The following is a 54,723-nucleotide window of genomic DNA, read 5'->3' as shown; positions in this document are numbered from 1 at the left end:
GTCACGTCCGGCGCGGGCCGCCCCGCGCCCCCGCCCCGCATCGGCCCCGGGCCGACCTCAGTCCTCGTCCGGACACCGCCGCGGCCCCAGTCCCGCTGTCACCACGGCCGCCGCCACGATCACCGCTGTGCCGACCACGCGCAGGGCCGCCGCCATCCCGGACGTGAAGTCCGCGGCGCCGCCCGTGTGGGCGGTGCCGGTGTGGGCGGCGAGGATGGTGCCGGAGACGGCCACGCCGAGGGCCGCGCCTGTTTCGCGGGCCGAGGTGCCGAGGCCGGAGCCCAGGCCTGCCTGGTGCGGGGGGAGGGCGGAGACGACGCCCATGGTGAGGACGGGCATGCACAGACCCGTGCCCGCGGAGATGATGAGCAGCCAGCAGGCGTAGGCCGCGTAGGGCGTGCCCGCGTCCGCTGTGGAGACGCCGAGCAGACCCGCGCCGATCAGCAGGAGTCCGGCGCCCACCACCGGGCGGGGCGAGGCGGACCAGCGGGCCGCGAGGCGGGGCACCAGGGCCATGCCGATGGTCAGCGGCACGATGGCGAAACCGGCGCGCGCGGCCCCGTACCCCTTCACGTACTGCAGGTACTGGGAGTTGACGTAGAAGAGGGCGAACAGGCCGAAGAAGGCGACCGCCGAGCCGAGGGTCGCCGCGCTCAGCCGGGCGGAGCGGAAGACGCGCGGGTCGAACAGCGGGGCGCGGGAGCGCAGCGCGTGCGCGGTGAACGCCCCGAGCAGGACGGCCCCGGCGGCGAAGGCGCACAGGATGCGCGGCGCCCCCCACCCGTACAGGGGGCTTTCGATGACGCCGAAGAGGACGGCGACCAGGCCCGCGGTGAGGACTAGGGTGCCGACGGGGTCGAGGGACGGCGCGTGGGCGGTGCCGCCGGAGTGGTCGGTGCGGGGGGTGGTGCGGGCCACGGCGAGGGCCAGGAGCGCGCCGAGCGGCACCATCACCCAGAACAGCGCGCGCCAGGACAGGTACTCGCCGATGAGGCCGCCGCCCGCGTTCCCGGTGAAGCCGCCGAGGCCCATGGCGAGGGTCCAGGAGGCGAGGGCGCGGGGCCGCTGCTCGGGCGGCGCGACGCGCATCAGGATCGACATGGTCGCGGGCATGATCAGGGCCGCGCCCGCGCCGGAGACGCCGCGGCCGGCGATGAGCATGGCGGGGGAGACGGCGAGCGCGCTGACCGTGGCGCCCGCGGCGAACAGGCCGAGGCCGGTGAGCAGCGCGCCCTTGCGGCCGTACCTGTCGCCGAGCGCGCCCGCGGGGATGAGCAGGCCCGCGAAGACGATGACGTAGGCGTCGACGGTCCACAGGATCTCGCTCGCGGACGGGTGCAGGCCGGACGAACCGAGCTGCGGGATCAGCAGGTTGATGGCGGCGACCATGCTCTGCGCGACCATCACGCAGGCGCACAGGACGAGCAGGGTCGACCGCTTCAGGACGGTCGGGGGCGGCGCCGGGGGCGCCGCCGACGGGGCGGGCGCGTACGGGCGGGGTGCGGACGGCGCCGCCGTGGACGGGGCGGTTGCGGGCGTCGGTGCCGGGACCGGCACCTGGGCAGGCGAAGGCAAGGCTCCTCCTCGGGAGCGGTGTGGCGTGGGATGTACCGCCACCGTAGGCTCGCCCGGTACCTGCCTTCCAGTGCAAGTTTTGCAAGGGATGATTGCGCGTGACGCAAGTGGAACGCCCGGCCGACACCGCGGGACTCGACCTGAACCTGCTGCTCGCCCTCGACGTGCTGCTCGACGAGCGCAGCGTGGGCGCCGCCGCCCGCCGCCTGCACCTGTCGGAGCCCGCGATGAGCCGCACGCTGGGCCGGATCCGCAAGGCGCTCGGCGATCCGGTCCTGGTGCGGGCGGGCCGCCAGATGGTGCCGACGCCGTACGCGCTCTCGGTGCAGGCGGAGGTGGGCGCGGTGGTGGAGCGGGCGCGGGCGGTGTTCGCGGGGCCCGGCGCCCAGGACCTGCGGGCCCTGTCGCGCACGCTCACCCTCGTCGGCAACGACGCCCTCGCCGCCGCGTACGCGCCCGCCCTGTTCGCCCGCGCGGCGAAGGAGGCGCCGGGGGTCCGCCTCCGCTTCCTGTCCGAGAGTCATCTGGACGTGCCGCTGCTGCGCGAGGGCATCGCCGATCTGGAGGTCGGCGTGATCGACACGGTCGCGCCCGAGGTGCGGGTCGAGCCGCTCTTCGAGGATGTGATGGTGGGGGTCGTGCGCCCCGGACATCCCTTGCTGCGAGGAGAGTTGACGGCGCGTCGGTTCGCCGCCGCCGATCATCTGACGGTCTCCCGGAAGGGCCGGATGGCCGGTCCGGTGGACACCGCCCTGGCCGAACTCGGCCTGCGCCGCCGGGTGGTGGGCAATGTGGGCACGTACCCCTCCGCCCTCTACATCCTGCTGCGCACCGACCTGGTCGGCCTGAGCATGTCCTGGGCCCGCCCGCTGATGGACCCGCTCGGCCTGGTCACCTTCCCCGTCCCGCTCGAACTGCCGCCGCTGAACATCGGCATGGCGTGGCACCCCCGGCACGACGCGGACCCGGCGCACGCGTGGCTGCGGGGGTGCGTGCGGGAGCTGGTCGCGGCGCCGAGGTGAGACGTCTGTTGCTGAGCGGCGCCGAGGTGAGGCGTCTGTTGCTGAACCACTCACGAATGTAGTACTTCTTATACATGAGCGAGCAAGTCCACAACAGGCTGGCGATGGTGCGCGCCGAGCGGAAGGTGTCCCGGCAGCGCCTCGCCGAAGCCGTGGGCGTGCACTACCAGACCATCGGCTACATCGAGCGCGGGCAGTACAACCCGAGCCTCGACCTGGCGCTGAAGGTGGCCGGGTACTTCGGGCTGCCCGTCGAGGCGCTGTTCTCGCTGGAGCCGTTCCAGCCGCTCACGGATCAGGTGTACGGGCACGGGAAGGACCGGTAAGTCATGGCGCAGAAGGAGAAGTTGAGCGCGTACGACCAGTCGATGTACGACCTGATGAACCGGAGCGAGGGCGCGGCGCTGCACCGCACGGCCGCGCGCCGCCGCGCAGCCGTCGGCGCCCACGTCGTGCTGACGGCGGCGCTCGTCGCGGCCTGGCTCGGCACGGTCGTCGGCGAGCTGTCCTGGACAAGCTGGGCGATGCTCGGCCTGCTCCTTCCGTGGTGCGTGGCGACCGGCGTGATCAACGGCGCCACCCGTGGGCTCCTGGAGCTGCGGCCCCGGGCGCTCGACGAGCGGCAGCGGGCCGAGCGGGACCGGGTGCGGGCCACGGCGCACCAGATCATGGCGTGGGTGCTGCTCGCGACCGTCGTGGTGACGGGCGTCGCCGGGTTCGCGGGCGCGTCCGCGAAGGCGCTGGTGTTCCAGGTGGCGGTCTGCGCGCTCGTGCTGCACTGGCTGCTGCCGCTGTGGGTGGCGGGGCTCTCGGCGCGGGACGAGCCGGGGCTCGACGAGTTCGGCGCGGACGAGTTCGCGTAGGGGGACCGGGCCCGCCCCGCGCGGGCCCGCCCCGCCTCACACCTGCTTCAGTTCCTGCTCCAGCTTCGACACGTCCACGGAGTCCTTCGCCGACGGCGTCTTCGTCGGCACCGGCTTGTCGTAGTCCGTGAGGGTCGTCGTCTTGTCCGTGCCGTCGCCCTTCTCCGTGGCGCGCACCAGATACGGCTCGCCCTCGGCCGCGACGTACAGCGTGGTCTCCTTGCCGTCGTCGTCCTTGCCGGTCAGCGGGATGACACGGGTGCCGTCGACCGTCGTGACCGCGCCCTTCCTCAGGTCCTTCGTGTCGTCGTCGGACCCCGAGTCGTCGCTCACGCTCTCCTGGAGCTCCTTGAGGTCGCAGACCTCCGACAGGCCCTTCAGCATGGGGTCGCCGGTCGTGCCGTGGATGTAGCGGTCCTTGAACAGCTCGGCGGCCGCGTCGCCCTGCCCGCCGGGCACCTGGTTCTTCCAGAACGCCTGGTCGGGCTTCATCCAGACCTTGTCGCCCCGTTTCACCAGCTCCGCCTTGCCCCCGTTCGCGCCGAAGCTCAGGGTGCCCGTGCAGTTGCCGTCGCGGTCGAGCGCGAGGTCCATGGCGGCCGGGTCGTCCTTGTCGACGTCGCTGCCCTTGTCCGTCAGAGTGAGATGGACGGACTTGGCGTCGAGCAGTTCCTGCTTCGCCTTGTCGGAGATCTCCTTGGCGCTCAGGTCCGCCGTGCTGCCGCCCTTGTCGCCGCTGCCGCCGTTGTCGTCGGAGCACGCGGAGACCAGCAGGGCCAGGACCGCGGCGGTGCAGGCGGCACCTGCCGTCCGCAGTCGCGTACGAGGCATTTTGCTCATAGCGTCACCTCCGGTGACAGAAAGTGCTTCGAGCGTACGTTTCGCCCCGCGTACCCGCACGTGCAGTGACACAGCGCACTTTCGGCCATCGAATACGCATGCTTTTCCCTGGCCCGGGCAGGTGCTCCCGGCTACCACGAGTGATCAGGTGGGGCAAACGGCAGAAACTGCCAGGAACGGAAGGCAAGAGGGACGTGTCCGCACAACAGACCATCCACGTGGCGGGAGAGTGGCGTGGCGCCGCCTCCGGCGCGACCCGCGAGATCATCGACCCCGCGGATGCCAAGCCGTTCGCGACCATCGCCGAGGGCGGTGCCGAGGACGCCGACGCGGCCGTCGCCGCCGCGCGCGCGGCCTTCGACGAGGGCTCCTGGCCGGGCACGCCGGTCGCCGAGCGCGCCGCGCTGCTGCGCCGCGTCGCCGACCTGCTGGTGCGCGACCGCGAGGAGATCGGCCTCCTGGAGAGCCGGGACGCGGGCAAGACCCTCGAAGAGGGCCGCGTCGACGTCGACTGCGTCGCCGACGCCTTCCGCTACTTCGCCGACCTGGTGATCGGCGAGGGCGCGGGCCGGGTCGTCGACGCCGGGTCCGACGACATCCACAGCGTCGTCGTGCACGAGCCCATCGGCGTCTGCTCCATGATCACGCCCTGGAACTATCCGCTGCTCCAGGCCAGCTGGAAGATCGCCCCCGCCCTCGCGGCCGGGAACACCTTCGTGATCAAGCCGAGCGAGATCACGCCCCTCACCACGGTCGCGCTCATCGAGCTGCTCGCCGAGGCCGGCCTGCCCGCCGGTGTCGCCAACATCGTCACCGGCCCCGGCCACACCGTCGGCGCCCGCCTCGCCGACCACCCCGACGTCGACCTGGTCTCCTTCACCGGCGGCCTCGTCTCCGGCACCAAGGTCGCCCAGGCCGCCGCCCTCGGCGTGAAGAAGGTCGCCCTGGAGCTCGGCGGCAAGAACCCCAACGTCGTCTTCGCCGACGCCTGCGCCACCGACGAGGGCTTCGACACGGCCGTCGACCAGGCGCTGAACGCCGCCTTCATCCACAGCGGGCAGGTCTGCTCCGCCGGTGGCCGCCTCATCATCGAGGAGTCGGTGCGCGAGCGCTTCGTCGCCGAACTCGCCCGCCGCGCCGAGAAGATCAAGCTCGGCCGGGGCACCGAGGACGGCGTCGAGTGCGGCCCGCTGGTCTCCAAGGAGCAGCGCGAGAAGACCGAGGGATACGTGGCCTCCGCGCTCGCGGAGGGCGCCGTCCTGCGCTCCGGCGGCAAGCGGCCCGAGCCCACCGACGCCCGCCCCGCGACCGGCTACTTCTACGAGCCGACCGTGCTCGACCAGTGCCACCGCGAGATGAAGGTCGTCCGCGAGGAGGTCTTCGGCCCGGTCCTGACCGTCGAGACCTTCCGCACCGAGGACGAGGCCGTCGCCCTCGCCAACGACACCGAGTACGGGCTCGCGGGCGCCGTGTGGACCACCGACTCCGGGCGCGCCCGCCGGATGGCCCGCCGGATGCGCCACGGCACCATCTGGATCAACGACTTCCACCCCTACCTGCCGCAGGCCGAGTGGGGCGGATTCGGCAAGAGCGGCGTCGGCCGCGAGCTGGGCCCGGCCGGACTCGCCGAGTACCGCGAGGCCAAGCACGTCTACGAGAACCTCGCGCCGAAGCCGGTGCGGTGGTTCGCGGGCTGAGCCGCCCGCCTCCCCCTTACGCGCAAGCACCTTGTACGACCTCGCAGGAAGAGGAGCAGTTCCCCCATGGCTGAAACGAACGAGTACGACTACGTCATCGTCGGCGGCGGCACCGCCGGTTCCGTGATCGCCTCCCGGCTGACCGAGAACCCGGACGTCACCGTCGCCGTCATCGAGGGCGGCCCCAGCGACATCGACCGCGACGACGTCCTGACGCTGCGCCGCTGGCTCGGCCTGCTCGGCGGCGAGCTCGACTACGGCTACACCACCACCGAGCAGCCGCGCGGCAACTCGCACATCCTGCACAGCCGCGCCAAGGTCCTCGGCGGCTGCTCCTCGCACAACACCCTGATCTCCTTCAAGCCGCTGCCGTCCGACTGGGACGAGTGGGAGGAGGCCGGGGCCACCGGCTGGAACGCCGAGGCGATGGACCCCTACTACGGCAAGCTGCGCAACAACGTCGTACGCGTCGCCAAGAAGGACCAGAACCAGATCGCCACCGACTGGGTCGAGGCCACGAAGACCGCGCTCGGCGTGCCCGAGGTCGTCGGCTTCAACGACAAGCCCTTCGACGAGGGCGTCGGCTTCTTCGACCTGGCGTACCACCCGGAGAACAACAAGCGCTCCTCCGCGTCCGTCGCCTACCTCCACCCCCACATGGAGGCCGGTGACCGCCCGAACCTCCACCTCTTCCTGGAGACCTGGGCCACCAAGCTGGAGTTGGACGGCAAGACCGCGCGCGGCGTCCACATCCGCACCAAGGACGGCGTGGAGAAGCTGCTCACCGCCCGCCGCGAGGTGCTGGTCTGCGCGGGAGCCGTCGACACGCCCCGGCTGCTCATGCTCTCGGGCATCGGGCCGAAGAAGGACCTCGAAGCCCTCGGCATCCCGGTCGTCCACGACCTGCCGGGCGTCGGCGAGAACCTCATCGACCATCCGGAGTCGGTCATCGTCTGGGAGACCAACGGGCCGATCCCCGGCAACTCCGCGATGGACTCGGACGCCGGTCTGTTCGTGAAGCGGGACCCGGCCCACAAGGGCCCGGACCTGATGTTCCACTTCTACCAGATCCCGTTCACCGACAACCCGGAGCGGCTCGGCTACGAACGCCCCGAGCACGGTGTGTCGATGACGCCGAACATCCCCAAGTCCCGCGCCCGCGGCCGCCTCTACCTGACCTCCGCGGACCCCGAGGTGAAGCCCGCCCTGGACTTCAAGTACTTCGAGGACGAGGGCGACTACGACGGGCGGACGCTCGTCGACGGCATCAAGCTGGCGCGGAAGGTCGCGCAGGCCGAGCCGTTCAAGAAGTGGCTCAAGCGCGAGGTGTTCCCCGGCCCCGAGGTCACCGACGACGCGGAGATCGGCGAGCTGGTGCGCAAGGCCGCGCACACCGTCTACCACCCGGCAGGGACCTGCCGAATGGGCGCCTCCGGTGATGAACTCGCGGTCGTCGACCCGGAGTTGAAGATCCGGGGCCTAGAAGGAATCCGTATCGCGGACGCATCCGTCTTCCCGACGATGCCCGCCGTGAACCCGATGATCGGAGTGCTCATGGTCGGGGAGAAATGTGCCGAGATCCTGGGAGGTGACGGCCGATGAGCGACACCGCGACCGTCACCCCTGCCGCCGACGCGGCCACCGACACCGTCTTCGCCGTCAACAACCTCTGGAAGGTCTTCGGCCCCAAGGCCGAGACCATCCCGGGCAACGCTGAACTCACCGGCCTCGACCCCGCGGAGCTGCGCGAGCGCACCGGCTGCACCGCCGCCGTGCGCGATGTGTCCTTCGAGGTGAAGAAGGGCGAGGTCTTCGTCGTCATGGGCCTGTCGGGCTCCGGCAAGTCCACGCTCGTGCGCTGTCTGACCCGGCTCATCGAGCCGACGTCGGGATCGGTCGAGATAGACGGCGAGGACGTCCTCGCCATGGACAAGAACCGGCTGCGCGAACTGCGCCGCCACCGCGCGTCCATGGTCTTCCAGCACTTCGGCCTGCTCCCGCACCGCACGGTCCTCGACAACGTCGCCTACGGCCTGGAGATCCAGGGCGTGGCGCGCGCCGAGCGCCGCGAGAAGGCCATGAAGGTCATCGAGAAGGTCGGCCTCGAAGGCCTGGAGCAGCGCAAGCCCGGCCAGCTCTCCGGCGGCCAGCAGCAGCGCGTCGGCCTCGCCCGCGCCCTCGCCGCCGACCCCGAGGTCCTGCTCTTCGACGAGCCGTTCAGCGCCCTCGACCCGCTGATCCGCCGCGACATGCAGGAGGAGGTCGTCCGCCTGCACCGCGAAGAGGGCCGCACGATGGTCTTCATCACCCACGACCTCAGCGAGGCCCTCAAGCTCGGCGACCGCATCGCCCTCATGCGCGACGGCCGCGTCGTCCAGCTCGGCACGCCCGAGGAGATCGTCGGCTCGCCCGCCGACGACTACGTCCGCGACTTCGTCCGGGACGTGCCGCGCGAGCAGGTCATGACCTGCCGCAGCGCGATGCGTCCCGTCGACGCCGACGCGGACGAGGACGCCTTGGGCCCGGCCATCGCGCCCGACGCGACGGTGTCCGAGGCCATCGAGGCCGTGGCGCGCTCCGGCTTCCCGGCGCGCGTGATGGACGGCGGCCGGTGCCTGGGCGTCGTGGACCACGAGCAGCTGATCGGCGTCGTCGCGGGCGTGGCCCCCAAGAGCGCCGCGGGCGCTGCCGGGCGCGGCGAGCCGTCCGCGAAGGCGGGCACCTCGATACGTAAAGAGGTAACCGGCGAGGTGGCTTCCTGATGGCCACCGCCACCGCTTCGACTCCCGTACGAGATACCGGGATCGGCGCCCTGCTGCGCCGCCGCGCCGTCGTCAAGCTCCTGCTGCTCGCCGTCGTCGCGGCCGTCGCCGTACCGATCCTCAACGCCAAGTGGGCCTCCGGCGCCTGGCCGGACGCGCTCACCGTCGACCTGACCGAGCCGCTCACCAAGGCCAGCGACTGGATCATCGACAACCGCGACAGCCACTGGCTGTTCACCTACTTCTTCGGGCACATCTCCAACGCCGTCGTGCTGTCCGTGCGCGGCGTCTACCTGGTGCTGCTCGCCGCGGGCTGGGCGGGCGTCACCGTCGCCGCGGGCGCCGTCGCCTGGCGCGTCGCGGGCCTGAAGCTCGCCGCCCTGGCCACCGCGGCCTTCGCCGTCTGCGGCCTGCTCGGCATGTGGGTGCCGACGATGCAGACGCTCGCGCTGATGGTCGTCGCCGTGCTCGCCTCGGTGATCCTCGGCATGCTCCTCGGCCTCGCCGCAGGCCTGAACGACCGGATCTTCCGCCTGATGCGCCCGGTCCTCGACACCATGCAGGTGCTCCCGGCCTTCGCGTACCTCCTGCCCGTCGTGCTCGTCTTCGGCATCGGCGTGCCCGCGGCCGTCCTCGCGACGGTCGTGTACTCGGCCCCGCCGATGGCCCGCCTGACGGCCCTCGGCCTGCGCGGCGCCGACGGCGGCGTGATGGAGGCGGTGGCGTCCCTCGGCGCGACCGCGCGCCAGCGCCTGCTGTCCGCGCGCCTGCCGCTGGCCCGCAAGGAACTCCTCCTCGGCCTCAACCAGACCATCATGATGGCCCTCTCCATGGCCGTCATCGCGTCCGTGATCGGCGCGGGCGGCCTCGGTGACCGCGTCTACCAGGCGCTCTCCACGGTCGACGTCGGCCAGGCCCTCGCCGCCGGCATCCCCATCGTGCTGCTCGCCGTCGTCCTCGACCGCGTCACCGGCGCGGCGGGCGAACGCCTCGGCGCGCACGCCGAGGACAACTCGCCGCTGCGCGGCTGGCGCGGCTGGTCCATCGCCGCCGCCGTGACCCTGGCCTGCGCCCTCGCGGCCAGGTTCGCGGACCGCCTGGAGTGGCCGACGAGCTGGGTCGTGCAGATCGCCGAGCCCGTGAACACCGCCAAGGACTGGATGGTCGACCACCTGTACACGGGCGTGCCCGTGGTCGGCGGCACGGCGGACTGGGCGGCGCACTTCACCACGTACGTGCTCGACCCGGTGCGCGACGGCCTGCAGGGCCTGCCCTGGTGGTCGGTGCTCCTGATCGTGGCGGCCCTCGCCTGGGTGATCGGCACCTGGCAGACGGCGCTCACCGCGGTCCTCGCGATGGCGGCGATCGGCGTCATGGGCGTGTGGAACGCGTCCCTCGACACCCTCTCCCAGGTCCTCGCGGGCGTCGCCGTCACCCTCGTCCTGGGCTTCGCGATCGGCATCGCGGCCTCGCGCAGCCAGCGCCTCGAACGCCTTCTGCGCCCCGTCCTCGACGTCTTCCAGACGATGCCGCAGTTCGTGTACCTGATCCCCGTGGTCGCCCTGTTCGGCGTGGGCCGCGCCCCCGCCGTCGCCGCGGCCGTCGTGTACGCGCTGCCCGCCGTCATCCGCATCACCACGCAGGGCCTGCGCCAGGTGAACCCCGCCGCGATGGAGTCCGCGAAGTCCCTCGGCGCCACGAGCTGGCAGCAGCTCCGCCAGGTCCAGCTTCCGCTGGCCCGCCCCGCGCTGATGCTCGCCCTCAACCAGGGCGTCGTGCTCGTCCTCGCCGTCGTCGTCATCGGCGGTCTCGTCGGCGGTGGCGGCCTCGGCTACGACGTCCTCGCCGGTCTCGCCCGCGGCGACCTGGCCACCGGTCTGGTCGGCGGTGTCGCCATCGTCTGCCTCGGCCTGATGCTCGACCGCGTGACGCAGCCGACGGAACGCCGCGCGAAGAAGGGAGCGTGACCATGCGTACACGTACGCGAGTGACGGTCGCGCTGGCCGGTGTGGGCGCCCTGCTGGTCCTCTCCGGCTGTGGCAAGGCCGACATGAGCAAGCAGTCGTCCCCGTACGCGAACGCGGCGGGCGCCAAGACCGTGACGCTGTCCGTGCAGTCCTGGGTGGGCGCGCAGGCCGACGTCGCCGTGGCCGAGTACCTGCTCAAGAACGAGCTGGGCTACCGCGTCGACAAGGTCCAGATCGACGAGATCCCCGCCTGGGACGCCCTCAGCCAGGGCCGCGTCGACGCGATCATGGAGGACTGGGGCCACCCGGACCAGGAACAGCGCTACATCAAGGACAAGAAGACGATCGTCTCCGGCGGTGACGTCGGCGTCATCGGCCACATCGGCTGGTACGTCCCGACGTACTTCGCCAAGAAGCACCCCGACGTCACGAACTGGAAGAACCTCAACAAGTACGCCAAGGACTTCCGTACGCCGGAGAGCGGCGGCAAGGGCCAGCTCATGGACGGCTCCCCGTCCTACGTCACCAACGACAAGGCCCTCGTCGAGAACCTCGACCTCGACTACAAGGTCGTCTTCGCGGGCTCCGAGGCTGCCCAGATCACCCAGATCGAGCAGTTCGCCAAGCAGCAGAAGCCCTTCCTGACCTACTGGTACAAGCCCCAGTGGCTCTTCAAGAAGGTCCCCATGACGGAGGTGAAGCTCCCCGCCTACAAGGAGGGCTGCGACGCCGACCCCGCCAAGATCAAGTGCGCTTACCCGCACACGCCTCTCCAGAAGTACTTCAACGCCGACTTCGCCAAGAACGGTGGCAAGGCGGCGCAGTTCCTGAAGAACTTCAAGTGGTCCGAGGCCGATCAGAACGAGGTGTCCCTCATGATCGCCGACAAGAAGATGTCGCCCGAGGACGCGGCGAAGAAGTGGGTCGAGGCGAACGGGGCGAAGTGGCGGGGGTGGCTGCCGAAGTAGCGGTTCCCTCGCGGGGCGCCCCAGTCCCGCCCCTTCTCCGAAACCGGGGGCTGCCGCCCCCTGGACCCCCGCTATCGGCGCTCCGCGCCTCGTCCTCAAACGCCGGACGGGCTAGATGTGTGCTGCTGCCGTATTTCAGCCTCTCCGGCGTTTGAGGAGCGGGGTCTGGGGCGGAGCCCCAGGATCGGGAAGGGGCGGGGTTGGGGAGCCCCAGGCAAGGCCCTACCTCAGCTCCGCCGCCACGTCCCGCAACCCCTCCATCGCCCGGAACAGCAACCCCGGCCCGAAGGTGACGCGGGTGGCCCCCAGTTCACCCAGTTCCTTGGGCGAGGGCCCGCCCGGGAGGAAGACGAAGTTGAGGGGCCCCTCGATGCCTGCCCGCAGGGCGGGGATCACGTCGACCGGCGCCTTGATGACGTAGACGCAGTCGGCCCCGGCCTCGACGTAGAGCCGAGCCCGCCGCAAGGTCTCGTCCAGGTCCGCGACCCCACGGATGTACGTGTCCACACGGGCGTTGATGAAGAGCTCGCGACCGGCGACGTCCCGCACGGCGGCGAGATGGTCGGCCTGCTCGTGGGGGTCTATGAGGGTGTCCGCCGGGGCGCCCTCGCGGCCCCGGGAGTCCTCCAGGTTGCACCCGACAACCCCGGCGTCGAGCAGCCGCCCGACCAACGTGCGGGCGGGCAACCCGTACCCGTCCTCGACGTCCGCGCTGACGGGCAGGGCCACGGCCCGGGCGATCCGCCCGACGGCCTCGAACATCTCGCGTGGCGGCACGGCCCCGTCGGCGTACCCGAGGGAGGCCGCGACGCCCGCGCTGGGCGTGGCGAGGGCGGGGAATCCGGCGTCCTCGAAGACGCGGGCGCTTGCGGCGTCCCAGGGTCCCGGCAGGACGAGCGGATCGGAGGGCGCCCGGCCACGGTGCAGGGCGCCGAACGCCTCGGCGGTGGCGGTCACTTGGGGTCTCCTTGCAGGCCGGCGGGGCGGTGCGCGGTGGAGCCCGGAGTGTAGTGGCCGGGCACCATGCGGGAGGTGACGCCGAACCGGTTCCAGCCGTTGATGAGGGTGATCGCCGCGATCAGGTGGGCGAGTTCGGAGTCGTCGAAGTGCTCGGCCGCGCGCGCGTACACGTCGTCGGGGACGAAGCCGTCGGTGAGGACGGTGACGGCCTCGGTCAGCTCGATCGCCGCGATCTCCTTGGCGGTGTAGAAGTGCCTGGACTCCTCCCAGGCGCTGAGCTGGATGATCCGCTCGACGCTCTCGCCCGCGGCGAGCGCGTCCTTGGTGTGCATGTCGAGGCAGAAGGCGCAGTGGTTGATCTGCGAGGCGCGGATCTGGATCAGCTCGAAGAGGACCGGGGCGACGCCCTTCTTCGCGGCGGCGGCGAACCGGATCATGGCCTTGTACGCCTCGGGGGCGAGCTCGGCCATGTTGAGGCGGGGGAGGTGCTCGGGGAGGCGGTCGCTGTCGGTGGTCGTCGGGTTCGTCGCTTCGGCCGTGTTCGTCGTCGTCATGGTTGGGACGCTACGTCGCGATTAGCCCACCGGTATGGTCCATTCCCATGGATAAATCCTGGGCCAATCGGGCCGCCGGGGGCGGCTCCGACAAGGATTCCGACAAGGTTTCCGACAAGGATTCCGGCGGCGATTGCGGGGGTGCTTCCGGGGGCGGCTCCGGCACCGGCGGCTGGAGCGTCGACCTCCACCTGGACACGGCGGGCGCGGCCTCCGGTACGGGCTCCCGCGCGGGCGTCCGCAAGAGGCTGACGGACGCGCTGCGCGAGGCGGTGAGGGGCGGCCGCCTCGCCCCCGGGACCCGGCTTCCCTCCTCCCGGACGCTCGCCGCGGACCTGGGCGTCGCCCGCAACACGGTCGCCGACGCGTACGCGGACCTGGTCGCCGAGGGCTGGCTGACGGCGCGGCAGGGTTCGGGCACCCGGGTCGCCGAGCGCGAGGTGCCGCGTCCGGCGGCGCCCGCGCGCCCGCCGAGGACGGGCGGCGCCCCGCTGTACGACCTGATGGCGGGCACGCCGGACCTGGCGTCGTTCCCGCGCGCGGAGTGGCTGAAGGCGGCCCGCCGCGCGCTGGCGGCCGCCCCCGGCGACGTACTGGGCTACGAGGACCCGCGCGGCCGTATCGAACTCCGCACGGCCCTCGCCGCCTACCTCGCGCGCGCCCGGGGCGTGCGCGCCGACCCGGACCGGATCGTCGTCGTGCCCGGCTTCACGCACGGCCTGACGCTCCTCGGTGAGCTGCTGCACGCGCGCGGGCTGCGGAGCGTCGCCGTGGAGTCGTACGGCCTCGACCTGCACTGGGAGCGGCTGACCCGGTGCGGCCTGCGCACCGTCCCACTCGCCTTCGACGAACTCGGCACCCGTACCGACGGGTTGGCGGACCACCGGGCCGTTCTGATGACCCCCGCCCACCAGTTCCCGATGGGCGTGCCGCTGCATCCCGACCGGCGGGCGGCGGCCGTCGACTGGGCGCGGCGCGCGGACGGCCTGATCCTGGAGGACGACTACGACGGGGAGTTCCGCTACGACCGCCAGCCGGTCGGCGCGCTCCAGGGGCTCGACCCCGACCGCGTGGTCTACCTCGGCACGGCCAGCAAGTCCCTGGCCCCTGGCCTTCGTCTGGCCTGGATGGTGCTGCCCGCCGAACTTGCCCTGGAGGTCGCCGAGTTGAAGTACGCGGCGGGGGCGGCCAGCAGTTCCCTGGACCAGGTGACGCTGGCGGAGTTCATGACGTCCGGGGCGTACGACCGTCATGTCCGGGCTTCCCGGCTGCGCTACCGGCGTCGGCGTGACCAGCTGGTCGCCGCGCTGGCCGAGCGGGCGCCGGATGTCCGGGTGACGGGGATCGCGGCGGGGCTGCACGCCGTGGTGCGGCTCCCGCCCGGTTCGGAGCAGAGTGTGGTCCGGGGGGCGCATTGGTTGCGGCTCGCGCTTCAGGGGGTGTCGCGTTTTCGGCATCCTCTGGCGGGGGCGCCTGTGGAGGACGCGCTGGTCGTGGGTTACGGGACGCCGCCGGACCATGCGTGGGCGGCGGCGCTCGACGCCCTGTGCCGGGCGTTGCCCTGACGGCCCCCGGCACGGCTGGGGCTGCGCCCCTGTCCCCCCTCATCGGCGCTCCGCGCCTCGCCCTCAAACGCCGGGCGGGCTGAATTCCCCTGCCTCGGCCCCACATCCCGGGCGGGCCGACAACCCCTGCCTCGGCCTCACATCCCGGGCGGGCCGACAACCCCTGCCTCGGCCTCACATCCCGGGCGGGCCGACAACCCCTGCCTCGGCCCCACATCCCGGGCGGGCCGACAACCCCCGCCTCGGCCCCACACGCCCCGCGGGCTGGACCCCCGCGCCCGGCTAGATCCCCCTCTGCTGCCCCAACCACTCCTCGAACGTCGTCGGCGCGATCCGCGCCCCCTCGCCCGGCAGCAGCACCTCGCCCGCCATCGACGTGCCGAACGGCCCCGACCACGTCGGCACCAGCTTGACCTCGCGGCCACGGGCGCGGTGGGTGCGGCGGGCCATGTCGACGAGGTCCTGGGTCTCGGGGCCTGCGACGTCGACGTACCGGCCCTGCGCCTTCGTGCCCGTGGCGATCTCCGCGAGGACGTCCGCCACGTCGGCGGGGGCGATCGGCTGGACCAGGAGGGGGGCGATCGTGGCGACGCCGTCCTGTTCGGTCCAGGCGGCGACCATCTCGGCGAAGTCGTGGAACTGGGTGGCCGGGACGATGGTCCACGGCACCGGGCCCTCGGCGACGAGGCGTTCCTGCTCGCGCTTGCCGACGTAGTGGGCGTTTCCTTCGACGCGGGACATTCCGGCGATGGAGAGGAGCACGTGGTGGCGGACGCCCGCCTGCTTCTCGGCGGCGAGGAGGTTGCGCGTGACGGTGCCGAAGAACGCGACGGTCTCCTCGGGGTCGGTGGCCGTGCAGTTGGTGGTGTCGACGACGGCCTCCACGCCCGCGAGGGCGGCGTCGAGCCCTTCCCCGGTGAGCAGGTCCACGCCGAGCGAGCGGCTGATGCGGACGACCTCGTGGCCCGCCTTCTCCAGGGCGGTGGTGGTGAGGGCACCGATGTTCCCGGTGGCTCCGGCGACGGCGATACGCATGACGGTTCTCCCCTGGTCGGTGTGGTGCCCGGTCGTGGCCGGCGAGGGAACAGTATCTCGGACTAAATCGATCCGCAATATCCTGGATCTGGGATGTCCGAGATAGACTCGGGGCCATGAAGCTGCCTGTGAGTACCGAGTGGGTGTTGCACTGCGCCACGTCGCTGGCGCAGTTGGAGCCGGGGGCGACCGCGTCGGCGGCGCAGCTCGCGGGCTACTTCGACGTGCCGCAGGCGTATCTGGCGAAGCAGCTCCAGCCCCTGGTCAAGGCGGGGGTCCTGGCCGCGACGACCGGCCCCCGGGGCGGCTTCCGCCTGGCGCGGCAGGCGGCCGAGGTCACGCTGCTCGACATCGTCGAGGCGGTGGACGGCGCGGCGTCTCCGTACGAGTGCCGGGAGATCCGGCAGCAGGGGCGGGGGGCGCTGCCCGCCGAGGACTGCCGGGCGGCGTGCCCCATCGCGGCGAAGATGGCCGACGCGCACGCCGCCTGGCGCGCCAGCCTGGCGGCCGTCTCTCTCGCCGACCTGCTGTCCGAGATCCCCTCCTGGGCCCCGGAGCGCACCCGCCGCCTCCTGACGGGCGCGGCCTGACCCTCGCCGCCGGGGGCGCGCGGGGGAGCGGGCCCGGTGCGGCCGGGATCCCCGCCCTTGTCGTGACGAGAGGCCAACTGCCCGACTTCTGAGGGCAGTTGCCCCGCGCTCGCGCGCCTGTTCGCGCCGTCCGGCTGCCCGCGCACCACCACGGACGCGCTCAGCAAGGTCACGAAGACCCAGTACGACGAGCGCGGCCAGGTCACGGAGGTGCAGCGACCGTGACGACGGGGCCTCGGTGAGCGTGCACGGGTTCCCCGACCCGGCGGACAACGTCGGCCCCGACGGCAAGCCGATCTCTGTAGCTGCGCTGAGCAAGAGCATCGCTCTGCCGGGCCTGCCGAGGTCCTTTCCGAGTGGCCCCCCTGAAGTGGTAGGGGTCGAACCGCAGTAGCGCCTCCGCGTCCCGTCACGGACACCGACCGGTGTCCGTGACGGGCGTCGCGGGGTGGCCGCCGCACGAGGGCGAGGTTCCCCGGTGGCTCAGTCCGCAGGCGCCTCCCCGGCGGGCACCTCCTCCGGCGCCTCCCCGGCGGGCACCTCCTCCGGCGCCTCCCCGGCGGGCGCCCCCTCCGGCGCCTCCCCGAACCGCGCCAGCGCCAGCGCCCCCGCCACAGCCACCGCGAAGCCGAGGATCGCCAGCCACCCCAGCCCCTCGCGGGTGCGGTCGCCCAGCCAGACGACGCCCACCAGGGCGGGGCCGATCGTCTCGCCGATGACCATCCCGGCGGTGGCCGCCGTGACCGAGCCGCGTTGGAGGGCGGAGGTGAGGAGCAGGAAGGCGGCGGCGCCGCCGACCAGGAGGGCGTAGGCCGCCGGGTTGGTGAGGAGCGCGCCCGGCGACACGTCGTCGATGAGGCGGACCGTGACCTCCACGACGCCGAAGCCGCAGCCCGCGCCGAGGCCGAGGGCCAGGGCCCGGCCCCGGTCGGGGAGGCGTCCGGCGGCGGCGCCGAGGAGCAGGACGGCCACGGCCACCGCCAGCATCACGTACCGCAGCGCCGTCGGCCCGGTCTCGTCGCCCTCCGCGCCGGAGGCGAGGCCGAGCATCGCGAGCCCGGCGGACACCACCCCCACCGCGCCCCACTCCGTCCCGCTGAGCCGCACCCCCAGCAGCCGTGCCGCGACGACCGCCGTCACCGCGAGCGAGGCGGCCAGGGCGGCGCCGACCGCGTAGATGGGCAGGGAGCGGAGGGCGACGATCTGGAGGAGGAAGCCGAGGCCGTCCAGGGCGAGCCCGGCGACGTATCGCCATTGACGTACCGCGCGCAGGAGGAGGGCCGGGTCGACTCCGGAGCCCGTGCCGGGCGCGGTCGCGCGCGCGGCGACCGCCTGCAGCACCGACGCCGTACCGAAGCAGACCGCTGAACCGAGCGCGCAAATCATCCCAAGAGACACGAAAGGACAGTAGATCAGGGAGCCTCCCGCGCCCTGTCGGCGGGGCGCGCCGCGTGGTCATCTACCCTGCGTCGTCGGTACGTTTCGCAGGTACGTTTCGCATGCGCAACGGGATGTGTGCCGGGATGCGTCATGGGATGCGCGACGGAATGCGCAATGGGATACGCAACGGGGGAGTGGCAACAGGTATGGCGGATGGCATAGGCAAGCGGCGGCGCGTGCGGTCCAGCACGGTCGCCCTCGGCTCCATGGGCGTCCTCGCCGCCGCCCTCACGTCCTGCGGCTCCGAGCCGGACAAGCGGTGCGTCGATCGCGACAGCTACGACGTGGTGAACGGATATCGCGTGGTGAGCGATCGGTTGTGCGGGGCGAGTGCCGGCAGCGCTTACGGTGTCGGCGACGCCGACTGGTACTACGACGCCGACGTCCGTCGCGGTTACGCCGACGACGGCACCTTCAGCCGCAGCGAGGCCGTCGACCGGGACGGCTTCGGCTGCTCCGGCTCCGGCGGCGGCTGAGTGGCGCGGGGGTCGCGCCGTGGAACGCCGCACCATCACGCCCCGCCCCGGCTGGCAGGAGACGGTCGAGGAGCAGGGCCTCATCTATCCGCTGACCCGCCACCCCGACGGCGAACTGCGCCCGTACTGGGACGAGTCCGCGTACTACGTCTTCAGCCTGCCCGAGGTCGAGGCGCTGGAGGAGGTCGTGGAGGAACTGCACGCCATGTGCCTCGCGGCGGCCGATCACATGGTCCAGAAGGACCGCCTCGCCGACCTCGGCATCACCGATCCCCGCCTGGCGGCACTGGTCACCGAGGCCTGGCACCGCCGCGCCGAACTCCCGTCCCTCTACGGCAGGTTCGACCTCCGCTACGACGGCACGGGCGCCGCGAAGCTCCTGGAGTACAACGCGGACACCCCGACCTCCCTCGTGGAGGCGGCGAGCCCGCAGTGGTTCTGGATGGAGGAGCGCTTCCCGGGCGCCGACCAGTGGAACTCCCTGCACGAACGCCTCGTCGACGCCTGGAAGGCGCAGGCCCGCATGCTGCCGCCCGGCAGCCCGCTGTACTTCGCGCACTCGGCGGGCGACGAACTGGGTGAGGACCTGATGACGGTCGCATACCTGCGCGAGACCGCCGAGCAGGCGGGCCTCGCGACGGACGCCATCGCCATGGAGGACATCGGCTGGGACCGGCTCTCGCGCCGCTTCGTCGACAAGCGTCTGCGGTTCATCCGCTCCTGCTTCAAGCTGTATCCGTGGGAGTGGCTGACGACGGACCGCTTCGCGCCGTACGTCCTGGAGACCCTCGACAACGGTGGTGGTACGGGTACGACGCTGTGGATCGAGCCCGCCTGGAAGATGCTGCTGTCCAACAAGGCGCTGCTCGCTGTCCTCTGGGAGCTGTATCCCGGGCATCCGAACCTCCTCCCCGCCTATCTGGACGGGCCGCGTGAACTCGCCACGACGACGGGGTACGTGACGAAGCCCCTGCTGGGCCGGGAAGGCGCGGGCGTGACCGTCCGGCGGCCCGGTGCCGATGCCCCGGCCGACGCGCCCCAAGAGGCTTGCTGCTACCAGGAGTTGGCGCCGCTGCCCGACTTCGACGGCAACCGTGTGGTGCTCGGGGCGTGGGTGGTCGCGGACGAGGCGGCGGGGCTCGGGATCCGGGAGTCGGCGGGGCTGGTGACGGACGAGTACGCCCGGTTCCTGCCGCATGTGATCCTCTGACGCGCGGCGAGGGGCGGGTCAGGGACGCCTGGGCTGGGTGCCGGGGCGCAGTTCGACGCGGATGTCGTCGTCGTCCTTGATGACGTACGTCGGGTCGGTGCTCTTGTGCCAGTCGAGCGGCAGCAGGTAGTAGCGCTGGTCGCGTTCGATGAGCAGGCGCAGGCCGCTGTAGCGGTAGCGGTAGTGGGTGCCGCGGCCGAGGTCCTCCACGGCGGGGCCCGGCGGGGCGAAGCTGAGGCGGTCGGTGCTGAGGACGACCACGGCGACGCGGCGCACGAGTTGGCCGGCGTCGTGGGCCGCGTCGTGGCGGCCGCGGTCCCCGGCCAGCAGGGCCACCACCCAGATCAGGAAGAGGCCCGCGGCCAGGAGCGCTGCGGTGCGGCGCCACGCCGGTGGGGGCGTGGTGCCCGGCGGGGTTGCGGCGCGGGTCCGGCCGAGCAGCAGGCCCGTCGCCACGAGCAGCGGTGCCGACCAGGCGTACGGCTGGATCCAGCGCCACAGGAGCAGCAGCGCGGCTCCGGCGGCGACGATGCCGACGTGGGCCCGCGCCACCGCCTGCCCGGCGGTGCGCAGGCGGCGCACGTGGTGCGCGGGGACGTGGAGGGTGGTGAGGAGTCGGGGCAGGTACGGGAACAGGAGGGCCAGGACGAGGACTTCCAGGGCGGGCAGGGCGGCGAGGTTCAGGCTGCGGATGACCAGTTCGAAGGTGTCGAAGCCGACGGCGAAGCTGTCGAGGTGGAAGTAGCCGTAGTAGGCGTTGGTGTAGATGTAGCCCGCGTAGAGCATCAGGGCGCTGACGAATGAGGCCGCGCCGACGACGGAGTTGATGAGTTCCGTGGGGCTGCCGACGGCGGTGGGGGGTTCCGGCTCGGGACCCGGGGTGCGGGCGCGGCCTCGCCGGGCGGCCGGTCGTACGCGGGGCGCGCGCGGCACGTGCGGTGACCGCGGCACGCGGGGTGCCCGCGCCGTGCGGGGCGCCCGCCCCGTGCGGGGTGAACGCGGCACCCCGGCCTGGTCCGGCGCGGCGTCGGGGCCGCCCGCGCCGCCCCCCGGCGATTCCCCGCCCACCCCGCTCAGTTCTCCCCGGGCGCGGAACCGGCGCCCCCCGCCCCGGCCGTCGACTCCGGCGTACGCGTGCCGGACGGGGGCGGGGGCGGTGCCGTCTCCGGCCCGGACGGATCCGGTGTACGCGGGCACCGAGTCCCGTCCGCGTCCGACGCCGGGGACGAGGCGCACACCGGCGGGTGCGCTGGGGTCGACCCGCTGACACCCGGACCGGGCGCATTGATCGGCCCCGTGTCCGTCGGCGGCGGCTGCACCGGCGGCACCCCGGGATCACCGCCCTGCGACCCACCGCTGTCCTGCGCCCCCGGCGGCGCCTCGGGACCGGCGGCCGACCCGCTGGGCCCCACCCCCAGCGAACTCATGACCCCGGGCTCCGACGACCCACCCGGCCGCCCCGGCACCTTCCCGCCGGGCCCGTCGGAGCGACCGCACGCGGCGGTGCCGAGCCCCAGGGCCACGGCGATGACGGCCGCGGAGACGGCTGTGCCGACCGCGGCAACGTTCCCCTGGCGTACGCGCATCGTTCCCCCTCACACCGGAACGTCCTCACAGTGTGTGAGCGAAGGATGGCACCGGTCGTGGGGGGCTGCCCAGGTGCGGGACGCGAATTCACTCCTCGCGGTGCGCCCCGGTCCCGCCCCTTCCCGAGCCGGGACCCCGCCCCAGACCCCGCTCCTCAAACGCCGGAGGGGCTGAAATACAACAGCAGCACACATCCAGCCCGTCCGGCGATTGAGGACGAGGCGCGGAGCGCCGATCAGCGGGGCCCAGGGGGCGCGGCCCCCGGTTTCGGGAAAGGGGCGGGACCGGGGCGCTCCGCGTCGAACCGGCTCCTCGCCGTCTCGATCTCCGTCATGTACCGGTGCGTCCAGTCGCACATGGCGTCGATGGCGCGGAGCAGCGCCGTGCCCGCCTCGGTCAGGCGGTACTCGACGCGGGGCGGCACGGTGGGGTGGACGGTGCGGTGGACCACGCCGTCGCGTTCGAGGCCGCGCAGGGTCTGGGTGAGCATCTTGTGGCTGATGCCGTCGACGGCGGAGCGCAGTTCGGTGAAGCGCAGGGTGCGCTCGCCGAGGGAGCTGACGATCAGGATGGCCCATTTGTTGGCGAGGCCGATGAAGACCTCGCGGGCCAGCGCGTCGGTGCGCGCCACCTCCGCCGCGTCGGCGCCGCCCTCGATCTGCCGGGTGCTCACGGGGTTCTCCTCCCACCGGAACGTGCCGGAACGTGCCTGGGTGTCACCGCGAGCGTACGTCGAAGGGGGGCCGGGGCGGCGGGGCCGGGGCGCGCAGGGCACCATGGGCGGTCGCAATGATCAGAGCGCCGTGGCGGACACGGCGTGGAACCACGGGGAAACACATGAGCACTCTGCGCGGTATGCGGAACCACCGGTCTCTCGGTCTGGCGGCGGTGGGTGTGATCACCGCTCTGGCCGTGACCGCGTGCGGCCCGTCCGACTCGGACAAGGACGGGAAGTCCGGCGCGTCCAAGGCCGCCGACGAGGCGCCGAAGAACCTCAAGCTCGGGCAGGCGGGCCCGGTGCAGGAGATCACCAGCTACAAGAAGACCGGCAAGTTCTCGATCACGCCGACGAAGGTCGCGCTGGGCAAGCCCGAGGACCTCAAGGAGCTGGACGACCCGAAGAAGTACAAGGACAAGAAGATCGCCTGGATCTATGTGAAGGCCAAGCACGTCGGCGGCCCCGCCATCAAGGAGGCCAAGCCGATGAGCGACGTCGGCGCCGAGACGGACGCGGGCGCGCCCGCGACCCGGTTCATCCTCATCGGCACGCTCGCCAGCACCCCCAAGGACTGCAACCTCCTCAACGGCGCCAAGGAGCTGGGCAGCGACGACATCTGGAAGAAGGGCGAGGAGCGCACGGTGTGCGAGCCCTACCTGATCCCGGCGACCGCGAAGGTCAAGAACGTGACGTACTCGCAGGGCTTCTACAAGGAGCCGCTCAAGTGGGCCGTGCGGTAGCGGTAGTACCGGGCCGTGTGGTGGCTCCGCGCAGCAGCGGCGGGGTCGCGAGCAGGAGCAGGCCCGCGGCGGCGATGGCCGTGCGCGGGCCCGCGACCGTGGCGAGCAGCCCCCAGAGGGCGGTCAGGGTCGCGACCGTCGCCTTGCTGGTGACGGACCACGCCGACAGGGTGCGGGCGATCCGGTCGGGTGGGGTCCGTTCCAGGCGGTACGTGGCGTGGACCGGGTTGAACAGGCCCATGCAGGTGATCAGGCCGAACTCGACGGTCATGACGAGGGCGAGCCCGGTCGGGCCCGGGTGGACGAAGGCCAGGCCGAGGGGCCAGCACGCCCGCAGTGTCCCGACGGTGCGCAGGACCCGCTGTTCGCCGTAGCGCGCGACGACGACCCGGGAGAGGCGCGAGCCGACGAGGCCGCCGAGGCACGGCAGCGCGAACGCCAGGCCGTACTGCCAGGGGGCGAAGCCGAGCGGGCCGAGCATGAGGACGGCGAGCGGCGGGGCTGCCGCCATGATCAGCCCGCTGACCAGGACCGTGTTGAGGAACAGGGACCGCAGGGCCGGGTCGGTGAGGATGAACCGCCAGCCGTCGGCGAGGTCGCGGACGCGGACCCGGGGCGGCCCGCTCGCCGTGGCGGCGGGCCCTTGCGCGGGCGCCTGGGTGGTCGTGGGCCCGTCCGTGGCCGTATGCGGTGTCGTGGGCGCGGGCTGCGTCTCACCCCCGCCGATCGCCCTGATCCCCACCGCCGACAGCAGATAGCTCACCGCGTCCGCCGCCACCGTCACCACCGGCCCGAACATCCCCACCGCCGCTCCGCCGAGCGGCGGCCCGAGCGCGGTCGCCGTCCAGGACGTCGACTCCAGGCGCCCGTTGGCGGTGAGCAGGCCCTCCGGCGGTACGAGCCCCTTCAGGCAGGCGCCGGCCGCCGCGCTGAAGGCGATGTCGGAGGCCGAGACGACCACCGCCACCACCAGCAGGTGGGCGAAGGTGAGGTGGCCGAGGGCGTACGCGGCGGGCACGGTCAGGAGGGCCGCGCAGCGGGTCAGGTCCGTCGCGATCATCACGGGCCGTTTGCGCCGGTGCTCCACCCACGGCCCGAGCGGCACCGCCACCGCCGCGCCCACCGCGAGCCCGGCGGCGGAGAGGAGCGCCACCTGCCCCGTCCCTGCGTGCAGGACGAGCACCGCGATGAGCGCGAACGAGTCGAAGGCGAACCGGGTGCCGAAGGAGCTGATCGCGTACGCGGCCCACAGCCACCGGAACCCGCGCCCCAGCGAGCCCCGCTCGCGCACCACCTCTCCCGCCTCGACCACCCCGACCGTCCCCTTCGCCGCCGCCCCGACCGCCTCCGCTGTCCCGGCCTCCGCAGCCTCGACCGCCTCCGACCCAGCCCCGACCGCCTCCACCACCCGCATCAAAACCAGGCCCCCCACCCCGGGGCAAACAACCCCCCGCCCCCTCCGCACAACCCCTGGTTGTGTCCTTAGGGTGTCGCCGTGGATCTCAACGCCGTACGCACGTTCCTCGCCGCCGCCGAGTCGGGGCAGTTCCAGGAGGCCGCCGTCGACCTCGGGATCACGCAGCAGGCGGTGTCGAAGCGGGTGGCCGCGCTGGAGAGGGAGCTGGGGGTGCGGTTGTTCGACCGGATGCCTCGGGGTGCGCGGCTGACGATCGACGGGCAGGCGTTCCTGCCGCACGCGCGGGCGCTCGCGCTGGCCGAGGAGCGGGCGGCGGCCTCGGTGCGGCCCGGGAAGCGGGCGCTGCGCGTGGACGTGGTGGGGCGCCGGGTGGCGACGGCGGGTCTGGTGCGGGACTTCCACCGGGCGCACCCGGAGATCGACTTGGACATCGTGACGTTGTACGGCGTCGACGCGGCCGTGGCGGCGCTGCAGTCGGGCGAGATCGACGCGACGTTCCGGGCGGTGACCATGCCGGGGCGGCGGCTTCCGGACGGCATCGAGGCCATGCCCGTACTGGACGAGCCGATGCACCTGTTCACGGGCCCCGGGCACGAGTTCGCCGCCGAGAAGGCCATCGCTCCGGAGCGGCTGGCGGGGCACCGGATCTGGATGCCGGGCAACGCGGCGGGCACGGAGTGGGCGGCGTACTACGACGCGCTCGCGGCGACGTTCGGCTGTGTGATCGAGACGCTGGGCCGCCCGAACTTCGGCGTCGAGTACCTGCTGGACACGATCGCGGAGTCGACGACGCTGGCGACGTTCCTCAGCGAGCGGACGCCGCTGGTCTGGCCCGCCGGGCACGACCTGCGCCTGATCCCGCTGCGCGACCCGACGCCGGTCTACCCGCACTCGCTGCTCTGGTACGACACCAATCCGCACCCCGGCCTCGCGGTGCTCCGCGACCACCTCGCGGCGGCCGGGCTCGCCCACGACGGCACGGACACGTGGCGGCCGACGTGGGCGAGGTGAGGCGGGTGCCCGGGGCTCAGCCCAGGAAGCACGCCGAGACGTAGCCGACCACGCCGGTGCGCTTGTTCTGGACGAGTTGCCAGGCGACGGTGTGGCTGCCGTCCGGGCACTGGACGCGCGGTCCCGAGTCGGCCTGGTACCAGTACGCGCAGTCGCCCTGGTTGGCCCAGCCGACGTGGCTGCCGCCGGGTTTGTTGCGCATGTGGATGCTGGTGCCCTTGAAGTCGGTGTGGGGGCCGCCGATCTCGCAGGGGGCCTGGGCGGGGGCCGTGGCCGGGGCGGTGGGGGCGGCTGCGGCGGCGTGCCCGGTGGTGAACGGGGCCATCAGCAGTGCGGCGCCCGCCACGGCCAGGGCGGCCGTCCTCTTGGTTCGCTTCATCATGAACGCAACGGTTCCGAACGGGGGCGGGCCCGACAAGAAGGCGCGGCCCGTACCCACCTGTCCGTGGGAGTGATTCACCGCAGCGCGCGCCCCCACACAGCGCCCCTCACGCCGCGCCCGTGCGCTGCACTCCTAGCCGCGGCTGCCGCCCCGGTACTGCTCGGCGATCTCGTCCGAAGTCGTCACCCACACCCCCGGGTGGTTCACCACGTACTCCAGGGCCTGGTCCAGATACTTGGCGCGGAAGGCCTGGCCGATGACGAAGGGGTGCAGGGCGAGGGCCATCACCCGCCCGCTGTCCGCCGCCTCCGCGTCGGCGTGCAACTGGTCGAGCTGGTCCTTGACGATCTGCACGAAGTCGGGGCCGGTCATGCTGTGGCCGACGAAGAGGTTGATGTCGTTGAGTTCGACGGAGTAGGGGACGCCGAACATGCCGGGGACGTTCAGGTCGAAGGGCTGGTCGTCGTTCGTCCAGTCCAGGACGTAGTCGAGCCCGAGTTCCTTGATCAGTTGAGGAGTCCGGAAGGTCTCCGTGAGCGCGGGCCCCATCCAGCCGCGCGGCCGGGTCCCCGTCGTCCGCTCGATCGTCTCGACGACGTCCGTCAGGTACTTCCGCTCCTCGTCCTCCGTCATGTCGGCCTGGAAGATCGAGTTGTTCTTGCCGTGCGCGAGCCACGCCCAGTCGCGGTCGCGGCCCGCCTGGACGATCTGCGGATAGCGGTCGCCCACATCGGAGTTGAGCAGCACGCTGGCCCGGACCCGGTGCCGGTCGAGGGTCTCCAGGGTGCGCCAGAAGCCCACGCGCGGCCCGTAGTCCCGCCAGCCGTAGTTCAGCGGGTCCGGGGTGAGGTGCGCGGTGCCGGGGAACGTCGATGTCGACGGCTTGTCGACCTCGTAGTGCTCGATGTTGAGCCCGACGTAGAAGGCGACCTTCGCGCCGCCCGGCCACTGGATCGGCTCGCGCTCGACTATGGGGCTGTAGTCGTAGAGCTGGTTGTCCATCACACTCACCTCGGAACGCTCGCTGCGGGCGCCGGCAGCGGTCTGCTGTCAGCGGTCTGCCGTGGGCGGGAGGGGTGTCCCGCACACGGCAGACATCCTGAAACGTTCACACTGGTGTGAGGGTCAAACGGTCCCCGCCGACCTCTTCCCCACGAGCGTGCGCCCCCTCACTTCACTTCTACGGTGACCTTCCACGGCAGGATGACGGCGGGGCAGGCGTAGCCGGGGTCGGGGACGCAGCTGCGCCCCGCGTTGAGCGTGGCGGTACCGACGGCGTCCGCGCTCAGGTCGGCGCGGGCGTCGCCGTTCGGCAGGGTGCTGCCCGCGGTCTTGCGGAGCACGGCGGGGGTGTCGGTGTCGGGCTCGGCCCACTTCCAGGTGACGTGGCCCTCGCGGTACGCGGTGAGCTTGACCTCGACGGTGTCCCCGGTGGCCACGGTCACGGTCCGGCCGTTGTCCAGGTTCGTCAGGACGGCCTTCCGGGCCGCCGCCCGTGCCTCGGCCTGGGCGGTGGCCGGGACGGCGGTGACGGCGAACGCGGCGAGGGCAAGCCCGGCGGCCAGCGGGACGGCAAGGTACGTGGACGACTTCATGGTCTCTTTCCCCAGGGGTGTGCGTGCTGATTCGGACCCGTGGGCGCAGGCAGGACGGCCCGCACCCAGAGATGAGAATCGGCCGCGCACAGGCCGCACTTGCGGCTTTGCCCGACAAACACCCTGATTGGGTGAGCTGGGGGCATTACGTCACGGAGTGACCGCCGAGCGTCCCGCGCGCAGTGCCGCCCGCACCGTGGGCGCACCCCGGGCCGCCGCGCCCGCCCCGGCCCACCCGGCGCCCGCGCCCGTCCGGCCCGCATCCGCCCGGTCCCTGCGGCACTCCCCGCACCGGTCCTCCCCGGCCACGGGCCGGAACAGGGTCGGCCGCCCGTGCGGGCCCGCGCACTCCCGCAGGGCGGCGACCTGCGGCTGCGCCGGGCGTGCCGGGGCGGGGTCCCTGAGCAGGGAGCGGACCAGGCCGCCCGGCTTGTGGATCACCTGGTGCCTGCCGGGGAGGCCCCGCCGGATCTCGTCCCGTACGTCGTCGGGGCTGTGGCCCAGCGCCAGCCACCGCCCCGCCAGCTCGGTGAGCTGGGCCAGCATCCCGCGCGGCACGCGCAGGCGTGGGTCCAGGTCCGGCAGGCCCCGGACGATCAGGTCCGCCTGCGGCAACTCCCCGTTCGCCGGAGGAGGTTGGGGGATGTTCTCCAGGGGTGTTGCATCTGGATGACGACCGACGGCCCGGCCCGTCGGCTGGCCGACCACCCGATCCGGGCTACTCGGAGCGGAGCCCCGTAAGACAGCCGCCTGCTCCGCGTCCAGCGGTACGTTCGAGACGAGCTGGCAGGTCGCCCACCGGCCCCGTTCGCGCTGCTCGCGCCATTCGTGGAGGTAGCCCTCGGCCTTCAACTGCGCCTTGGCCCGGTTGAATCCGGTCCGCCCGATGCCTGCGCTGCGCGCGGTGGCGGAGAGGGGTTCGTGCGCCCCGTCGGGGAGGGAAAGCTGCCAGGTCAGGAGCCGGACTGCGTCCGAGCTGAGCCGAGGATGGCGAAGGATCTCGTTCGGCACCTGAGTGAAGAAACGGGCAGGCGCGATAGCATGGCGAAGCATTTTCGGTGCTCCTTCGAAGCACTGGAAGTGAAGGCCCTCGCCGCTGGCTGCAACCAGCACGGGGGCCGTTTAGTTGTGGTTACGGTACATCAAGTCGCGTGTACGGAACGTCACTTCGCGGTGCGGCGTATGAACTCCGCCCAGGCGGAGGGTGCGAGGGTGAGGCGGGGGCCGTCGGGGTTCTTGGAGTCGCGGACGAGGACGGCTTCGAGGGTGGCGGCCACCTCGACGCACTCAGGCTCGTCGGCGGTGCTGTGGCTGCTCTTGCGCCAAGCCACTTCGACGCACTCGGGGCCGTCGGCGGTGCTGTAGCTGCTCTTGACCCACTCCGGTGTCATGCCTTTCCTCGCAATTTCTCGATGAACTCCAGTGACTCCCGGGGGCCGAGAGCCTGCGCCCGGATCATGCCATAGCGCATGTCGAGGACCTGAAGCTCGCGTGGGTCGGTGATCACTCGGCTGATGAGCTGAACGGCCAGGTGCCCGATGGTGGTTCCGCTCCTGAGCTTGAACAGGGACAGCGGCCCGCCAAGCCCGGCGTTCTCCTCGCGGTCCAGCGGTAGGACCTGGATGGTCACGTTCCGCAACTGCCCTACCTCCAACAGGTGTTCGAGCTGCCTGCGCATCACCAGTCTGCCCCCGTTGGCGCGGCGCAATGTCGACTCGCACTGCACGAAGCCGAAAACAGGCAGTCCTGACGTGTTGTCGACGATGGCCTGCCGCGACATGCGACCGGCTACGCGGCGCTCCACTTCCTCCTCCGGAAAGGGGGGTTGCCGGTTCCGGACCTCGGCCTCCGCGTACTCCTCCGTCTGCAACAGCCCATGGATCACCGAGTTGTTGTACGTGCACAGCTCAAGCGCTTGCGCCTCAAGCTTCGCCAGGTCCCGCACCTTCTTCGGGTACCGGACCTTCTCCGCGTCGGGCTTCAGGCCCTTGAGGTGGCCGCTCGCGTTCAGGACCTCGTCGGCGCGGTCCAGGAACTCCGGCCTGGGGATCCGCGCCCCGCGTTCGACCTTGTGGATCAGGTTCTCCCCGTACCCCATCAGGTCACCGAACTGCACCGCGCGCAGCCCGGCGGCCTCGCGCCAGAACTTGATCTGGCGTCCGATGAGCTCGGCGACCGCGCTGGACTCGTCGTCGGAGCCGACCTCCCAACCGACCTCGTCCATGCCCTCGTTGCCGTCCAAGGCCACCTCCCGGTGGGGTCACGGGTACGTTCGGTACGCGTGGGGACATCCCAGGACAGCCACCGTACGTACAGGAATCGTCACTGTTCAGGCTAGGCGTCAGCCGCCACGCTGAGTTACGTGAACCCAGAAATCACCCGAACCGTGCGTTCCGCGCGGCCAGTGCACCGCTTCCGCGCTCAATTGCCCGCCACGTGGCGCGGGGCCCGCAGGGCAAGGTTGCTCGCTACGGAGCAACTGCAAGCGTGGGGACTCCCGTTCGAGGCGGCGGCCCAGATCCTCGCCGAGCTGGCGACGAACGCGGCGGTGTACGGGCGCGTACCCGCACGGGACTTCCGGATCGAGCTGACGGCGACGGAAGGCGGCGTGCTGCGGATCGAGGTGTCGGACACGCGTGGGGACCGGCTGCCCGTCGTGCGGGAGCCGGATGGCGAGGACGAGTCGGGGCGGGGGCTGGTGATCGTGGAGGCGCTGGCGGACCGGTGGGGCGTGGAGCTCGGGCCGGAGCCGTTGAAGACGGTGTGGGCGGAGATCGACGGCCAGGTGTCTTGTCGGGACTGACCCTGGTCGGGTCAGGCCTGGTACTCGGTGAGGTCGATCGCGTGAACGGTCAGCGGGACGCCGAGCGTGGGGTGGTCCGTCTTGCGCTCCGGTGCCATGCCGAGCTTGCGGGCCACGTTCTCCGAGGCCGTGTCGCCGGTGCGGAGGACGGCTACGACGCGGTCGAGGCCGCGGTCCTGGAGTGCGAACTCCAGCGTCGCGTGGGCGGCCTCGGACGCGTAGCCCTGGCCCCAGAACTGGGAGCCGAGCCGCCAGCCGATCGCCACGTCGGGCACGACGTCCGGGGAGAACTCCGCCAGGGACAGGCCCGTGAAGCCGATGAGCTCGCCCGAGCCGAGGAGTTCGACGGCGAAGAGCCCGAAGCCCTCCTCGTCCCACTCCTCCTCCCACCGCTCGACCTCCTCGGCGGTGGTGTCCGCGTCGATGACGGAGCCGTCGTCGACCCACCGCACGACCCGGGGGTCGGCGTTGATCTCCGCCATGAACGGGACGTCGTCCTCGTGCCAGCGACGGAGGAGGAGGCGGGGGGTGTGGATCTCGGTCATACGGGCCATCCTGCCGAAGGCAGGGGCCCCGGCGTCAATCCGTGACCCGCGAGCCCTGCGAACCCCCGCCCCTCCATGGAGTCACCCGTCACGATAGAACGCTCGTTTTAGCCGCATCGCGCACGCGGGACGTCTACGACGAGGTGCAGGTCGCCTCCGCGGTCACCTTCTGGGGCGTGCCCGTCGTGTTCTCGGCGGTGATCTGCCATCCGGTGCCGTCGGGGAGCGGGCGGGAGTCGCCGATGAAGGCCTGGCCGCTGGGGAAGGAGCCGCCGCCGCTGGTCACTTGGCCGGGGCCGCACCGGGCGGTCGCGACGCCCTCGGCGCCGGGCTGGACGGTGATCTGCTGGCCGATCCGGGTCTCATGGAAGGCCGTCGAGCACAGGGCGACCGCGTTGAAGCTCTGCGTCATGTCCGTGTCGTTGAACAGCACGGCGTTGTAGTTCCCGCCCGAGACGGAGAACCGCATGCCGATGACCTGGAGGCTCGACGCCTCCCACCCGCCGCCGGTGGGTGACTGGCCCTCGGGGCAGCGGACGTTGCTGATGCCGCTCTGCGAGTGGGCGGGCACCGTCAGGGGATTGGCGGCGGACACACGCGTGTGGGACTGGGGGGTGCAGACGACGAAGGCCGAACCTCGCCGCTCCGCGCCCGACTTGTTGGTGAACCTGACCTCCCACGTGTTGTTGCGGGGCGTCGAGCCGGACATGAAGAGGCCCTTGCCGGACCTGATGCCTCCGCCCCCGCTCGGCTGGCGGCCGGCCGGGCACGACGCGATGACCGTCGTGGACACGCCTGCCGGGATGACCAGCTCGGGGCTCTGGTGCCCCGAGTGGTCCATGGGGGCCGCGGCCCTGGGCTGCGCGGGTGCGGGCACGCCGCTCGCCCCCGCGCCGGTGGCCTCGGTCGCTCCTGCCGCGAGGGTCAGGGCGGCGACCGCCGCCATCACGGGAATCCTGATCCGCTTCACTTCGTCCTCCGATTGCCGGTGCTTCTGCACAGCAGGCATGCCCGATGCACCCGAAAAATCCAGGAAAGTCACTCCTCTGGGGTGAAATGGCTGGGCCAGGCGGCGGCCCGGGCTCAGGGTGACGCCTCATAGCGGGTGGCCACGGCGGCGGCGCGCTCGCGCAGGGAGGTGCGCAGCCACGCCGGGGCCAGCGCTTCCGCGCTGGTGGCGAGCTGCCACAGGGCCCATACGGCGTGCCGGGCGTCCTGGAAGGTGGCTTCGAGCCGCAACTTCCCGTCCGCGTCGGTCTCTTCGGCGTGGACGGCCAGCGCGGTGCCGACCAGGTCCTCCCGGCGCGCCGGGTCCATCCGTACGAGGACGGTGACCTGGTCGTCGCCGCCGGTACGGAACCGGGTGCCGCGCTCCTGCCAGGCGCGCTCCAGGTCGATGCGGTCGGCACGCTCGGCGGGCTCGGGAAGCTCCTCGGCGGCGCGGACGCGGGACAGCCGGTAGGTGCGGTCCTCGCCGGACCTCGTGGCCAGCAGGTAGCCCTGGTCGCGGACGGTGACGAGGCCGATCGGGTCGACGGTGCGCCAGCGGGGCGGCTGGTCCGTGGCCGCGTAATGGATGCGCAGCTTGTGCCCGGCGAGCACCGCGCGGCGGACCTCGGCCATGACGGCGTCGGGCACCTCGTCGGCGGTCACGCGGCGCGAGAGGAGGTCGGTCTCCGGGTCGACGAGCAGGCGCTCGGCGACGTCGGCGGCGGTGTCCCGATGGCTCTCGGGCAGTGCGTCGACGACCTTGAGCATGGCGGCGGCGAGGGCCGAGCCGAGGCCGAAGACCTGCGCGCCCCGCCGGGACCCGGCGACCAGGAGGGCCAGCGCCTCGTCGTGATTCAGCCCCGTCAGCTCCGTCTGGAACCCGGGAAGCAGGGCGAAGCCGCCGTGCCGCCCGCGCTCCGCGTAGACGGGGACGCCCGCTGCGGACAGCGCCTCGATGTCCCGCAGGACGGTGCGCGTCGACACCTCCAGCTCGCGGGCCAGCGTCGCGGCGGAGAGCCGACCGCGCTGGCGCAGCAGCAGCACCAGGGAAACCAGCCGGTCGGCGCGCATGCGGGGACCCTAACGGATCACGCGACGGATCACGCGACGGATCACGCGACGGAATACGTGACCAAGGGTGTCGTGATTGCCTTGGCAGGCTCATCAGCACGAGGTCGAGCACCGAGCGAATCGGTCAGGCACCGACGTATCGAACGCAGTCAATCGAACGCATCGAACGCAACCAATGGAGCTGATGAGGCGATGGAGCGAACCGCGATCAACCCGGTGACGTGGTCGGCGGACATGGGATTCAACCAAGGGGAGGTCGTCTCCGGACACACCCGGACCCTGTACATCTCGGGCCAGACCGCGATGAGCGCCGACGGCAAGCCCCAGCACGACGGCGACATGGCGGCACAACTGGAGCTGACCCTCGACAACTTGGAGGCCGTGCTCGCCGAGGCCGACATGACCCTCGCGAACCTCGTCCGCCTCAACGTCTACACGACCGACGTCGACCTGCTCTTCCAGTACTACGGCGTACTGGCGGCGCGCCTCGGCGCCGCCAGGGTGGCGCCGACCACGACGATGCTCGGCGTGACGCGACTGGCGATCCCCACGCTGCTCGTCGAACTGGAGGGGACCGCCGTCGCGTGAGCCTCAGGCCCGGCGGCCGTGGAAGATGCCCCAGCGCAGGCGGTGGGCGCTGGTGGCGTCGACCCACAGGGGGAGGTTGGCGAGCAGGCCGTCGACGTACGCGGGGCTGATGGCGGCACGCAGGTCGGCCTCGCGGGCGCGGGTGTCGGCGGTCAGACGGACGTAGTGCCGGGCGATCTGGGGGGTGTGGTCGTCGAAGTCGACCGGGTCCAGGCCCAGTTCGGCGAGGGCGTCCCGGTAGAACGTGGGGGTGGCGAGGGCGTCCACGCCGAGGCGTGCCACCACCGGGCGCAGGGCCTCGGCGGGGGTGTCCTCGGCGGCCATGATGTCGGTGAACGCGAGGGCGCCGCCGGGCTTGAGGACACGCGCGGCCTCGCTGAGGACGCGGGATCGGTCACCGCTGTGGCAGAACGCCTCCAGCGAGCAGACGGCGTCGAAGTGCCCGTCCCCGTACGGCACTTCGTGGAACGACCCCGTCACCACCTCGATCAGCCCGTCCAGGCCCCGCTTGGCGTTCGCCGCGCGGTGGCGCTCGTTCTGGGCGTCGCTGAGGTTGAGGGCGACGACGTCGCAGCCGAAGCGGTCGGCGAGGTAGCGGGCGGTGCCGCCATAGCCGGACCCCAGGTCGAGGACGGTCCGGCCGGGGGAGAGGCGGTCCGCGAGCCGGTCGGCGAGGCGCTCGACGGTACGCCGGGAGGCGTCGGCGACAGGCTCCGCCTCGTCGGCGTAGATCCCGGTGTGGATGTCCTCGCCGCCCCAGACGATGTCGTAGAAGCGGTCGACGTCGGTGGATTCGTAGTAGGTGCGGGTGGCGTCTTCGTTGCCGGCCAGGGTGGTCGTGCCGGTCTCGTCGGTCTCGTCGGTCTTGTTCTCGGTCATGTGTGCTGTCCCCTTGCTCCTCGCCGTGCCGCTGCTGCGGCGGCGGCTCAAGCGTGGGCGTCGGCTCGGGAAACGATCAAGAGGGCCAAGTCGGCCTTCGCCCACCGTGCTGCCACCCGAGGGCCCACCGGGGGCGGCTCCCGGCCGAACCGGACGCGAGGCGTAAAGCCGAACCGGACGCGAGGCGTAAAGCAGTGGCGGGCCCGTCCCCCGCGCACGACCATGGGGCGCATGAGCGACCAACCCGCGCGATGGACCGAGGCGACCGTCTACCCCGACATGTGGGTGGACCCGGACAACGACCCGCGTGACAGCGACGGCCCCAGCCCGGACGGGGAGCTGCCGACGCTCCTCGACTTCCTGTCGGGCTACCGCATGACCCTGCGCATGAAGTGCGAGGGCCTGGACCCCGAGCAACTGGCCCGCCGCTCGGTCCCGCCCTCGACGATGTCCCTCCTCGGCCTGGTCCGCCACCTCGCCGAGGTCGAACGGGACTGGCGCGGCTGGATCGAGGGCGAGCCCCTGCCGAAGCTGTACGGCAAGAAGGACGCGGACTTCGAGGGCGCCGTCGCCGACCAGGCCGTGGTCGACGCCGCGTACGCCGACCTGGAGCGCGAACAGGCCGCGACGGACGCAGCCCTTGCCGCGCGCCCGGACCTGGGGGAGCGCCTGAAGAACGGCTCCTCGGTCCGTGAGCTGATGGTGCACCGGATCGAGGAGTACGCACGCCACTGCGGGCACGCGGACCTGCTGCGCGAGTGCGTGGACGGCAGGGTGGGGCAGTAACCAGCGGGGTGGGGCAGTGACTAGCCGAACTGCACGCTGTGCGGGAGCGGCCCGGTGAAGGTCGCGGCCTGCCCGGGGCGCAGAACGATCCGGACCTCCTCGCAGCCATGGTCGTGGTACACCGTGGCCTTGGTGTCCGTCTGGTTCGAGGCGGTCTCCGCGCCCCCCTGGGCGAGCAGACGGCACTCTCCGTTGGCCGGGTTGTTCATCTCCAGGTCGCCCGCCTGGGCCGAGCGGTAGGAGAACGTGCCGTTGGCGGCGTACGCGGTGCTGGCGGGCAGGGCGGCGAAGAGGGCGAGGGCGGCGCCGAGGGCCAGCGCCGCGCGGGCGGCCTTCGGGGTGTGCGTGGTCGTCATGAACGTCAACGGTTCCTGACGGGGGCGGGTGGCGACAGGGAGTACGGGGGCGTGTCCCGCCGGTGCCGTGCCTCGCGCGCCTCCACTGTGCGCGGGCGATCTCTTCTGCTCCTTCGCGGGTGGTCCCTCGTGCGGGTGAGTCCTGGCATATGCGGACATGGGGGCGGGAAGCCACAGCCCCGTTGCCCGCGCCATCCCGCACCAACCCGCACCCGTCCCGTACGAAAGGACCGCGCGTATGCGCTTCCGTACCGCCCTGGCCGCCGCCTCCGGTGCCCTCGCCCTGATCGTCACCCTGCCGACGTCCGCCGCCGCGGCCGAGGGGCAGTTCCAGTACACGTACAGCGGTCTCGACGGCCGCCCCCAAATCGCCGTCATCGACAACCCGGAGAGCGACGTCTGCGTCACGCTGCCGGAGGTGGCCGACCCGGACTCCAGCTCGCCCGCCCACTCGCCGCGCAACCGGACGGACGAGTACGCCCTGGTCTTCACGGGGCCGGACTGCGACGGCGACTGGTTCGCCCTCAAGCCGCACACCGGGTACGGAAGCGAACGCCTCAAGGTCCGTTCGGTCCTTTTCGTCGGATAGCCGAACAGCCGTAGCCGAACAGCCGTCCCAGGCACCCTCATGAACGACGGGAGGGCCGCCGCGCGGACTCGCGCAGGCGGCCCTCCCGGCCCTGCTGACCACCGGGCCCCGCACGGAACCGTCGGTCCTCTCACGGAAGCGCCGGTCCCCTCACGGGAGCAGCTCGTCGAGCGCCCCGTCCGGCGTCTTGAACGCCCCCTCGCCCACGCTCAGCGACTCGTACACGTACCGGACCGCCACCGTCCTCCGGCACCAGAGGAGGCCGCCGGGCAGCCCTTCGTCCCCGGGCGCCAGGGGTGAGGCGGGCCCCGGGGGGACGCGGGCCCCGGGGTGAGGCGGGGGCCTGCCCGAGCCCCCACCCGCCGACCCGCGCCAGGGCTAGCCGAGCACCGCCCGCAGCTGGTCGAGCCCCCAGTCCAGGTCCTCCTTGCTGATCACCAGCGGCGGCGCGATCCGGATCGTCGAGCCATGGGTGTCCTTCACCAGGACCCCGAGGTCCATCAGCTTCTCGGAGATCTCCCTGCCCGTGCCCTGCGCCGGGTCGATGTCGACGCCCGCCCACAGACCGCGCCCGCGCACCTGTGTGACCTTGCCGGAGCCCACGAGCAGCCGCAGCTCGGCGTGCAGATGCTCGCCCAGCTCCGTGGCCCGCTGCTGGAACTCGCCGGTGTTCAGCATCGCGACGACCTCCAGGGCCACCGCGCACGCCAGCGGATTCCCGCCGAACGTCGACCCGTGCTCACCCGGCCGGAACACCCCGAGCACGTCCGCGTCCGCCACCACCGCCGACACCGGCACCACCCCGCCGCCGAGCGCCTTGCCGAGCACGTACACGTCCGGCACCACGCGCTCGTGCTCGCACGCGAACGTCCGGCCCGTCCTGCCGAGCCCCGACTGGATCTCGTCCGCGATGAACAGGATGTTGTAGTCGCTGGTCAGCTCCCTGACCCCGGGGAGATAGCCGGGCGGCGGCACAAGTACCCCCGCCTCGCCCTGGATCGGCTCGATCAGGACCGCCACCGTGTCGTCCGTGACCGCCTCGCGCAGCGCGTCCAGATCGCCGTACGGCACGATGTCGAAGCCCGGCGTGTACGGGCCGTAGTCCGCGCGGGCCTCCGGGTCCGTGGAGAAGCTGACGATCGTCGTCGTACGGCCGTGGAAGTTGTCGCTCGCCACCACGATCCTGGCCCGGCCGTCCGGCACCCCCTTGACCCGGTACCCCCACTTCCGGGCCGTCTTCACCGCCGTCTCCACGGCCTCCGCGCCCGTGTTCATCGGCAGCACCATGTCCTTGCCGCACAGCTCGGCCAGGCGCGCGCAGAACTCCGCGAACCGGTCGTGGTGGAACGCCCGCGACGTCAGCGTCACGCGCTCCAACTGCTCCTTGGCCGCCTCGATCAGACGGCGGTTGCCGTGCCCGAAGTTCAGCGCCGAGTACCCGGCGAGCATGTCCAGATAGCGACGGCCCTCCACGTCCGTCATCCACGCGCCCTCCGCCGACGCGACCACGAGGGGCAGCGGGTGGTAGTTGTGCGCACTGTGCGCTTCGGCCGAGGCGATGAGGTCTTCCGTAGCAGTCACGGGGGGCTCCGTTTCTCGCGTGCGCACGTCGTTGTGCGCTTTCTTCCGGCTGTTCACGGCGCGGTGCGCGTTCTTCCGGTACAGGGCGGGCATGTGGCCCAATTCCTATCGTCGCTCGCATCCTCGACCAAGGGCACGGCCGAAGGACCACGACACGTTGGAGCGCCCGATAGGCTGGTTTTTCACAGCACGGCGACTGGCGCACAGGGAGACGCCCCTGAGGGAGCCGTGCGAGGCAACACCTTCGAGGTGCCGCCCTTCCCCAAGCTCTCGGCTCCGCTGGAGCAGGGGAGACCCCATCGGCACCCCGGGACCACGACCGGACACTCTCACCGCTCGCCCCGGAGGACGCCATGACGACATCCCCTGCCCACCAGCACCCCGCCCTCGCCGCCACCGACCCCGAACTCGCCGCCCTCGTCACCGCCGAGGAACGCCTCCAGGCCGACACCCTCCGCCTGATCCCCAGCGAGAACTACGTCTCCACCGCCGTCCTCGAAGCCTCCGGCACCGTCCTGCAGAACAAGTACAGCGAGGGCTACCCGGGCCGCCGCTACTACGAGGGCCAGCAGAACATCGACCAGGTCGAGCGCCTCGCCGTCACCCGCGCCAAGGCCCTCTTCGGCACCGACCACGCCAACGTCCAGCCCTACTCCGGCTCCCCGGCCAACCTCGCCGTCTACCTCGCCTTCGCCGAGCCCGGCGACACCGTCATGGGCATGGCCCTGCCGATGGGCGGCCACCTCACCCACGGCTGGGGCGTCTCCGCCACCGGCAAGTGGTTCCGCGGCGTGCAGTACGCCGTGCGGCAGGACACCGGCCTCGTCGACTTCGACGCCGTCCGCGAACTCGCCCTGAAGGAACGGCCCAAGCTGATCTTCTGCGGCGGCACCGCCCTGCCCCGAACCATCGACTTCGCCGCCTTCGCCGAGATCGCCCGCGAGTCCGGCGCCGTCCTCGTCGCCGACATCGCCCACATCGCCGGACTCGTCGCCGGCGGCGCCCACCCCTCACCCGTGCCGCACGCCGACGTGATCTCCACGACCACCCACAAGACCCTGCGCGGGCCCCGCGGCGCCATGCTCCTGGCCCGGGAGGAACACGCCAAGGCCATCGACAAGGCCGTCTTCCCCGGCCTCCAGGGCGGCCCCCACAACCAGACCACCGCCGCCATCGCCGTCGCCCTCCACGAAGCCGCCCGACCCTCCTTCCGCACCTACGCCCACGCCGTCGTCGCCAACGCCAAGGCCCTCGCCGACGCCCTCCTCGCCCGCGGCTTCGACCTCGTCTCCGGCGGCACCGACAACCACCTCGTCCTGATGGACCTCACCCCCAAGGACGTCCCCGGCAAGGTCGCCGCGAAGGCCCTCGACCGCGCCGGGATCGTCGTCAACCACAACACCGTCCCCTACGACCCCAGGAAGCCGTTCGACCCCTCCGGCATCCGCATCGGCACCCCTTCCCTGACGTCACGCGGCCTCGGCACCGAGCACATGGCCACCGTCGCCGACTGGATCGACCGCGGTGTCGGCGCCGCCGGCTCCGGCGACGAGGACGCCCTCCTGAAGATCCGCGGCGAGGTCGCCGAGCTGATGGCCGCCTTCCCGGCCCCGGGCCTGCCCACGGCCTGACCGGTCCGGCACGGATCGCTCAGAGGCGGCGGCTCAGAGGCGGGGCGGGCTCAGGGCTCGGACCGCTCGGGGCGTGGACCACTCAGGGCGCGGGACAGCTCAGGGCGCGGGACAGCTCAGGCGTCGAGCAGTTCCCGGCGCGGGGGCTCGTCCCCGCGGTCGCGGCGGCGGAGGCGGCGCATCACGGCGGCTCCCGCCCCCCCCCCCCGCCGCCGCGCTCGGTATCGCCCAGTGCCAGCCCGAGCAGTCCCCGGCGTCGGAGTCCCCGCTGCCGGAGGCCCCGCCGCCTCCGCCGTCCGCGTCCGGGGCCGCCGCCCGCGCGGGTGCCGGGCTCTCCGGCCCCGGCGCCGCCGCCTCGATGGGGCGGATTCCCGCGCGGTCGCGCTCCGACAGCCTGCCCATCAGGCCCAGGTCCTTCAGGAGGGAACGCAGGGCCGACGGGTCCGGGGCGCGGTGCCAGTACCCCTGCATCGTCTCCGGGTCCGTCGTCGTGTGGATCCATATCGCCGCGCCCTTCGCCGCCGACGGCTCCGGATACACCCGCCGAACGCACTGTGTTCCTCGTCTCATTGGCGACGATCGACAGCAGCCACGGCTTGAACGCCGAGCCGTCCCGGAACCGCCCCAGCGCGCGATACGCCTTGAAGGAGGACTGCTGCGCCAACGTCCTCGGCGTCCGAGCCCGCGCCGAGGGCCGCAGCCGCGCGCAGCGCCACGCCTGTGAAGGCGCGCACCAGGTCGGCGTACGCCTCCGGCTCGTCCGCGCGCACCCGTGCGATGACCGCCGCCTCGTCGACGCCGATGCCGTCCCCCACCGGCGCCCGCCCCTCCGCGCTCCCCGGAGCCTCTTGAAGAGCCTTCCCCCGTGCACTCACACTCTTGGTACACCGCCCGGACCGAATCGGTTCCCACCCGTCACGCACCAGTTCCCGACCAACGGGCGACACCTGAGAGAATGCTGAGCATGGCCTCTGAACGCCCGCCCGTCACCCACCACCACCCTCAGGGGAATGGCTCCGCCATGCACCATCGTCCGCGTGTGCTCTCCGGAATCCAGCCCACCGCAGGCTCGTTCCACCTCGGCAACTACCTGGGCGCGGTCCGCCAGTGGGTGGCCCTCCAGGAGTCCCACGACGCCTTCTACATGGTCGTGGACCTGCACGCGATCACGGTCCCGCAGGACCCGGCCGAGCTGCGCGCGAACACCCGCCTCGCCGCCGCCCAGCTCCTCGCCGCCGGGCTCGACCCCGAGCGCTGCACGCTGTTCGTCCAGAGCCACGTCCCCGAGCACGCCCAGCTCGCCTGGGTCATGAACTGCCTCACCGGCTTCGGCGAGGCCAGCCGCATGACGCAGTTCAAGGACAAGTCGGCCAAGCAGGGCGCCGACCGCGCGTCGGTGGGCCTGTTCACGTACCCGGTCCTCCAGGTCGCGGACATCCTGCTCTACCAGGCCAACGAGGTGCCGGTCGGCGAGGACCAGCGCCAGCACATCGAGCTGACCCGGGACCTCGCCGAGCGCTTCAACGGCCGCTTCGGGCAGACGTTCAAGGTCCCCTCGCCGTACATCCTCAAGGAGACGGCGAAGATCTACGACCTGCAGGACCCGGCGATCAAGATGAGCAAGTCGGCGTCCACGCCGAAGGGCCTCGTCAACCTGCTCGACGAGCCCAAGGCCACCGCGAAGAAGGTCAAGAGCGCGGTCACCGACACCGACACGGTGATCAAGTACGACCCCGTGGACAAGCCGGGCGTCAGCAACCTCCTGACCATTTACTCCACGCTCACGGGCACCGGTATCGCGGAACTTGAGCAGAAGTACACCGGCAAGGGCTACGGTGCGCTGAAGACCGACCTCGCCGAGGTCATGGTCGAGTTCGTGACCCCGTTCCGGGACCGCACCCAGGAGTACCTGGACGACCCGGAGACGCTCGACTCGATCCTGGCCAAGGGCGCGGAGAAGGCTCGTGCCGTCGCGGCGGAGACCCTGGCCCAGGCGTACGACAAGGTGGGCTTCCTGCCCGCCAAGCACTGAGCTCCACCCGAGCGACCCGACCGAGCACCACCCCGCCGTCCGGCACGGCGGCGACCCCTGCCCACCAACACGACGACAGGAGTACGACGTGGGGACCGTAACGATCGGTGTGTCGATCGCGGTCCCGGAGCCACACGGCAGCCTGCTCCAGGAGCTGCGCGCCGGCTTCGGGGACCCCGCCGCCCACGGCATCCCCACGCACGTCACACTGGTGCCGCCGACCGAGGTGGAGTCCAGGTCGCTGCCCGCCATCGAGGACCACCTGACGGCGGTCGCCGCCGCCGGACGCCCGTTCCCGATGCGGCTCTCCGGGACGGGAACCTTCCGGCCGCTGTCGCCCGTTGTCTTCGTGCAGGTCGTCGAGGGCGGCTCGGCCTGCTCGTGGCTCCAGGAGAGAGTCCGCGACACCTCGGGTCCGCTCGTACGGGAACTGCAGTTCCCGTACCACCCGCATGTCACCGTCGCCCACGGCATCGCGGAAGAAGCCATGGACCGGGCCTACGAGGAGCTCGCCGAGTACGAGGCCGAGTGGCCCTGCACCGGCTTCGCGCTGTACGAGCAGGGGGCCGACGGCGTCTGGCGCAAGCTGCGCGAATTCGTCTTCGGGGGGACGACGGTTCCCCCGCAGGCGGGTGCTCCCGCCGCGCGGGGTACGCTGCCCGCCCGCTGACCGGGCGGGACTCGGGGGGACCCGGGAGGTGCCGGACGGGGGCTTCGGTGAAGGCGTACAGAGCCGTGGCGGGCGTGATCGCCGGAGCGCTGCTCCTGGCCGGGTGCGGCGGGGACGGCGGTGACCCCGCGGGCGACGCGGACGGATCACGCGCGCCGGGACGGCCGGGCCCCGCCAAGGGCGGCTCCTGGAAGATCGTGCACATCGACAAGCGGGCCAGGGGCACGGTGGAGGCCGTCGTGGCCGCTGCCGAGGACGACATCTGGGCCGCGGGCGCCGACCAGGGCGCGGCGCGGCCCGACAGCTATCTGCTGCGCCACGACGGCTCCACGTGGCGGCGCACCCCGCTGCCCGCCGCGCTGGGCGGACGCATCTCCCAGCCCCGGCTCGACGCGTCCGGGCCCGACAACGTGTGGCTCCACGGGGTGGCGCCCTCGGTCGGCTCCCGCATCGCCCGCTGGGACGGCACCCGCTGGCGCGCCGTCCCGCGGCCGCCCGTCGAGGGCGCCGTCGGCGACCTCAAGGCCTTCGCGCCCGACGACGTGTGGGCGCTCGTCGGCGGGAAGGCCGCGCACTGGGACGGCAGCCGCTGGACCGTCACCTCGCTGCCCGCCGTCGCCAACGGGCTCGACGGGAGCTCCGGGGACCACGTGTGGGCCGTCGGGTACCGCGACAGCGGGCCCGGCGTGGGCGGTGCCGGGGGCGAGAAGACGCAGCCCGCGGCCATGCGCTGGGACGCCCGCGCCCGCGCCTGGAAGCTCACGCCGACGCCCGCCTTCCGTTTCCCCGACCCCGTCCCGCCGGGGCCCGGCGCCTCCCTCGACGGGGTGCTCGCCGTGTCCCGCGACGAGGTGTGGGCGTACGGCATGCACTCCTTCGACCGGGGCGAGTCGCCGACCGGACCGTCCGCCGAGCGCGTCCTGCTCCGCTGGGACGGCGCGCGCTGGCGGCAGCAGGCGGACGCCGACACCGACCCCTGCCTGTCGCGGCCGCCCGTCGCCCACGACGGCGCGGGTGGCCTCCTCTTCGAACGGCACCGGTTCCGCGCCGCCGACGGGTCCTGCCGCAAGGTCCCCTGGGAGCGGCTGCCCGCCGGCGGCGCGGTCACCGCGGGGGGCAAGCAGCAGTTGTGGTTCGAGGGGGTGGGGCGGGTGCCTGGGACCAAGGGGTTCGTGGGGGGCGGGAAGGTGTATGTGATGCAGAGCGGGAATCCGTTGGCGTTGCCTGTGGTGGCGGTCTACGAGCGCTGAGTCCCGGCCTCGGCTTCCGGCTTCCGGCCTCCGGCTTTCGGATTTCGACTTCCGGTGCCCCGCTTCCGGCTCTCCGTTGCTTCCGGCTCCCGCGTCGGCTTGCGGCTTTCGTTCAGACCGGTAGGCGGCGGAACACCGGGCGTGGGACGTGGCGCAGCGCCGACATCACCACGCGCAGCGCTCCCGGTACCCACACCGTCTCCGAGCGGCGGCGCAGACCCGTCTCGATGGCCTCCGCCACCGCTTCCGGCGTCGTCGCCATCGGTGCCTCCTCCAGGCCCGCCGTCATCTTCGACCGTACGAAGCCGGGGCGTACGACCATGACGTGCACGCCCGTTCCGTGCAGCGCGTCGCCGAGGCCCTGGGCGAAGGCGTCCAGGCCCGCCTTGCTGGAGCCGTAGATGAAGTTGGCCCTGCGGGCGCGTTCGCCCGCCACCGAGGACAGGACCACCAGGGAGCCGTGGCCCTGCGTCTGCAGGGCCCTGGCGCAGACCAGGCCCGCCGAGACCGCTCCCGTGTAGTTCGTCTGCGCCACCCTCACCGCCGCCAAGGGGTTGTCCTCGTCCTTCGCCTGGTCGCCCAGGATGCCGAACGCCAGGAGGACCATGTCGATGTCGTTCTCTGCGAAGAGGGGGGCGAGGGTGGGGGTGTGGGACTCCGCGTCCAGGGCGTCGAAGGGGATCGTCGTGGCGTCCGCGCCCAGGTCGCGGAGGTGTTGGGCTGCCTGCTCCAAGGCGGGGGAGGGGCGGCCTGCCAGCCAGATCCTGCGGGTTCTGCGGGTTGCCAGACGGGTGGCTGTGGCCAGGGCGATTTCGGACGTGCCGCCGAGGATCAGGAGGGACTGGGGGGTGCCGAAGGCGTCTTTCACGGGGGTCCTTGGGGGGTGTGTGGTTGGTGGGTGCGGGTGGTGGGCCCTGCGGGGCGTTCCCCAGTCCCGCCCCTTCCCGAAACCGGGGCTCCGCCCCTGGACCCCGGGGTGGGGGCCCGTGGCGGGTGGGACGGGGGCGCCGCCGAATCGGCGCTTCGCGCCTCGTCCTCAAACGCCGGACGGGCTGAAATGGCCTGGTCGTCAGGCGCCGGGCGGGTGGGAGACGGGGGTCTGGGGGCGGAGCCCCGAGGGGGTCAGAGGGTCAGGCGGCGGGAGAGGTCTGAGCGGAAGAGGGACGTGGGGTCGAGGGACTGGCGGAGGGTGCGGAAGTCGGGGAGGCGGGGGTACATCGCGGTGAGGGTCTCGGGGCGCAGACGGGAGTCCTTGGCGAGGTAGACGCGGCCGCCCGCCGAGGCCACCTCGGTGTCGAGCTCGTCCAGGAGGGCGGCGAGGCCGGGAAGGTTCGCGGGGATGTCGAGGGCCAGGGTCCAGCCGGGCATGGGGAAGGAGAGCCAGCCGGGGTCGGCGTCGCCGAAGCGTTTGAGGACGGCGAGGAAGGACGGGCAGCGGTGGGCGGAGATGCGGTGGACGATGCGGCGGAGGGTTTCCTCGGCGCCGTATCCGACCACGAATTGGTACTGGACGAAACCGGTGGGGCCGTAGACCCGGTTCCAGTGCGGGACGCCGTCCAAGGGGTGGAAGAAGGCGGAGAGCTTCTGGAGCTGGCCGGTGCGGGAGCGGGGCGCCTTGCGGTACCAGAGCTCGTTGAAGAGCCCCACTGAGCGCCGCCCGAGGAGCCCTTCGGGGACGAAGCGGGGCGCGGCCGGGAGCTGCCGGGGGCGGAAGGCGAGGGGGGCGGTGCGGGCGCGGGCGGGGAGGGCGTCGAGGGGGGCGTGGTCGCCGCGGGTGAGGACCGCGCGGCCGGTCGCGGCGCCGCGGGCGAGCAGGTCGATCCAGGCGACGGAGTAGCGGTAGCGGTGGTCGGTCGCGGTGAGGCGGGCCATCAAGTCGTCGAGGTCGGCGGCGCGTTCGGTGTCGACGGCCATCAGGGACGTCTCGACGGGGTGGAGCTGGAGGGTCGCGGACAGGACGACGCCGGTCAGGCCCATGCCGCCGGCCGTCGCGTCGAAGAGGGGGCTGCCCGGCTCGACGGTGCGCACCGTGCCGTCGGCCGTGAGCAGGTCGAGGGAGAGGACGTGGCGGGCGAAGGAGCCGGACACGTGATGGTTCTTGCCGTGGATGTCGGCGCCGATCGCGCCGCCGACGGTGACGTACCGGGTGCCGGGGGTCACCGGCACGAACCAGCCGAGCGGCAACAGCACTTCCATCAGGCGGTGCAGCGAGACGCCCGCGTCGCACACGACCGTGCCCGCGTCCGCGTCGATGGCGTGCACGCGGTCCAGGCCCGTCATGTCGAGGACCGCGCCGCCCGCGTTCTGCGCGGCGTCCCCGTACGCGCGCCCGAGCCCGCGCGCGATCCCGCCGCGTTCGGCGCAGACGCGCAGCGCGGCCACGGCCTCCTCGTGCGTGCGGGGGCGCACCACGTGGGCGGCGGAGGGCGCGGTCCGGCCCCAGCCGGTGAGGGGGACGGGGACGCGCGCCGGGGCGGACGCGGGGGCTGAGGGCTGGGTGGCTGGCATGCCTGTGACCGTATCGCCCGTTATCTGATGGCTTGCTCACCTCCGTTGCTCTCCTCACCGAAATGGGTGATTGAGGGAGTGTCATTAAAGATTGCCGTAGTTATTGAGGGTTTTGGTAGAAGAGTCGATATGTGATTAATGAGCGGATTATGGAGGAGGAGGGGAGCGGGGTGCTGCGTGCCGTCGATCTCCGGCTGCTGGCCGCGCTGCGCGACTGCGGGCGCGACCCGCGCGTGGCCGCCGCCGCCCGCGCCCTGTCGTGGAGCGGCGAGCACGGCGCGCTCTGGCTGGCCGGGGGCCTCGCGGGCGCGGCGCTCGACCGCGAGCGGCGTGCCGACTGGCTGCGCGCCGCCGCGCTCACCGCGGCGGCGCACCTGGCGAGCATGGGCGTGAAGCGGATCGTGCGACGGCCGCGGCCCGGCCACGTCGAGCCGCTGGTGCGCACCGCGGGCCGCCACTCCTTCCCCAGCTCGCACGCCACGTCGGCCGCCGCGGCTGCCGTCGCGTACGGCGCGCTGCGCCCGGCCGGAGCCCGCCTCGTGCCACCCCTCGCCGCCGCGATGTGCGTGTCCCGCATGGTCGTCGGCGTGCACTACCCGTCGGACGTCGCGGCGGGCGCCGCCCTCGGCGCGGTCGCCGCCCGCGCGGGCCGGACCTGGACGGGAGGCCTGACCGATGGCTGAACGAGCCGCCACAGCCGAACGAGCCGCCGTCCTGGAACAGCGGGGCCCCCTCGGCCCCCGCGCCCCGAAACCCGGCCCCGGCGGGCTCCCGCTGGGCCTCCTGAAGACCGCCCGCCCCCGCCAATGGGTCAAGAACGTCCTGGTCATCGCCGCCCCCGCGGCCGCGGGCGAGCTGTTCTCGCGGCACGCCCTGACCCAAGTCGCCCTGGTCTTCGCCCTGTTCACGGCCGCGGCGGCCGCCGTCTACCTCATCAACGACGCCCGCGACGCCGAGGCCGACCGCGCCCACCCCACCAAGTGCCGCCGCCCCGTGGCCGCCGGACAGGTCCCGGTGCCCGTCGCGTACGCCGTCGGCGGGCTGCTCGCCGCCCTCGCGCCCGCCGCCGCGGCCGTCCTGTGCACCCCGCTCACGGCGGTGCTCCTGGCCGCGTACGTCGTGATGCAACTCGCGTACTGCGTCAGCCTCAAGCACGTCCTCGTCGTCGACCTCGCCGTCGTCACCACCGGATTCCTGATGCGGGCGATGATCGGCGGTGTCGCGCTCGGCATCCCGCTGTCGCGCTGGTTCCTGATCACCACCGGCTTCGGGGCGCTGTTCATGGTGTCCGCCAAGCGCTACTCCGAGGCCGTGCAGATGGAGCGGGCCGCCGAGGCCGCCGCGGCGGCCGGGCGCACCCAACGGCTCGGTGCGACGCGCGCGTTGCTCACCTCGTACACGACCGGCTATCTGCGGTTCGTGTGGCAGCTCGCGGCCGGGGTCGCCGTCCTCGCGTACTGCCTGTGGGCCATGGAGAGCGGCGGCATCGAGGGCAACGGGCTGCTGCCGTGGCGGCAGCTCTCGATGGTCGCCTTCATCCTCGCGATCCTGCGGTACGCCGTCTTCGCCGACCGCGGCACGGCCGGTGAGCCGGAGGACGTCGTCCTGCGCGACCGCGCCCTCGCCCTGATCGGCCTGGTGTGGCTCGCCATGTACGGGTTCGCGGTCGCGGACTGGTGAGGGGTTTCCCGGCCCGGCGGGTGCGGGCCGCCGGGCCCGAGCTGGCCGCGTTCGCCGCCGTCGGGCTGTGCGCGTACGCCGCCGACCTCGGGCTCTTCCTCTGGCTGCGCGGGCCCGCCGGCCTCGACCCGCTCACCGCCAAGGCCCTCTCCTTCGTGGCCGGATGCAGCGTGGCGTACACGGGCAACGCCCTCGGCACCTATCGGCGGGCGCCGGACGGCGGCTCGCGGCTGCGCCAGTACGGGATCTTCTTCGCCGTCAACGTCGCGGGCGCCCTCGTCCAGCTCCTGTGCCTCGCGGTCTCCCACTACGGCCTCGGCCTCACCTCGCGGCGCGCCGACACGGTGTCGGGGGCGGGAATCGGGATGGCACTGGCCACTGTCCTGCGATTCTGGGGTACCCGGACCCTGGTGTTCCGTTACCGGGGCGCGGCAACCGCACAGGTGAGGCAGGCGAGACAGGTGACACAGACGACATGGACTGGCTGAAGAAGCTCCCCGGCATCGGCCCGCTCGTCGAGCGGCTCATGCGCACGCACACATGGCACTCCTACGAACGCCTCGACAGCGTCCACTGGAGCAGGCTCGCGGCCGCGATGACGTTCATCAGCTTCATCGCGCTCTTCCCACTGATCACCGTGGCCGCCGCGATCTCCGCCGCCACGCTCAGCGAGAGCCAGGTGAAGCGCATCGAGGACAAGATCTCCGAGCAGGTCCCGGGGATCTCCGACCAGCTCGACCTGGACGCCCTGATCGCCAACGCGGGCACCGTCGGCCTCGTCGCGGGCGCGCTGCTCCTGTTCACCGGCGTGGGCTGGGTCGGCTCCATGAGGGAGTGCCTGCGCGCGGTCTGGGAGCTCGACGACACCGACGAGAACCCGGTGCTTCGCAAGCTCAAGGACCTCGGGGTGCTCGCCGGGCTCGGCGGCGCGGGCCTCGCCTCGCTGCTCGCCTCCGCCATCGCCTCGACGGCGGTCGGCTGGACGGCCGACCAACTCGGCGTCGACCGGGACGGCGCCGGTGGCGTGCTCCTCCAGGTCCTCGCGTTCGCCATCGCCGTCCTCGCGGACTTCCTGCTCCTGCTGTACGTCCTGACGCTGCTGCCCGGCGTGCAGCCGCCCCGGCGCGCGCTCCTCGTCGCCGCGCTGATCGGCGCGGCCGGGTTCGAACTCCTGAAGGTGCTGCTCGGCAGCTATATGAAGGGCGTCGCGGCGAAGAGCATGTACGGCGCGTTCGGCGTGCCCGTCGCCCTGCTCCTGTGGATCAACTTCACCGCGAAGCTGCTGCTCTTCTGCGCCGCGTGGACGGCGACGAGCAAGGGCGCGGGCTCCGCCACGGCGGCGGAGCCCGCGGAGGCCGTCAGGAACGGCGGCGACGCACCAGGTCGGGCAGCGGCCAGCGACGGTTGAGCAGGAACAGACCGGCCGCGATCAGCGCGAGCACACCGGCGGTGACGCCGAGCGCCACACCCATGCCGCCGGACTTGCCGTCGGACGAGCTGGCCGCGTTCTCGGCGCCGCCCGCCTGTCCCTTGGGCGCGCCCTTGCCGGAACCCGTGCTCGCGCCCTTGGGGGCGACCAGCTCACCGACGGGCGTGACCTTGCCGCTGGCGGCGAAGCCCCAGTCGAGCAGCCGGGCCGTCTCCCGGTAGACCGCGTGGTCCTCGCCGGAGTCGGGGTTCATGACGGTGACGAGCAGCACCTTGCCGTCGCGCTCGGCGACGCCCGTGAAGGTGTTGCCCGCGTTCGTCGTGGAGCCGTTCTTGACGCCCGCGATGCCCTTGTACGGCTCCATGCCCAGGTCGCCGGTCAGGAGCCGGTTGGTGTTCTGGATCTCGAAGGGCTCACGCTTCGTCTTGCCCTTGTTCTTGCCCTTCTTGATCTTCTCCGTCGCGCCGGGGAACTTCGCGGTGGCCGTCGAGCAGTACTCCCGGAAGTCCTTCTTCTGCAGGCCGGAGCGGGCGAACAGGGTCAGGTCGTACGCGGACGACACCTGGCCCTTCTCGTCGTAGCCGTCGGGCGTGACGACGTTCGTGTCGAGGGCCTGCAGCTCCTCGGCGTGCGCCTGCATGTCCTTGACGGTCTGCGAGACGCCGCCGTTCATCGCCGAGAGGACGTGCACCGCGTCGTTGCCGGAGCGCAGGAACACCCCGAGCCACAGGTCGTGCACGGAGTACGTCTCGTTCTCCTTGACGCCGACCATGCTGCTGCCCGCGCCGATGCCCTCCAGGTCCTTCAGCTCGACCTTGTGCTTCTGGTTCTTCGGGAACTTCGGCAGCACCGTGTCCGCGAACAGCATCTTCAGGGTGCTGGCCGGGGCGAGCCGCCAGTGTGCGTTGTGCGCGGCGAGGACCTCGCCGGACTCGGCGTCCGACACCATCCAGGACCGGGCCGACAGCTTCTTCGGCAGCACCGGGGCGCCGCCCTTCAGGTTCACCTGCGTACCCGGCTTGCCGAGGCGCGCGCCGCCGACCGTCGACATCGAAGCGGGCGGCTTCGGCTTGCCCGTCCCATCCGATCCACCGCCCGGTTTGTCGTCGGCGAACGCGGTGGTGGCGGTCGACAGGGACAGCAGCGTCGCCGTGGCGAGCAGCACGGCGGTCTTTTTCGAGACAGGCACGGACGGAAGCGTACGGGGCCGCTCCGGGACCACCGCCGCCGAGGTCGGCTCGGCTCCCGTCGCCCCGCCGCCTGCTCCCGACGCCCCACCCCGAAGGCCACGCGTCAGGCCGGATCGTGATACTGAGCGTATGAAGCTCAGCCGCCCCGTCTCCTGGTTCCTGCTCGCCTTCGGCGTGTGGAGCTGGTTCATCTGGATCACTTTCGTCAAGAACCTGTGGAAGGACGGCAGCGGGCTCGCCTTCGACGACGCGGACAAGCCGACGGGGTACTTCTGGGTGCACCTGACGCTTGCCGTTGTCTCCTTTGCCTTGGGGACGGTGGTAGGGACCATCGGGTTCCGTGGCGTCCGCGCACTGCGCCGAACGTCATAGCCATGGGCATCCTCCTGGGGGTGCTCATCGGGGCAGGAGTGCTCGCCGCTTTCGGCGGGCTGCTCTGGTACGTGTGGCGCCGCGTCGTCCGCGACACGACGCGCCCCCGCACGGCCTGGCGCCGAGCGGGCACGGCTCTCTTCTTCACGGGCCCGGTCCTGATGTTCACGGCCCTCGCGGCCGAGCGCGGCGGCGCGCCCTTCCTCCTCCAGCAGCTCCTGGCCTGGCCGGGCTTCCTGTGGATGGCGTTCGCGCTGTACCTGCTGCTGGCGCTGGTGGCGGGGGAGGCGGTGCGTCCGCTGCTGCGCCGATGGCTGACGCGGCGGTCCCGCCCGGCGCGGGATGAGGGGCCGGATCCAGCCCGTCGGTCACAGGAGACGGAGGCGGTTTCAGCCCGTCGGACACAGGAGGCGGAGGCGGTTTCAGCCTGTCCGGCGCTTGAGGACGAGGCCCGAAGGGACAACGAAGCGGGGACAGGGGCGCAGCCCCATCAGCCCGAAGGGCCCCACGACAACGCCCCCGAAGAGGCGCAGCGGAAGCCCCCGGCGACGCCCCGAAAGGGCGAGGCCGGGGACATCACCCGGCGCCTCTTCGTGTCCCGCACAGTGGCAGGCACCGCCGCGGCCCTCGCGACGGCAACGGTCGGCTACGGCACGTACGACGTCCTCAGAGGCCCGCGGATCAAGCGCGTGACGGTTCCGCTGGCCAAACTCCCGCGCGCCGCGCACGGCTACCGCATCGCGGTGGTGAGCGACGTCCATCTGAGCCCCGTCCTCGGCGAGGGCTTCGCGCGCCGCGTGGTCGACACGGTCAACTCCACGCAGCCGGACCTGATCGCCGTGGTCGGCGACCTGGTGGACGGGGACGTGGCGGACCTGGCGGGCGCGGCCCGCCCCCTCGCGGACCTGCGGGCGCGCCACGGGGCGTTCTTCGTCACGGGCAACCACGAGTACTTCTCGGGCGCCGAGCAGTGGGTCGAGCACGTCCGGGAGCTCGGCCTGCGCCCCCTGGAGAACGCCCGCACCGAGCTGCCGTACTTCGACCTCGCCGGGGTCAACGACGTCCAGGGCGAGGGCGAGGGCGAAGGCCCCGACTTCGGCAAGGCGCTCGGCGACCGCGACCGCACCCGCACCTCGGTCCTCATGGCCCACCAGCCCGTCGTCATCCACGACGCCGTCAAGCACGGCGTGGACCTCCAACTGTCCGGCCACACCCACGGCGGCCAGCTGTGGCCCAACAACTTCATCGCCGACCTCGCCAACCCGACCCTCGCGGGCCTGGAGCGCTACGGCGACACCCAGCTGTACGTGACGCGCGGCGCCGGAGCGTGGGGCCCGCCCGTGCGCGTGGGCGCCCCGTCCGACATCACCGTCGTGGAGCTGGCGTCCCCGAGGGCGTGAACGGACCCGGGCCGAAGGTCTCGGCGGCGGGCGACACGGCCCCCGTGACCGACGTCGGCTCCGGCTCCGGCAGCGGCTGCGTCCGGTGCGGGGGCTCCGTGGGCCGCGGCGGCGCCGCCGGACGGGGCGGGGCGGGCGTGCGGGGGAGCGTGACCAGGACGGTCAGGCCCTCGCCGGGCGCCGTACCGACCGACACCTCACCGCCGTGGGCGCCCACCACGCCCTGCACGATGGCCATGCCGAGCCCGCTGCCCGCGCCCCGGCCCGCGCGGAAGAACCGGTCGAAGACCCGGGCCGCGTCCGCCGCGGGGAGCCCCGGCCCCTGGTCGGCCACCGTCAGCCGGACCACGCCCTCGCACCGGTCGAGGGCGAGCCGCACGGGGGTGTCGGGGGGCGTGTGCGTACGGACGTTGGCCAGCAGGTTCGCGAGGACCTTCCGCAGGCCCTGCTCGTCGGCCTGGACGAGGATCGCGCCGTCGGCGGACACCGTGAGCGGCCGGTCCGGCTCCTGCGCCCGCAGGTCGTCGGCCGCGTCCCGGACCAGGCGGCTCAGGTCGACCGAGCGGAAGCGGAGTTCGGGCTGCTGGTCCAGGCGGGCCAGGGTGAGCAGCTCCTCCACGAGGTGGTTCATGCGGTCGGTCTCGGCGTTGACGCGGTCCCAGGCGCGGGCGCGGTCCTCGGGGGTGCTCAGCATCCCCTTGTCGTACAGCTGGAGGTAGCCGCGGATCGCGGACAGCGGGGTGCGCAGCTCGTGCGAGGCGTCCGCGACGAACTGGCGCAGCTGGGCCTCGCTGCGCTCGCGGGTCGCGAACGCCGTCTCGACCTGCTGGAGCATGGAGTTGAGCGCGAGCCGCAGCTGCTCGGTCTCCATCACCGCGGCCCGGCTGGAGGGCACACGGCGTTTCAGGTCGCCGTCGGCGATCGCGGACGCCGTCTCCACCATGTCCTCCAGCGGGCGCAGCCGCTGGTGCGCGGAGACCATCGTGAGGACGGCGAGCAGCCCGAGCAGGACGGCCCCGAAGGCGAGGTCGAGCTTGAGTGCCTTGCCGACGCCCGACTGCACGTTCTCCGTCGACGACGCCATGAGCAGCACCGAGTCGTCCTTCAGGCGCACGCCGATCGCGCGGTAGGAGTCGCCGCCGAGCGTCAGGTCCTGCGGCGAGGTGTGCCGCGCGAACGCGTGCGGGTCGCCGACGGCACGCGCCAACTCGTACTGGCGGGCGGTCGGCGGCAGCGGGCCGATGTCGACCGGCTCGCCCGCGGCGTCGACCGCGAGGAACGCCGACTCCGCGAGCGGCAGGCCGTTGGCCTTGCTGGGGCCCTCCGACAGGTGCTCAAGGGCGCCGAGCCCGGTGAGGTCCTGGATGTCCTTGAGCGTGAGACCGCTGTTGCGCAACGCCGAGCGGGACGCGGACAGCTCGGTGTCGACGTTGTCGAGCAGGTAGTGCCGCATGCCCATCAGGCTCACGGCGGTCGCCGCCACGATGCCGAGGGCGAGCAGCGCCACGTTCACGAGCGTGAGCTTGGCGCGCAGCGAGCCCATGCCGAACCGCCGGTTCGGGCCACGGCCGGAGCGCGGGGCGCGGCCCGGGGTGGTGCGGGCGGGCACGGCGGCGCGTGGGCGCAGCAGGGCGCGCGGGCGGAAGGCGGGGCGCGGACGCGGGGCGGGGCGCGGGCCGGGGGCGCGGAGCCTCATGCCAGCCCGTACCCGACGCCGCGCCGCGTCGTGATGAGCGGTGGCCCCACCTGGTCGAGCTTGCGCCGCAGATAGCTGACGTAGGTCTCGACGACGGTCGACTCCGCCGCGTGCTCGATGTTCCACACATGGCGCAGCAACTGCTCCTTGGGCACGACCCGGCCGCCGTTGCGGACCAGGAAGCGCAGCAGCGCGTACTCCGTCGGGGTCAGCTGCACCGAGCCGCCCTCGCGCCGCACCACATACGTCGTCTCGTCCAGCTCCAGGTCGCCGTAGCGCAGCGGCGGCCGCTGCGGCAGTACGTCATGGGGGCGCACCCGGCGAAGCACCGCGCCGATGCGGGCCACGACCTCGTCGATGTTGAACGGCTTGGTGATGTAGTCGTCGCCGAAGCCGAGCGCGCCCACGACCTCCGCGGGCGCGTCCCGCGCGGTGAGGAACACCAGCGCCAACTCGGGCATCCGTGCCCGCAGTTCCCGGCCAAGGGCCCGGCCGTCGCCGTCGGGCAGCATCACGTCGAGCAGCGCGCAGTCGGGGCGGGTGCGGTCGGCGGCGGCCAGGGCCTCGCGGACCGTGCCCGCGGTCATCACGTCGAAGTGGTGGTAGCGCAGGGCGATGGCGAGGACGTCGGCGATGGACGGCTCGTCCTCGACGACGAGGACCGTGGCGCGGCCCCGCGCGTCGGCGCCCCCGGCGGCCGAAGCGGCTGCGACATCTGTTCCCCGGTGACCTTCGGCGTGGCTCATGTCCCCAGTATCCGCACGTGCGTTGCACGAAGGGTGGGGTCCGCCCTTTGGAGTTCCTTGAGAATCACGGCCGTAACGCGCCGTTGGCCGGGCGGACCCCTGATGCTGGGCGCGGAGCCCGGGACAGCGGCGGAATCCACACGGAGCGAGGGAGGGTGAGTCGTGGCGGCATGGGCGCGGTGGTGCTATCGGCACCGCCTTGTGGTCGTCGTGCTGTGGCTGGGCGCGCTGCTCGGCCTCGGCAAGGAGGGCCCCATCACGGCCTTCCTGCCCGTCATCATGCTGTCGCTGCTCTTCGGCCTGTCCATGGACTACCAGGTGTTCCTGGTGAGCCGCGTGCACGAGGAGTGGGCGCACACCCACGACAACGCCCGCGCGGTCCGCGTCGGCCTCGCCGAGACCGGCCGCGTCATCAACTGCGCGGCGCTCATTGTGATCTGCGTGTTCTCTGTGTTCGTGCTCGGCGGCGACACGGAGGGCGCGATGGCCGGCATCGGCCTCGCCGTGGCCGTCGCCCTCGGCGCCTTCATCCTGCGGGCGGCCCTCGTGCCCGCCGCGATGCACCTCCTCGGCCGCGCCAACTGGTGGCTCCCGGCCTGGCTCGACCGCTGCCTGCCGCACCTGGCCGTCGAGCCGAAGGAGGCGGAGCCGCCCGCTCCCGAGGACCTGGAGGTCCTGGTGGCGGCGGCCCTCGGCACCCCGCGCCCGCCGGTCTCCCCGGCCACCCCCGGCCCGCGGGGCCCGGCGGGCGCGGGTGGTTCAACCGGGGTGAACCCGTACGGGGCCGCGCACGCCTACGAGGCGAAGGACGGCACCCGCGACACCTCCGGGGAGGCGGCCAAGCCGCTGCCCCCGTACGACGGCCAGGGGCCCGCGACCCCGTACGGCCCCTACCGACCCGGGCGCCGGACTGCCCCCGGCGCCCGCACACCCGGCGTCCCCGGCCCGCGCACACCC

The 54,723-nt window shown here is 72.5% G+C and carries 54 protein-coding genes and 2 pseudogenes; 29 read left to right on the top strand and 27 right to left on the bottom strand.

The genetic code is table 11. The annotated features are described in order from the left end of the window. Nucleotides 1-57 precede the first annotated feature (57 nt). Nucleotides 58-1,575, bottom strand: coding sequence for an MFS transporter (locus ACZ6BG_RS12055; protein WP_468999774.1), 1,518 nt, complete (start codon nt 1,573-1,575; stop codon nt 58-60). Nucleotides 1,576-1,667: 92 nt separating this feature from the next. Here ACZ6BG_RS12055 and ACZ6BG_RS12050 point away from each other — a divergent pair, with 92 nt between their 5' ends. The 3 genes from ACZ6BG_RS12050 (at nt 1,668) to ACZ6BG_RS12040 (ending at nt 3,460) form a co-directional block, all read left to right on the top strand. Continuing rightward, nucleotides 1,668-2,597, top strand: coding sequence for a LysR family transcriptional regulator (locus ACZ6BG_RS12050; RefSeq protein ID WP_468999773.1), 930 nt, complete (start codon nt 1,668-1,670; stop codon nt 2,595-2,597). A gap of 74 nt (nt 2,598-2,671) precedes the next feature. After that, complete coding sequence (locus ACZ6BG_RS12045) at nt 2,672-2,923, top strand: helix-turn-helix transcriptional regulator (protein ID WP_468999772.1); 252 nt, start codon at nt 2,672-2,674, stop codon at nt 2,921-2,923. A 3-nt stretch (nt 2,924-2,926) separates the two neighbouring features. After that, nucleotides 2,927-3,460: a hypothetical protein gene (locus ACZ6BG_RS12040; RefSeq protein WP_468999771.1), complete on the top strand. Its 534-nt coding sequence runs from the start codon at nt 2,927-2,929 to the stop codon at nt 3,458-3,460. Between the two features lie 36 nt (nt 3,461-3,496). On the opposite strand, the gene ACZ6BG_RS12035 is transcribed toward ACZ6BG_RS12040, so the two are convergent. Further along, on the bottom strand, nt 3,497-4,300 hold the full coding sequence (locus tag ACZ6BG_RS12035; protein ID WP_468999770.1) for a LolA-like protein: 804 nt from the start codon (nt 4,298-4,300) through the stop codon (nt 3,497-3,499). Between the two features lie 194 nt (nt 4,301-4,494). Here ACZ6BG_RS12035 and ACZ6BG_RS12030 point away from each other — a divergent pair, with 194 nt between their 5' ends. The 5 genes from ACZ6BG_RS12030 to ACZ6BG_RS12010 all read left to right on the top strand — a co-directional run bounded on the left by ACZ6BG_RS12030 (nt 4,495) and on the right by ACZ6BG_RS12010 (nt 11,694). After that, the gene (locus tag ACZ6BG_RS12030) at nt 4,495-5,997 is read left to right on the top strand and encodes an aldehyde dehydrogenase family protein (protein WP_468999769.1); all 1,503 of its coding nucleotides are present in this window, start codon (nt 4,495-4,497) and stop codon (nt 5,995-5,997) included. A 66-nt stretch (nt 5,998-6,063) separates the two neighbouring features. Beyond that, nucleotides 6,064-7,599, top strand: a complete 1,536-nt coding sequence (locus ACZ6BG_RS12025) for a GMC family oxidoreductase (RefSeq protein WP_468999768.1) — start codon at nt 6,064-6,066, stop codon at nt 7,597-7,599. Beyond that, nucleotides 7,596-8,759, top strand: a complete 1,164-nt coding sequence (locus ACZ6BG_RS12020; RefSeq protein ID WP_468999767.1) for a quaternary amine ABC transporter ATP-binding protein — start codon at nt 7,596-7,598, stop codon at nt 8,757-8,759. Before ACZ6BG_RS12025 ends, ACZ6BG_RS12020 begins: the two co-directional genes overlap by 4 nt. After that, entirely contained in the window at nt 8,759-10,726 is a 1,968-nt protein-coding gene (locus ACZ6BG_RS12015; RefSeq protein ID WP_468999766.1) for an ABC transporter permease, read from the top strand. The genes ACZ6BG_RS12020 and ACZ6BG_RS12015 overlap by 1 nt, the downstream gene beginning before the upstream one ends. 2 nt (nt 10,727-10,728) lie before the next feature. Next, nucleotides 10,729-11,694, top strand: coding sequence for an ABC transporter substrate-binding protein (locus ACZ6BG_RS12010; RefSeq protein WP_468999765.1), 966 nt, complete (start codon nt 10,729-10,731; stop codon nt 11,692-11,694). Between the two features lie 222 nt (nt 11,695-11,916). Here the strand turns inward: ACZ6BG_RS12010 and ACZ6BG_RS12005 are convergent, their stop codons facing one another. Both ACZ6BG_RS12005 and ACZ6BG_RS12000 read right to left on the bottom strand, forming a co-directional pair. Beyond that, nucleotides 11,917-12,651, bottom strand: coding sequence for an isocitrate lyase/PEP mutase family protein (locus ACZ6BG_RS12005; RefSeq protein WP_468999764.1), 735 nt, complete (start codon nt 12,649-12,651; stop codon nt 11,917-11,919). Continuing rightward, nucleotides 12,648-13,208 (bottom strand): carboxymuconolactone decarboxylase family protein, encoded by a 561-nt coding sequence (locus tag ACZ6BG_RS12000; protein WP_468999763.1) that lies wholly within the window; start codon nt 13,206-13,208, stop codon nt 12,648-12,650. Before ACZ6BG_RS12000 ends, ACZ6BG_RS12005 begins: the two co-directional genes overlap by 4 nt. A gap of 47 nt (nt 13,209-13,255) precedes the next feature. Between ACZ6BG_RS12000 and pdxR the strand changes: the two genes are divergently transcribed. Continuing rightward, nucleotides 13,256-14,773, top strand: a complete 1,518-nt coding sequence (gene pdxR / locus ACZ6BG_RS11995; RefSeq protein WP_468999762.1) for a MocR-like pyridoxine biosynthesis transcription factor PdxR — start codon at nt 13,256-13,258, stop codon at nt 14,771-14,773. A 282-nt stretch (nt 14,774-15,055) separates the two neighbouring features. Here the strand turns inward: pdxR and ACZ6BG_RS11990 are convergent, their stop codons facing one another. Further along, the gene (locus ACZ6BG_RS11990) at nt 15,056-15,808 is read right to left on the bottom strand and encodes an SDR family oxidoreductase (protein WP_468999761.1); all 753 of its coding nucleotides are present in this window, start codon (nt 15,806-15,808) and stop codon (nt 15,056-15,058) included. A 116-nt stretch (nt 15,809-15,924) separates the two neighbouring features. Between ACZ6BG_RS11990 and ACZ6BG_RS11985 the strand changes: the two genes are divergently transcribed. Further along, on the top strand, nt 15,925-16,398 hold the full coding sequence (locus ACZ6BG_RS11985) for an RrF2 family transcriptional regulator (protein WP_468999760.1): 474 nt from the start codon (nt 15,925-15,927) through the stop codon (nt 16,396-16,398). Nucleotides 16,399-16,881: 483 nt separating this feature from the next. On the opposite strand, the gene ACZ6BG_RS11980 is transcribed toward ACZ6BG_RS11985, so the two are convergent. Further along, a complete protein-coding gene (locus ACZ6BG_RS11980; protein ID WP_469000249.1) occupies nt 16,882-17,784 on the bottom strand; it encodes a DMT family protein in 903 nt (300 codons plus the stop codon). Between the two features lie 200 nt (nt 17,785-17,984). Between ACZ6BG_RS11980 and ACZ6BG_RS11975 the strand changes: the two genes are divergently transcribed. Beyond that, entirely contained in the window at nt 17,985-18,314 is a 330-nt protein-coding gene (locus tag ACZ6BG_RS11975; protein ID WP_468999759.1) for a hypothetical protein, read from the top strand. A 19-nt stretch (nt 18,315-18,333) separates the two neighbouring features. Further along, complete coding sequence (locus tag ACZ6BG_RS11970) at nt 18,334-19,524, top strand: glutathionylspermidine synthase family protein (protein ID WP_468999758.1); 1,191 nt, start codon at nt 18,334-18,336, stop codon at nt 19,522-19,524. A gap of 18 nt (nt 19,525-19,542) precedes the next feature. Here ACZ6BG_RS11970 and ACZ6BG_RS11965 read toward each other — a convergent pair whose 3' ends face one another. Further along, the gene (locus ACZ6BG_RS11965; protein WP_468999757.1) at nt 19,543-20,721 is read right to left on the bottom strand and encodes a hypothetical protein; all 1,179 of its coding nucleotides are present in this window, start codon (nt 20,719-20,721) and stop codon (nt 19,543-19,545) included. A gap of 625 nt (nt 20,722-21,346) precedes the next feature. Then, nucleotides 21,347-21,784 carry a winged helix-turn-helix transcriptional regulator gene (locus tag ACZ6BG_RS11960; RefSeq protein ID WP_468999756.1) on the bottom strand — a complete coding sequence of 146 codons (438 nt, stop codon included), beginning with the start codon at nt 21,782-21,784 and terminating at the stop codon, nt 21,347-21,349. A gap of 164 nt (nt 21,785-21,948) precedes the next feature. On the opposite strand from ACZ6BG_RS11960, the gene ACZ6BG_RS11955 reads away from it, so the two are divergent. After that, nucleotides 21,949-22,569, top strand: a complete 621-nt coding sequence (locus ACZ6BG_RS11955; RefSeq protein ID WP_468999755.1) for a hypothetical protein — start codon at nt 21,949-21,951, stop codon at nt 22,567-22,569. Here ACZ6BG_RS11955 and ACZ6BG_RS11950 read toward each other — a convergent pair. Further along, nucleotides 22,550-23,860 carry an MFS transporter gene (locus ACZ6BG_RS11950; protein WP_469000247.1) on the bottom strand — a complete coding sequence of 437 codons (1,311 nt, stop codon included), beginning with the start codon at nt 23,858-23,860 and terminating at the stop codon, nt 22,550-22,552. The two genes, ACZ6BG_RS11955 and ACZ6BG_RS11950, sit on opposite strands and share 20 nt — an antisense overlap. Before the next feature lie 204 nt (nt 23,861-24,064). Between ACZ6BG_RS11950 and ACZ6BG_RS11945 the strand changes: the two genes are divergently transcribed. Next, nucleotides 24,065-24,997, top strand: coding sequence for a LysR family transcriptional regulator (locus ACZ6BG_RS11945; protein ID WP_468999754.1), 933 nt, complete (start codon nt 24,065-24,067; stop codon nt 24,995-24,997). 16 nt (nt 24,998-25,013) lie between these two features. Here the strand turns inward: ACZ6BG_RS11945 and ACZ6BG_RS11940 are convergent, their stop codons facing one another. The 6 genes from ACZ6BG_RS11940 to ACZ6BG_RS11915 form a co-directional block, all read right to left on the bottom strand. Next, the gene (locus tag ACZ6BG_RS11940; RefSeq protein ID WP_468999753.1) at nt 25,014-25,379 is read right to left on the bottom strand and encodes a hypothetical protein; all 366 of its coding nucleotides are present in this window, start codon (nt 25,377-25,379) and stop codon (nt 25,014-25,016) included. A 132-nt stretch (nt 25,380-25,511) separates the two neighbouring features. After that, on the bottom strand, nt 25,512-26,381 hold the full coding sequence (locus ACZ6BG_RS11935) for a polysaccharide deacetylase family protein (RefSeq protein ID WP_468999752.1): 870 nt from the start codon (nt 26,379-26,381) through the stop codon (nt 25,512-25,514). 167 nt (nt 26,382-26,548) lie between these two features. Beyond that, the gene (locus ACZ6BG_RS11930; protein ID WP_468450917.1) at nt 26,549-26,974 is read right to left on the bottom strand and encodes a hypothetical protein; all 426 of its coding nucleotides are present in this window, start codon (nt 26,972-26,974) and stop codon (nt 26,549-26,551) included. A 150-nt stretch (nt 26,975-27,124) separates the two neighbouring features. Next, nucleotides 27,125-27,985, bottom strand: a complete 861-nt coding sequence (locus tag ACZ6BG_RS11925; RefSeq protein ID WP_468999751.1) for a hypothetical protein — start codon at nt 27,983-27,985, stop codon at nt 27,125-27,127. 152 nt (nt 27,986-28,137) lie between these two features. After that, a complete protein-coding gene (locus ACZ6BG_RS11920) occupies nt 28,138-28,365 on the bottom strand; it encodes a DUF397 domain-containing protein (protein ID WP_468999750.1) in 228 nt (75 codons plus the stop codon). Further along, the gene (locus ACZ6BG_RS11915; RefSeq protein ID WP_469000245.1) at nt 28,362-29,198 is read right to left on the bottom strand and encodes a helix-turn-helix domain-containing protein; all 837 of its coding nucleotides are present in this window, start codon (nt 29,196-29,198) and stop codon (nt 28,362-28,364) included. Before ACZ6BG_RS11915 ends, ACZ6BG_RS11920 begins: the two co-directional genes overlap by 4 nt. A gap of 138 nt (nt 29,199-29,336) precedes the next feature. Here ACZ6BG_RS11915 and ACZ6BG_RS11910 point away from each other — a divergent pair, with 138 nt between their 5' ends. Then, nucleotides 29,337-29,777: an ATP-binding protein gene (locus tag ACZ6BG_RS11910; protein WP_468450925.1), complete on the top strand. Its 441-nt coding sequence runs from the start codon at nt 29,337-29,339 to the stop codon at nt 29,775-29,777. Between the two features lie 11 nt (nt 29,778-29,788). Here the strand turns inward: ACZ6BG_RS11910 and ACZ6BG_RS11905 are convergent, their stop codons facing one another. The 3 genes from ACZ6BG_RS11905 to ACZ6BG_RS11895 all read right to left on the bottom strand — a co-directional run bounded on the left by ACZ6BG_RS11905 (nt 29,789) and on the right by ACZ6BG_RS11895 (nt 32,383). Next, the gene (locus ACZ6BG_RS11905) at nt 29,789-30,322 is read right to left on the bottom strand and encodes a GNAT family N-acetyltransferase (RefSeq protein ID WP_468999748.1); all 534 of its coding nucleotides are present in this window, start codon (nt 30,320-30,322) and stop codon (nt 29,789-29,791) included. A gap of 133 nt (nt 30,323-30,455) precedes the next feature. Beyond that, on the bottom strand, nt 30,456-31,331 hold the full coding sequence (locus ACZ6BG_RS11900) for a hypothetical protein (protein WP_468450929.1): 876 nt from the start codon (nt 31,329-31,331) through the stop codon (nt 30,456-30,458). Between the two features lie 74 nt (nt 31,332-31,405). Further along, complete coding sequence (locus tag ACZ6BG_RS11895) at nt 31,406-32,383, bottom strand: helix-turn-helix transcriptional regulator (protein WP_468999747.1); 978 nt, start codon at nt 32,381-32,383, stop codon at nt 31,406-31,408. 192 nt (nt 32,384-32,575) lie between these two features. Here ACZ6BG_RS11895 and ACZ6BG_RS11890 point away from each other — a divergent pair, with 192 nt between their 5' ends. Further along, a complete protein-coding gene (locus ACZ6BG_RS11890; protein ID WP_468999746.1) occupies nt 32,576-32,971 on the top strand; it encodes a RidA family protein in 396 nt (131 codons plus the stop codon). Between the two features lie 3 nt (nt 32,972-32,974). On the opposite strand, the gene ACZ6BG_RS11885 is transcribed toward ACZ6BG_RS11890, so the two are convergent. Continuing rightward, nucleotides 32,975-33,850: an SAM-dependent methyltransferase gene (locus tag ACZ6BG_RS11885; RefSeq protein ID WP_468999745.1), complete on the bottom strand. Its 876-nt coding sequence runs from the start codon at nt 33,848-33,850 to the stop codon at nt 32,975-32,977. Between the two features lie 222 nt (nt 33,851-34,072). Here ACZ6BG_RS11885 and ACZ6BG_RS11880 point away from each other — a divergent pair, with 222 nt between their 5' ends. Beyond that, nucleotides 34,073-34,636 (top strand): DinB family protein, encoded by a 564-nt coding sequence (locus ACZ6BG_RS11880; protein WP_468999743.1) that lies wholly within the window; start codon nt 34,073-34,075, stop codon nt 34,634-34,636. Between the two features lie 20 nt (nt 34,637-34,656). On the opposite strand, the gene ACZ6BG_RS11875 is transcribed toward ACZ6BG_RS11880, so the two are convergent. Next, complete coding sequence (locus ACZ6BG_RS11875; protein ID WP_468999742.1) at nt 34,657-34,992, bottom strand: hypothetical protein; 336 nt, start codon at nt 34,990-34,992, stop codon at nt 34,657-34,659. Between the two features lie 238 nt (nt 34,993-35,230). Between ACZ6BG_RS11875 and ACZ6BG_RS11870 the strand changes: the two genes are divergently transcribed. After that, complete coding sequence (locus tag ACZ6BG_RS11870) at nt 35,231-35,581, top strand: hypothetical protein (RefSeq protein WP_468999741.1); 351 nt, start codon at nt 35,231-35,233, stop codon at nt 35,579-35,581. A 378-nt stretch (nt 35,582-35,959) separates the two neighbouring features. On the opposite strand, the gene rocD is transcribed toward ACZ6BG_RS11870, so the two are convergent. Next, entirely contained in the window at nt 35,960-37,162 is a 1,203-nt protein-coding gene (gene rocD, locus ACZ6BG_RS11865) for an ornithine--oxo-acid transaminase (RefSeq protein ID WP_468999740.1), read from the bottom strand. A gap of 353 nt (nt 37,163-37,515) precedes the next feature. On the opposite strand from rocD, the gene ACZ6BG_RS11860 reads away from it, so the two are divergent. After that, the gene (locus tag ACZ6BG_RS11860) at nt 37,516-38,793 is read left to right on the top strand and encodes a serine hydroxymethyltransferase (RefSeq protein WP_468999739.1); all 1,278 of its coding nucleotides are present in this window, start codon (nt 37,516-37,518) and stop codon (nt 38,791-38,793) included. Nucleotides 38,794-39,310: 517 nt separating this feature from the next. On the opposite strand, the pseudogene ACZ6BG_RS11855 reads toward ACZ6BG_RS11860, so the two are convergent. After that, a pseudogene (locus ACZ6BG_RS11855) lies at nt 39,311-39,608 on the bottom strand (RNA polymerase sigma factor); the annotation flags it as partial. Nucleotides 39,609-39,814: 206 nt separating this feature from the next. Here ACZ6BG_RS11855 and trpS point away from each other — a divergent pair. From trpS to ACZ6BG_RS11840, 3 genes are all read left to right on the top strand, one after another. Next, nucleotides 39,815-40,825, top strand: a complete 1,011-nt coding sequence (trpS, locus tag ACZ6BG_RS11850; protein WP_468999738.1) for a tryptophan--tRNA ligase — start codon at nt 39,815-39,817, stop codon at nt 40,823-40,825. A gap of 88 nt (nt 40,826-40,913) precedes the next feature. Then, nucleotides 40,914-41,495: a 2'-5' RNA ligase family protein gene (locus ACZ6BG_RS11845; RefSeq protein WP_468999737.1), complete on the top strand. Its 582-nt coding sequence runs from the start codon at nt 40,914-40,916 to the stop codon at nt 41,493-41,495. A gap of 47 nt (nt 41,496-41,542) precedes the next feature. Continuing rightward, a complete protein-coding gene (locus tag ACZ6BG_RS11840; RefSeq protein WP_468999736.1) occupies nt 41,543-42,745 on the top strand; it encodes a beta propeller repeat protein in 1,203 nt (400 codons plus the stop codon). Nucleotides 42,746-42,857: 112 nt separating this feature from the next. Here ACZ6BG_RS11840 and ACZ6BG_RS11835 read toward each other — a convergent pair whose 3' ends face one another. Together ACZ6BG_RS11835 and ACZ6BG_RS11830 are read right to left on the bottom strand one after the other, a co-directional pair. Continuing rightward, entirely contained in the window at nt 42,858-43,613 is a 756-nt protein-coding gene (locus tag ACZ6BG_RS11835) for a decaprenylphospho-beta-D-erythro-pentofuranosid-2-ulose 2-reductase (RefSeq protein WP_468999735.1), read from the bottom strand. A gap of 254 nt (nt 43,614-43,867) precedes the next feature. Further along, entirely contained in the window at nt 43,868-45,253 is a 1,386-nt protein-coding gene (locus tag ACZ6BG_RS11830) for an FAD-binding protein (RefSeq protein ID WP_468999734.1), read from the bottom strand. Nucleotides 45,254-45,402: 149 nt separating this feature from the next. Between ACZ6BG_RS11830 and ACZ6BG_RS11825 the strand changes: the two genes are divergently transcribed. The 4 genes from ACZ6BG_RS11825 to ACZ6BG_RS11810 are packed head-to-tail and all read left to right on the top strand — an operon-like array spanning nt 45,403 to nt 48,341. Then, entirely contained in the window at nt 45,403-45,936 is a 534-nt protein-coding gene (locus tag ACZ6BG_RS11825; protein ID WP_468999733.1) for a phosphatase PAP2 family protein, read from the top strand. Continuing rightward, nucleotides 45,929-46,933 carry a decaprenyl-phosphate phosphoribosyltransferase gene (locus ACZ6BG_RS11820; protein ID WP_468999732.1) on the top strand — a complete coding sequence of 335 codons (1,005 nt, stop codon included), beginning with the start codon at nt 45,929-45,931 and terminating at the stop codon, nt 46,931-46,933. The genes ACZ6BG_RS11825 and ACZ6BG_RS11820 overlap by 8 nt, the downstream gene beginning before the upstream one ends. Then, the gene (locus ACZ6BG_RS11815; RefSeq protein ID WP_468999731.1) at nt 46,930-47,421 is read left to right on the top strand and encodes a GtrA family protein; all 492 of its coding nucleotides are present in this window, start codon (nt 46,930-46,932) and stop codon (nt 47,419-47,421) included. The genes ACZ6BG_RS11820 and ACZ6BG_RS11815 overlap by 4 nt, the downstream gene beginning before the upstream one ends. After that, on the top strand, nt 47,409-48,341 hold the full coding sequence (locus tag ACZ6BG_RS11810) for a YihY/virulence factor BrkB family protein (RefSeq protein ID WP_468999730.1): 933 nt from the start codon (nt 47,409-47,411) through the stop codon (nt 48,339-48,341). The genes ACZ6BG_RS11815 and ACZ6BG_RS11810 overlap by 13 nt, the downstream gene beginning before the upstream one ends. Here ACZ6BG_RS11810 and ACZ6BG_RS11805 read toward each other — a convergent pair. Continuing rightward, nucleotides 48,292-49,551, bottom strand: a complete 1,260-nt coding sequence (locus ACZ6BG_RS11805; RefSeq protein WP_468999729.1) for a D-alanyl-D-alanine carboxypeptidase family protein — start codon at nt 49,549-49,551, stop codon at nt 48,292-48,294. The genes ACZ6BG_RS11810 and ACZ6BG_RS11805 overlap by 50 nt on opposite strands. A 130-nt stretch (nt 49,552-49,681) precedes the next feature. Here ACZ6BG_RS11805 and ACZ6BG_RS11800 point away from each other — a divergent pair, with 130 nt between their 5' ends. Together ACZ6BG_RS11800 and ACZ6BG_RS11795 are read left to right on the top strand one after the other, a co-directional pair. Then, nucleotides 49,682-49,924, top strand: coding sequence for an SCO4848 family membrane protein (locus ACZ6BG_RS11800; protein WP_380844518.1), 243 nt, complete (start codon nt 49,682-49,684; stop codon nt 49,922-49,924). A 2-nt stretch (nt 49,925-49,926) separates the two neighbouring features. Further along, a complete protein-coding gene (locus ACZ6BG_RS11795; protein ID WP_468999728.1) occupies nt 49,927-51,324 on the top strand; it encodes a metallophosphoesterase in 1,398 nt (465 codons plus the stop codon). On the opposite strand, the gene ACZ6BG_RS11790 is transcribed toward ACZ6BG_RS11795, so the two are convergent. Further along, entirely contained in the window at nt 51,290-52,867 is a 1,578-nt protein-coding gene (locus tag ACZ6BG_RS11790; protein WP_469000242.1) for a sensor histidine kinase, read from the bottom strand. The genes ACZ6BG_RS11795 and ACZ6BG_RS11790 overlap by 35 nt on opposite strands. Before the next feature lie 149 nt (nt 52,868-53,016). Continuing rightward, a complete protein-coding gene (locus ACZ6BG_RS11785) occupies nt 53,017-53,766 on the bottom strand; it encodes a response regulator transcription factor (protein ID WP_468999727.1) in 750 nt (249 codons plus the stop codon). A gap of 216 nt (nt 53,767-53,982) precedes the next feature. On the opposite strand from ACZ6BG_RS11785, the pseudogene ACZ6BG_RS11780 reads away from it, so the two are divergent. Then, nucleotides 53,983-54,429, top strand: a pseudogene (locus ACZ6BG_RS11780) (MMPL family transporter); the annotation flags it as partial. Nucleotides 54,430-54,723 lie beyond the last annotated feature (294 nt).

It is taken from the genome of Streptomyces sp. NPDC041205 (genome assembly GCF_055591765.1).
This window is presented reverse-complemented; position numbering and strand designations above follow the sequence as displayed.

Coding starts and splice junctions, on each gene's coding strand:
- ACZ6BG_RS12045 (WP_468999772.1), top strand. CDS start 2,672: ATGAGCGAGCAAGTCCACAACAGGCTGGCGATGGTGCGCGCCGAGCGG.
- ACZ6BG_RS12040 (WP_468999771.1), top strand. CDS start 2,927: ATGGCGCAGAAGGAGAAGTTGAGCGCGTACGACCAGTCGATGTACGAC.
- ACZ6BG_RS12035 (WP_468999770.1), bottom strand. CDS start 4,300: ATGAGCAAAATGCCTCGTACGCGACTGCGGACGGCAGGTGCCGCCTGC.
- ACZ6BG_RS12025 (WP_468999768.1), top strand. CDS start 6,064: ATGGCTGAAACGAACGAGTACGACTACGTCATCGTCGGCGGCGGCACC.
- ACZ6BG_RS12020 (WP_468999767.1), top strand. CDS start 7,596: ATGAGCGACACCGCGACCGTCACCCCTGCCGCCGACGCGGCCACCGAC.
- ACZ6BG_RS12015 (WP_468999766.1), top strand. CDS start 8,759: ATGGCCACCGCCACCGCTTCGACTCCCGTACGAGATACCGGGATCGGC.
- ACZ6BG_RS12010 (WP_468999765.1), top strand. CDS start 10,729: ATGCGTACACGTACGCGAGTGACGGTCGCGCTGGCCGGTGTGGGCGCC.
- ACZ6BG_RS12000 (WP_468999763.1), bottom strand. CDS start 13,208: ATGACGACGACGAACACGGCCGAAGCGACGAACCCGACGACCACCGAC.
- pdxR (WP_468999762.1), top strand. CDS start 13,256: ATGGATAAATCCTGGGCCAATCGGGCCGCCGGGGGCGGCTCCGACAAG.
- ACZ6BG_RS11990 (WP_468999761.1), bottom strand. CDS start 15,808: ATGCGTATCGCCGTCGCCGGAGCCACCGGGAACATCGGTGCCCTCACC.
- ACZ6BG_RS11985 (WP_468999760.1), top strand. CDS start 15,925: ATGAAGCTGCCTGTGAGTACCGAGTGGGTGTTGCACTGCGCCACGTCG.
- ACZ6BG_RS11980 (WP_469000249.1), bottom strand. CDS start 17,784: ATGATTTGCGCGCTCGGTTCAGCGGTCTGCTTCGGTACGGCGTCGGTG.
- ACZ6BG_RS11975 (WP_468999759.1), top strand. CDS start 17,985: ATGGCGGATGGCATAGGCAAGCGGCGGCGCGTGCGGTCCAGCACGGTC.
- ACZ6BG_RS11955 (WP_468999755.1), top strand. CDS start 21,949: ATGAGCACTCTGCGCGGTATGCGGAACCACCGGTCTCTCGGTCTGGCG.
- ACZ6BG_RS11940 (WP_468999753.1), bottom strand. CDS start 25,379: ATGATGAAGCGAACCAAGAGGACGGCCGCCCTGGCCGTGGCGGGCGCC.
- ACZ6BG_RS11935 (WP_468999752.1), bottom strand. CDS start 26,381: ATGGACAACCAGCTCTACGACTACAGCCCCATAGTCGAGCGCGAGCCG.
- ACZ6BG_RS11930 (WP_468450917.1), bottom strand. CDS start 26,974: ATGAAGTCGTCCACGTACCTTGCCGTCCCGCTGGCCGCCGGGCTTGCC.
- ACZ6BG_RS11920 (WP_468999750.1), bottom strand. CDS start 28,365: ATGACACCGGAGTGGGTCAAGAGCAGCTACAGCACCGCCGACGGCCCC.
- ACZ6BG_RS11915 (WP_469000245.1), bottom strand. CDS start 29,198: ATGGACGAGGTCGGTTGGGAGGTCGGCTCCGACGACGAGTCCAGCGCG.
- ACZ6BG_RS11905 (WP_468999748.1), bottom strand. CDS start 30,322: ATGACCGAGATCCACACCCCCCGCCTCCTCCTCCGTCGCTGGCACGAG.
- ACZ6BG_RS11900 (WP_468450929.1), bottom strand. CDS start 31,331: ATGCCTGCTGTGCAGAAGCACCGGCAATCGGAGGACGAAGTGAAGCGG.
- ACZ6BG_RS11895 (WP_468999747.1), bottom strand. CDS start 32,383: ATGCGCGCCGACCGGCTGGTTTCCCTGGTGCTGCTGCTGCGCCAGCGC.
- ACZ6BG_RS11890 (WP_468999746.1), top strand. CDS start 32,576: ATGGAGCGAACCGCGATCAACCCGGTGACGTGGTCGGCGGACATGGGA.
- ACZ6BG_RS11885 (WP_468999745.1), bottom strand. CDS start 33,850: ATGACCGAGAACAAGACCGACGAGACCGACGAGACCGGCACGACCACC.
- ACZ6BG_RS11880 (WP_468999743.1), top strand. CDS start 34,073: ATGGGGCGCATGAGCGACCAACCCGCGCGATGGACCGAGGCGACCGTC.
- ACZ6BG_RS11875 (WP_468999742.1), bottom strand. CDS start 34,992: ATGACGACCACGCACACCCCGAAGGCCGCCCGCGCGGCGCTGGCCCTC.
- ACZ6BG_RS11870 (WP_468999741.1), top strand. CDS start 35,231: ATGCGCTTCCGTACCGCCCTGGCCGCCGCCTCCGGTGCCCTCGCCCTG.
- ACZ6BG_RS11860 (WP_468999739.1), top strand. CDS start 37,516: ATGACGACATCCCCTGCCCACCAGCACCCCGCCCTCGCCGCCACCGAC.
- trpS (WP_468999738.1), top strand. CDS start 39,815: ATGCACCATCGTCCGCGTGTGCTCTCCGGAATCCAGCCCACCGCAGGC.
- ACZ6BG_RS11830 (WP_468999734.1), bottom strand. CDS start 45,253: ATGCCAGCCACCCAGCCCTCAGCCCCCGCGTCCGCCCCGGCGCGCGTC.
- ACZ6BG_RS11825 (WP_468999733.1), top strand. CDS start 45,403: ATGGAGGAGGAGGGGAGCGGGGTGCTGCGTGCCGTCGATCTCCGGCTG.
- ACZ6BG_RS11820 (WP_468999732.1), top strand. CDS start 45,929: ATGGCTGAACGAGCCGCCACAGCCGAACGAGCCGCCGTCCTGGAACAG.
- ACZ6BG_RS11810 (WP_468999730.1), top strand. CDS start 47,409: ATGGACTGGCTGAAGAAGCTCCCCGGCATCGGCCCGCTCGTCGAGCGG.
- ACZ6BG_RS11800 (WP_380844518.1), top strand. CDS start 49,682: ATGAAGCTCAGCCGCCCCGTCTCCTGGTTCCTGCTCGCCTTCGGCGTG.
- ACZ6BG_RS11795 (WP_468999728.1), top strand. CDS start 49,927: ATGGGCATCCTCCTGGGGGTGCTCATCGGGGCAGGAGTGCTCGCCGCT.
- ACZ6BG_RS11790 (WP_469000242.1), bottom strand. CDS start 52,867: ATGGGCTCGCTGCGCGCCAAGCTCACGCTCGTGAACGTGGCGCTGCTC.
- ACZ6BG_RS11785 (WP_468999727.1), bottom strand. CDS start 53,766: ATGAGCCACGCCGAAGGTCACCGGGGAACAGATGTCGCAGCCGCTTCG.